The organism is Streptomyces sp. NPDC006487 (assembly GCF_042870555.1).
GTDB lineage: Bacteria > Actinomycetota > Actinomycetes > Streptomycetales > Streptomycetaceae > Streptomyces.
This window is the reverse complement of sequence record NZ_JBIAHN010000011.1, coordinates 171,028-224,526: the sequence shown is the minus strand read 5'-3', so window position 1 is coordinate 224,526 and position 53,499 is coordinate 171,028. Positions and strand designations below refer to the sequence as shown.

Sequence of the window (53,499 nt, the reverse complement as noted above, 5' to 3'; positions counted from 1 at the left end):
CGGCTGGCTGGTCACGCTGCACGGCTGGCTGAGCGAGGGCGCCGCGCGCCGCCGCGCGCGGTACGGGGCCGGGGCCGGTCTGCTGGCCGGCTACTCCATGGCGGTGCACGACCGTGGCGGGGTGGTCGTGGCCCTCACCGCGGCGGTCTTCGTGGGCGCACTCGTCTTCAGGTGGGCGCCCCCGCGGTCCACGCTCGCGGCCTGGGGCGGACTGGCCGTCTCCGTGCTCGGCGCCCGGCTGCTGTCCGGCCGGCTGGAGGCGCGGTTCAAGGACACGCCGCCGAGCTCGGTGGGCACGAAGGTCCTGGACGCCCTGATCGAACCGGAACTGCTGCGCCGCACGGTGACCCGTACGATCGGCCAGTTCTGGTACTTCTCGGTCTCGTCCTGGGGCTTCGGCGCGCTCGCCGTCGTGCTGTGCGCGTGCGCGGTGTTCGGCTCCCGCTTCACCCGGGCCTCGCGGGTGGTCTCCTTCGTCATGGTCGCCCTGCTGTGCGGGATCGCGCTCGCCTCGGCCGCGGGACTGCCGGAGGACCACGGCCGGATCGACAACTGGGTCTACGCCCGCTACCTGGCCCCGCTGGTCCCGGCGTTCTTCGTGGTCGGTGCCGCGGTGCTGGCGCGGGCGCGAACCGGTGCGCTGCTGCGGCTGTCGGCGGGGGCGGTGCTGTTCACCGCGGTCACGGCGGAGGTCGTCATCCTGGTGGTCGGCAAGGGCCTCCACAAGGTGGGCATCATCCCGTGGGGCATGCCGGACGCCCTGTTCCTGGCCTCGGAGTGGACGCGGCTGCACATGGGGCGGACGAGCGCCGGCGCGCTGCTGGTCCTCGCCGTCTGCGTGCTCTTCCGGCTGGCCGGCGGGCGCCGGGCGGTCTGGGCCGTGGCGGTGTCGCTGTCCCTGTTCGCGCTCTACGCGACGACCGCGGTCACCTCGAACGTGGCCGAGCCGCACACGAACCAGCGCAGGGCCGCCGCCACCGGCTTCACCGAGTCGGCCGGCCTCGAGCCGGGCGAGAACCTGGTGATGGACCCGAGCGCGAACTGGGACCTGCGGATGGCCCAGGGGTACGAGGTGTACGACGGGCGGGTCTGGACCAGGGACCTCAAGCACGGTGAGCGGCCGCCGGCCGCCGCGGACGCGGCCGTACTGGGGCTGACCCCGAAGGACGCGAGGCCGCAGGACACCTGGCCGACGGCGCCCGCGGGCTGGTACGCGGCCGAGGTGAACACGACGCACGGGTGGGTGCTCTGGCGCCACCGCTGAGGGCCCGAGCCGGAAGGAGCAGGTCGCCGACGCGCTGGCGAAGACCAAGCAGTTCCTGGTCGCGGCCAACCTGGGCCGACCCCCTCGGGCACCCCCGTGGACCCGTACGACCGCAGCAAGGGCCTGGAAACCGACCGACGGGCGGACTACGGCGTCATGTCGCGGTCCTGAGCGGGCGCCGGAACAGGGACGGGGACCCCCGCCGCGTGGTGCAGTTTGACCACTCAGCGTGGCGGGGTATTCTCTTCCGCCCGATTGGCGCCATACGCGTCTCGTATGGCAGACTACTCAAGTTGCTCGGCCGTGTGCCGATGCTGCGCGCCTCCCGCCGGGAGGACCGGAAGCGAGTCCCACAGTACTCGTCGCCTTACCTGCCTCTCGGGGCAGCAATGGGGCGGACGTACGGGAATCTTCTGGGAAGCGTCAGCACGGTGCCTGCCAGGTACTCGGTGGGTGTTTGCCCCCGATCTGCGGTCTTGGGACCGCGCCCCCTTGGACGAGGGAATTTCCGTATGGGAATTTTCTGTAGAGGGAGCGCGACACGCCCGACCGCGTGGGTCGGAGGAGAGCGGCGGAGCGATCCGCAGCCGGCCGAGAACCAGAGCGTTTCCACAACAGACAGGACTACGGAGTAGCCATGGCGGGACAGAAGATCCGCATCCGGCTCAAGGCCTACGACCACGAGGTCATCGATTCGTCGGCGAAGAAGATCGTCGAGACGGTGACGCGCACTGGTGCGTCGGTCGCGGGCCCGGTGCCGCTGCCCACTGAGAAGAACGTGTACTGCGTCATCAAGTCGCCGCACAAGTACAAGGACTCGCGCGAGCACTTCGAGATGCGCACTCACAAGCGCCTGATCGACATCCTCGACCCGACGCCCAAGACCGTTGACTCGCTGATGCGCCTGGACCTTCCGGCCGGCGTTGACATCGAGATCAAGCTCTGAGAGGCACGGAGAAGATGGCAAAGCAGATCAAGGGCGTCCTGGGCGAGAAGCTCGGCATGACCCAGGTCTGGGACGAGAACAACCGTGTCGTCCCGGTGACCGTGGTCAAGGCCGGGCCCTGCGTTGTTACCCAGGTCCGTAAGAACGAGATCGATGGCTACGAGTCGGTCCAGATCGCCTTCGGCGAGATCGACCCGCGCAAGGTGAACAAGCCCCTCAAGGGTCACTTCGCCAAGGCCGACGTCACCCCCCGCCGCCACCTGGTGGAGCTCCGTACCTCCGACGCCAGCGAGTACACGCTCGGCCAGGAGATCACGGCTGCCGTGTTCGAGTCCGGCGTCAAGGTTGACGTCACGGGCAACAGCAAGGGCAAGGGCTTCGCCGGTGTCATGAAGCGTCACAACTTCAAGGGCCTCGGCGCCGGGCACGGCGTCCAGCGCAAGCACCGCTCCCCCGGTTCGATCGGTGGCTGCGCCACCCCTGGGCGTGTCTTCAAGGGCATGCGCATGGCCGGTCGTATGGGCAACGAGCGCGTCACCACCCAGAACCTGACCATCCACGCGGTTGACGCGGAGAAGGGTCTGCTCCTCATCAAGGGCGCGGTCCCCGGTCCGAACGGCGGCCTCGTCCTGGTCCGTACCGCGGCCAAGGGGGCTTGAGGTAATGAGCACCATTGACATCCTTTCGCCGGCAGGCGACAAGGCCGGTACCGTCGAGCTCCCCGCGGAGATCTTCGACGCGAAGACCAGCGTTCCGCTGATCCACCAGGTCGTTGTCGCTCAGCTGGCTGCTGCCCGTCAGGGCACGCACAAGACCAAGCGTCGTGGCGAAGTCCGTGGTGGTGGCCGCAAGCCGTACCGCCAGAAGGGCACCGGCCGCGCTCGCCAGGGTTCCACCCGCGCTCCGCAGTTCGTCGGCGGTGGCGTCGTCCACGGCCCGCAGCCGCGTGACTACTCGCAGCGGACCCCGAAGAAGATGAAGGCCGCCGCCCTCCGCGGTGCCCTCTCGGACCGTGCGCGTCACTCCCGCATCCACGTCGTCACCGGCGTGGTCGAGGGTGCCGCCTCCACGAAGGCCGCCAAGACGCTGTTCGGCAAGATCTCGGAGCGCAAGAACGTGCTCCTGGTCGTCGAGCGCGCCGACGAGGCTGCGTGGCTGTCCGCCCGCAACCTGCCCCAGGTGCACATCCTGGAGCCGGGCCAGCTGAACACGTACGACGTGATCGTCTCTGACGACGTGGTCTTCACTCAGGCCGCTTTCGAGTCCTTCGTGTCTGGCCCCAAGGCCGATGAGACCGAAGGGAGCGACGCCTGATGTCTGAGGCGACCGTTACCAGCAAGACCTTCACTGACCCGCGCGACCTGCTGATCAAGCCGGTTGTCTCGGAGAAGAGCTACGCGCTGCTGGACGAGAACAAGTACACGTTCATCGTCGCGCCCGGCTCCAACAAGACCCAGATCAAGCAGGCCGTCGAGGCGGTCTTCGGGGTCAAGGTCACCGGGGTCAACACGATCAACCGTCAGGGTAAGCGCAAGCGCACCAAGACCGGTTTCGGCAAGCGCGCTGACACCAAGCGCGCCATCGTGACCCTCGCTGAGGGCGACCGAATCGACATCTTCGGCGGCCAGGCCTCCTAACGGAGGTCTAGTCGTCCGGAATCGGACGAGGACTGAGAAATGGGTATCCGCAAGTACAAGCCGACGACCCCGGGCCGTCGTGGCTCCAGCGTCGCCGACTTTGTCGAGATCACGCGGTCCACGCCGGAGAAGTCGCTGGTCCGCCCCCTGCACAGCAAGGGCGGCCGTAACAACACCGGTCGGATCACGGTTCGACACCAGGGTGGCGGCCACAAGCGCGCCTACCGTGTGATCGACTTCCGTCGTCACGACAAGGACGGCGTGCCGGCCAAGGTCGCGCACATCGAGTACGACCCCAACCGCACTGCGCGCATCGCGCTTCTGCACTACGCAGACGGCGAGAAGCGCTACATCATTGCGCCGAAGAACCTGAAGCAGGGCGACCGGATTGAGAACGGCCCCACGGCCGACATCAAGCCCGGCAACAACCTGGCTCTCCGCAACATCCCGGTCGGTACCACGATCCACGCGATCGAGCTCCGTCCCGGTGGCGGCGCCAAGTTCGCCCGCTCCGCTGGTGCCTCCGTGCAGCTGCTGGCGAAGGAGGGCACCATGGCCCACCTTCGTATGCCGTCCGGTGAAATCCGTCTCGTCGACGCGCGCTGCCGCGCGACCGTCGGTGAGGTCGGCAACGCCGAGCAGTCGAACATCAACTGGGGCAAGGCCGGCCGCATGCGCTGGAAGGGCGTTCGCCCCTCCGTCCGCGGTGTCGCGATGAACCCGGTCGACCACCCGCACGGTGGTGGTGAGGGTAAGACCTCCGGTGGTCGTCACCCGGTCTCCCCGTGGGGTCAGAAGGAGGGTCGTACTCGCTCGCCGAAGAAGGCTTCGAGCAAGTACATCGTCCGCCGCCGCAAGACGAACAAGAAGCGCTAGGAGCGGGTTTAGATGCCGCGCAGTCTCAAGAAGGGACCCTTCGTCGACGGACACCTCATCAAGAAGGTGGACGTACAGAACGAAGCCGGTACCAAGAACGTCATCAAGACCTGGTCCCGTCGCTCGATGATCATCCCGGCCATGCTGGGTCACACCATCGCGGTGCACAACGGCAAGATCCACGTCCCGGTGTTCGTCACCGAGTCGATGGTCGGCCACAAGCTCGGCGAGTTCTCGCCGACTCGCACCTTCCGCGGCCACGTCAAGGACGACCGGAAGTCGAAGCGCCGCTAAAGGCGGGGTGGTTACGACTATGACTTACACCGAAGGGACAACCATGGAAGCCAGGGCCCAGGCGCGGTACATCCGCGTCACGCCCATGAAGGCCCGCCGAGTGGTGGACCTTATCCGTGGCATGGATGCCACGGAGGCTCAGGCGGTCCTGCGTTTCGCCCCGCAGGCCGCGAGCGTGCCGGTTGGCAAGGTGCTTGACAGCGCCATTGCCAACGCCGCACACAACTACAACCACCCGGACGCCTCCACGCTGGTCATCAGCGAGGCGTACGTGGACGAGGGCCCGACCCTGAAGCGGTTCCGTCCGCGTGCCCAGGGCCGTGCCTACCGGATCCGCAAGCGGACCAGCCACATCACCGTGGTCGTCAGCAGCAAGGAAGGTTCCCGGTAATGGGCCAGAAGGTAAACCCGCACGGGTTCCGGCTCGGCATCACCACCGACTTCAAGTCGCGTTGGTACGCCGACAAGCTGTACAAGGACTACGTCAAGGAAGACGTCGCCATCCGCAGGATGATGACGTCCGGCATGGAGCGCGCCGGCATCTCGAAGGTTGAGATCGAGCGCACCCGTGACCGCGTGCGTGTGGACATCCACACCGCTCGTCCGGGCATCGTCATCGGCCGCCGTGGCGCCGAGGCCGACCGCATCCGCGGTGACCTCGAGAAGCTCACGGGCAAGCAGGTCCAGCTGAACATCCTCGAGGTCAAGAACCCCGAGGTCGACGCTCAGCTGGTTGCCCAGGCCGTTGCCGAGCAGCTCTCCTCCCGCGTCTCCTTCCGTCGCGCCATGCGTAAGAGCATGCAGGGCACGATGAAGGCCGGCGCCAAGGGCATCAAGATCCAGTGTGGCGGCCGTCTCGGCGGCGCCGAGATGTCCCGCTCCGAGTTCTACCGCGAAGGCCGTGTGCCGCTGCACACCCTCCGCGCGAACGTGGACTACGGCTTCTTCGAGGCCAAGACCACCTTCGGCCGTATCGGTGTGAAGGTCTGGATCTACAAGGGCGACGTCAAGAACATCGCCGAGGTTCGCGCCGAGAACGCTGCGGCCCGTGCGGGTAACCGCCCGGCCCGTGGTGCCGCCGGCGCTGGCGACCGTCCCGCCGGCCGTGGTGGCCGTGGTGGCGAGCGCGGCGGCCGTGGTGGCCGCAAGCCGCAGCAGGCTGCTGGTGCCGAGGCCCCCAAGGCCGACGCTCCCGCCGCCGCTCCGGCTGAGAGCACCGGAACGGAGGCCTGACCGACATGCTGATCCCTCGTAGGGTCAAGCACCGCAAGCAGCACCACCCGAAGCGCCGCGGTATGGCCAAGGGCGGTACTGAGGTCTCGTTCGGCGAGTACGGCATCCAGGCGCTTACCCCCGCCTACGTGACGAACCGCCAGATCGAGGCGGCTCGTATCGCGATGACCCGCCACATCAAGCGTGGCGGCAAGGTCTGGATCAACATCTACCCGGACCGTCCCCTGACGAAGAAGCCTGCCGAGACCCGCATGGGTTCCGGTAAGGGTTCTCCCGAGTGGTGGATCGCGAACGTGCACCCGGGCCGGGTCATGTTCGAGCTGTCCTACCCGAACGAGAAGATTGCTCGTGAGGCGCTCACCCGCGCTGCTCACAAGCTTCCGATGAAGTGCCGGATTGTTCGGCGCGAGGCAGGTGAGTCGTGATGGCGACGGGAACCAAGGCGTCCGAGCTGCGTGAGCTCGGTAACGAGGAGCTCGTTGGCAAGCTGCGCGAGGCCAAGGAAGAGCTGTTCAAGCTGCGCTTCCAGGCGGCCACGGGTCAGCTGGAGAACAACGGCCGGCTCAAGTCCGTCCGTAAGGACATCGCTCGCATCTACACCCTGATGCACGAGCGTGAGCTCGGTATCGAGACGGTGGAGAGCGCCTGATGAGCGAGAAGAACGTGACTGAGACGACTGACCGCGGCTTCCGCAAGACCCGTGAGGGTCTTGTCGTCAGCGACAAGATGGACAAGACCGTCGTCGTCGCTGTCGAGGACCGCGTGAAGCACGCTCTGTACGGCAAGGTCATCCGCCGTACGAACAAGCTCAAGGCGCACGACGAGCAGAACGCTGCCGGCGTCGGCGACCGCGTCCTCATCATGGAGACGCGTCCGCTGTCGGCGAGCAAGCGCTGGCGCATCGTCGAGATCCTCGAGAAGGCCAAGTAATTATCTGAGGCCCTGGGCATCACGCCCAGGGGCCCCTCAGGTTCGTTCCGCCAGGCTCGGTGGGGGCGGTAGCTCTTCGGAGTGATGCCCCCGCCGGGAACCGGCAGACAAACAGGAGATAGACGTGATCCAGCAGGAGTCGCGACTGCGTGTCGCCGACAACACTGGTGCCAAGGAGATCCTTTGCATCCGTGTTCTCGGTGGTTCCGGTCGCCGCTACGCGGGCATCGGTGACGTCATCGTTGCCACCGTCAAGGACGCGATCCCCGGTGGCAACGTGAAGAAGGGTGACGTCGTCAAGGCGGTCATCGTTCGCACCGTGAAGGAACGCCGCCGCCAGGACGGCTCGTACATCCGCTTCGACGAGAACGCCGCCGTCATTCTGAAGAACGACGGCGACCCTCGCGGCACCCGTATCTTCGGCCCGGTGGGCCGTGAGCTGCGCGAGAAGAAGTTCATGAAGATCATCTCGCTCGCGCCGGAGGTGCTGTAAGCATGAAGATCAAGAAGGGCGACCTGGTTCAGGTCATCACCGGTAAGGACAAGGGCAAGCAGGGCAAGGTCATTCTGGCCATCCCTACTGAGAACCGCGTCCTCGTCGAGGGTGTCAACCGGGTCAAGAAGCACACCAAGGCCGGCCAGACCGCTGGTGGCTCGCAGACCGGTGGCATCGTGATCACCGAGGCGCCGATCCACGTCAGCAACGTTCAGCTGGTTGTGGAGAAGGACGGCCAGAAGGTCGTTACCCGCGTCGGTTTCCGCTTCGATGACGAGGGCAACAAGATCCGCGTTGCCAAGCGGACGGGTGAGGACATCTGATGGCTACCACTCCGCGTCTCAAGACGAAGTACCGCGAGGACATCGCGGGCAAGCTGCGTGAAGAGTTCTCCTACGAGAACGTCATGCAGATTCCCGGCCTCGTGAAGATCGTGGTCAACATGGGTGTGGGCGACGCCGCCCGCGACTCCAAGCTGATCGACGGCGCCATCAAGGACCTGACGACGATCACCGGTCAGAAGCCGGCCGTCACGAAGGCCCGCAAGTCCATCGCGCAGTTCAAGCTGCGCGAGGGTCAGCCGATCGGCTGCCACGTCACCCTCCGTGGTGACCGCATGTGGGAGTTCCTGGACCGTACGCTGTCGCTCGCGCTGCCGCGTATCCGTGACTTCCGTGGTCTGTCGCCGAAGCAGTTCGACGGCCGTGGCAACTACACCTTCGGTCTCACGGAGCAGGTCATGTTCCACGAGATCGACCAGGACAAGATCGACCGTACCCGGGGTATGGACATCACCGTGGTTACCACGGCGACCAACGACGACGAGGGCCGCGCCCTCCTTCGTCACCTCGGCTTCCCCTTCAAGGAGGCGTAAGCGAGATGGCGAAGAAGGCTCTCATCGCGAAGGCTGCCCGCAAGCCCAAGTTCGGTGTGCGTGCGTACACCCGCTGCCAGCGCTGCGGTCGCCCCCACTCCGTGTACCGCAAGTTCGGCCTGTGCCGCGTCTGCCTTCGTGAGATGGCTCACCGTGGCGAGCTGCCGGGCGTGACCAAGAGCTCCTGGTAATTCCCTCTCGTCCGCAAGGACTTGAGGAGTACCAGGCACTCTCGGTAAGCATCTGGTCGGCGGATGCCCGGCCGCGCATGCCTTAGGCTTGTGTGGTTGGGCGTCCGCCGCCCATAACGACTTACTACGCCGTAGGTCCCCGCACCGCACCCGTCCCGCCACTGAGTGGGGAGAGGGATGGCGCATACAGGAAACCCCGGCGAGAGAGGCCGAAGGCCACTTCATGACCATGACTGACCCGATCGCAGACATGCTCACGCGTCTGCGTAACGCTAACTCGGCGTACCACGACTCCGTCGTGATGCCGCACAGCAAGATCAAGTCGCACATCGCAGAAATCCTCAAGCAGGAGGGTTTCATCACCGGCTGGAAGGTCGAGGACGCCGAGGTCGGCAAGAACCTCGTCCTCGAGCTGAAGTTCGGCCCGAACCGCGAGCGCTCCATTGCGGGCATCAAGCGGATCTCGAAGCCCGGTCTGCGTGTGTACGCAAAGTCCACCAACCTGCCGAAGGTGCTCGGCGGCCTGGGCGTGGCGATCATCTCCACGTCCCACGGTCTGCTCACCGGCCAGCAGGCAGGCAAGAAGGGCGTAGGTGGGGAAGTCCTCGCCTACGTCTGGTAGTCGGGAACGGAGGAAAAGCAATGTCGCGAATCGGCAAGCTCCCCATCCAGGTTCCCGCCGGTGTGGACGTCACCATCGACGGCCAGGCAGTGGCTGTGAAGGGCCCCAAGGGTTCCCTCGCGCTCACCGTCAAGGCGCCGATCGAGATCGTCAAGGGTGAGGACGGCGTTCTGAACGTCACCCGCCCCAACGACGAGCGTCAGAACAAGGCCCTGCACGGCCTGTCCCGCACGCTGGTGGCGAACATGATCACCGGCGTGACCACGGGTTACGTCAAGGCTCTTGAGATCAGCGGTGTCGGTTACCGCGTCGCCGCGAAGGGCTCCAACCTGGAGTTCCAGCTTGGCTACAGCCACCCGATCCTGATCGAGGCGCCCGAGGGCATCTCCTTCAAGGTCGAGTCGCCCACCAAGTTCTCGGTCGAGGGCATCGACAAGCAGAAGGTCGGCGAGGTCGCCGCCAACATCCGCAAGCTGCGGAAGCCCGACCCGTACAAGGCCAAGGGTGTCAAGTACGCCGGCGAAGTCATCCGCCGCAAGGTCGGAAAGGCTGGTAAGTAGCCATGGCATACGGTGTAAAGATCGCCAAGGGCGACGCGTACAAGCGTGCCGCCAAGGCCCGCCGCCACATCCGCATCCGCAAGAACGTCTCGGGTACGGCGGAGCGTCCGCGCCTCGTCGTGACGCGTTCCAACCGCAACATCGTTGCTCAGGTCATCGACGACCTCCAGGGTCACACCCTGGCGTCCGCGTCGACCCTGGACGCTTCGATCCGCGGTGGCGAAGGCGACAAGAGCTCGCAGGCCCAGGCCGTCGGCGCACTCGTCGCCGAGCGTGCCAAGGCCGCGGGTGTCGAGACCGTCGTGTTCGACCGCGGTGGCAACCGATACGCCGGGCGCATTGCCGCTCTGGCTGACGCCGCCCGCGAAGCCGGGCTGAAGTTCTAAGCCCCGTTTTCCGGGACTCACGGACGTAACAGAGAGAGGTAATCCAATGGCTGGACCCCAGCGCCGCGGAAGCGGTGCCGGTGGCGGCGAGCGGCGGGACCGGAAGGGTCGCGACGGTGGCCCTGCCGCCGAGAAGACCGCTTACGTTGAGCGCGTTGTCGCGATCAACCGCGTCGCCAAGGTTGTCAAGGGTGGTCGCCGCTTCAGCTTCACCGCGCTGGTCGTGGTGGGCGACGGTGACGGCACTGTAGGTGTCGGTTACGGCAAGGCCAAGGAAGTTCCCGCGGCCATTGCCAAGGGTGTCGAGGAAGCCAAGAAGTCCTTCTTCAAGGTTCCGCGCATCCAGGGCACCATTCCTCACCCGATCACGGGTGAGCGTGCCGCGGGCGTCGTGCTGCTGAAGCCGGCCGCCCCCGGTACCGGTGTTATCGCCGGTGGCCCGGTGCGCGCCGTTCTGGAGTGCGCCGGCGTTCACGACATCCTGTCGAAGTCGCTTGGTTCTTCCAACGCGATCAACATCGTGCACGCGACCGTGGCGGCCCTCAAGGGCCTGCAGCGTCCCGAGGAGATCGCGGCTCGCCGTGGTCTGCCCCTCGAGGACGTCGCTCCCGCGGCTCTGCTCCGTGCACGTGCTGGGGCGGGTGCGTAATGGCTCGCCTCAAGGTCACGCAGATCAAGTCGTACATCGGCAGCAAGCAGAACCACCGCGACACGCTGCGTTCGCTCGGGCTCAAGCGCCTGAACGACGTCGTCGTCAAGGAGGACCGCCCCGAGTTCCGCGGAATGGTTCACACCGTCCGCCACCTCGTGACGGTTGAGGAGGTTGACTAACATGGCTGAGAGCAGCCCGCTGAAGGCCCACAACCTCCGTCCCGCCCCCGGCGCCAAGACCGCGAAGACCCGTGTCGGTCGTGGTGAGGCGTCGAAGGGTAAGACGGCCGGTCGTGGTACGAAGGGCCAGAAGGCCCGCTACCAGATCCCGCAGCGCTTCGAGGGTGGGCAGATGCCCCTCCACATGCGTCTGCCGAAGCTCAAGGGCTTCAAGAACCCGTTCCGCACCGAGTTCCAGGTCGTGAACCTGGACAAGCTCGGCGCTCTCTACCCCGAGGGTGGAGAGGTCACGGTGGCCGACCTGGTCGCCAAGGGCGCGGTTCGCAAGAACAGCCTCGTCAAGGTCCTGGGCCAGGGCGAGATCTCCGTGGCGCTGCAGGTTTCGGTTGACGCCGTCTCCGGCTCCGCCAAGGAGAAGATTGCCGCCGCTGGTGGCTCTGTGACCGAGCTCGTCTAAGACGAACTCAGTGACAAATAGCTAGAAACCCGACCGGGGGTGCCTCACATATGGGGCATCCCCGGTTGGTCGTTCCATGGGAGGTGCAGACGCCGGTAAGGTGGCCTGCACCTTTGCTTGTACACATTCGTCGATCCCTCAGACCGTCACCTCTGACGCAGTAGCGCGGGGGTCGCAGGAGGCACCGTGCTAACCGCGTTCGCCCGGGCGTTCAAGACGCCCGACCTGCGCAAGAAACTGCTCTTCACGCTCGGCATCATCGTGCTGTTCCGGCTCGGATCGCACGTGCCGGTCCCCGGCGTGAGCTATACGAACGTCCAGATCTGTGTTGATCAGGCGTCCGGCCAGAACGGCGGGCTCTTCGGTCTGGTCAACATGTTCAGTGGCGGTGCGCTGCTGCAGATCACGATCTTTGCGCTCGGCATCATGCCGTACATCACGGCGAGCATCATCTTGCAGCTGCTGACCGTGGTCATCCCGAAGCTGGAGACCCTCAAGAAAGAGGGCCAGGCCGGCACGTCGAAGATCACTCAGTACACGCGCTATCTGACGGTCGCGCTGGCGATCCTGCAGGGCACCGGCCTCGTCGCCACCGCCCGCAGCGGCGCCCTCTTCCAGAACTGCTCGGTCGCCAGTCAGATCGTTCCCGACCGGTCGATCTTCACCACCGTCGTCATGGTGCTCACCATGACCGCCGGTACCTGTGTCGTCATGTGGCTCGGTGAGCTCATCACGGACCGGGGCATCGGCAACGGCATGTCGATCCTGATGTTCATCTCGATCGCCGCGGGCTTCATCGGATCCCTGTGGGCCATCAAGGAGCAGGGCAAGATCGCGGACGGCTGGGTCGAGTTCGGCGTGGTCATGCTGGTCGGTCTCGCGATGGTGGGGCTGGTGGTCTTCGTCGAGCAGGCGCAGCGCCGGATCCCGGTCCAGTACGCGAAGCGCATGATCGGACGCCGTGCGTACGGCGGCACCTCGACCTACATCCCGCTCAAGGTGAACCAGGCGGGCATCATCCCCGTCATCTTCGCCTCGTCGCTGCTCTACATCCCGGCACTGGTCGTGCAGTTCAGCGGTTCCACCGCCGGCTGGGCCACCTGGATCCAGAAGCACTTCGTCAAGGGTGACCACCCGTACTACATCGCGACCTACTTCCTCCTGATCGTCTTCTTCGCGTTCTTCTACGTGGCGATCTCGTTCAACCCCGAGGAAGTTGCAGACAACATGAAGAAGTATGGTGGGTTCATTCCGGGCATCCGCGCCGGCCGGCCCACCGCCGAGTACCTGAGCTACGTACTCAACCGGATCACGTGGCCTGGGTCGCTGTACCTGGGGCTGATCGCTCTTGTGCCGACGATGGCGTTGGCCGGCTTCGGAGCGAACCAGAACTTCCCGTTCGGCGGGACGAGCATCCTGATCATCGTGGGTGTGGGTCTGGAAACCGTGAAGCAGATCGAGAGCCAGCTCCAGCAGCGTAATTACGAAGGGTTCCTCCGCTGATGCGAATCGTCCTCGTCGGCCCGCCGGGCGCGGGCAAGGGAACGCAGGCGACTGTGCTTGCCGAAACCTTGTCGATCCCGCACATCTCCACGGGCGACTTGTTCCGGGCCAACATCAGCCAGAAGACCGAGCTGGGCCAGCGTGCGCAGTCCTACATGTCGAAGGGTGACCTCGTCCCCGACCAGGTCACGATCGACATGGCCAAGGACCGCATGGAGCAGCCGGACGCCGAGAACGGCTTCCTGCTCGACGGCTTCCCGCGCAACGTCTCTCAGGCCGAAGCGCTCGACGAGATCCTCAAGGCGCAGGGCATCAAGCTCGACGCCGTCCTCGACCTGGAGGTCGAGGAGGACGAGGTCGTGAAGCGGATCGCCGGGAGGCGCACCTGCCGCAAGGACAACAAGCACATCTTCCACGTGGACTACGCGGCGCCGAAGACCGAAGGCGTGTGCGACACGTGCGGTGGCGAGCTCTACCAGCGTGAGGACGACTCCGAGGCCACGGTGCGCAACCGCCTCGACGTCTACCACACGCAGACCGAGCCGATCATCGACTTCTACAAGGCCCAGGGCCTGCTCGTGACGATCCCCGCCCTCGGCGAGGTCAAGGACGTCACGCAGCGCGCGATGGACGCCCTGAAGAAGTAGTCAGAAGCAGTTCACCTGTAGTGCAGCCCCGGCCGCGGTGTCCCATGGACGCCGCGGCCGTACTGTTGAAAGACCCGAATCCGAAGGTGGCAGGTACGTCATGGTCCAGATCAAGACCCCCGAGCAGATCGCGAAGATGCGTGAGGCGGGGCTGGTCGTCGCTGCGATCCACGCGGCGACCCGTGAGGCGGCCGTGCCCGGCGCCTCGACACGCGATCTGGACATGGTGGCCCGCAAGGTCATCGCGGACGCCGGTGCCACGTCGAACTTCCTCGGGTACGGCGGGTTCCCCGCGACCATCTGCACCTCGGTCAACGAGGTCGTGGTCCACGGCATCCCCGACGACAAGACGGTCCTCAAGGACGGCGACATCATCTCGATCGACGCCGGCGCGATCGTCGACGGCTGGCACGGCGACGCCGCGTACACCGCCTTCGTGGGCTCTGGACACGCTCCTGAGCTCGTGGAGCTGTCCCGGGTGACCGAGGAGTCCATGTGGGCCGGGATCGCCGCCATGAAGCTCGGCAACCGCCTCGTGGACATCTCGAAGGCGATCGAGACGTACATCAAGCGGCAGCCGCGTCCGACCACGGGTGAGCACAGCCTCGGCAAGTTCGGGATCATCGAGGACTACGGCGGCCACGGCATCGGTTCCGAGATGCACATGGACCCGCACCTGCTGAACTACGTCTCGCGCAAGCGGGGCAAGGGCATCAAGCTGGTCCCGGGCCTGTGCCTGGCGATCGAGCCGATGGTCTCCCTGGGCACCGCCCAGACGGAGGTCCTGGCGGACGACTGGACGGTCATCACCACGGACGGCACCTGGTCCTCGCACTGGGAGCACTCCATCGCCCTGACCGAGGAGGGACCGATCGTCCTGACCTCCCCGGACTGCGGCAAGGCGAAGCTGGCGGAGTACGGCGTGACGACGGCGCCGGACCCGTTGGGCTGACGCACAAGCGGTTGGGCCGACCGGTATGGGCAGGATTGATGATCTATCCTGTAGGGCACACTTTCCGGATTCGTCTTTCGGAAGGCCCTGACGTAGACTGACTCGTCGGCTCCTTTGCACCCGCATGTCCTCATGCGAAGGCGGGGAGCTGATCAAGGTAGCCGATTCGAAAGGCGAAGCGTGGCCAAGAAGCAAGGTGCCATCGAAATCGAGGGCACCGTGATCGAGTCCCTCCCGAACGCGATGTTCAAGGTGGAACTCCAGAACGGTCACAAGGTCCTCGCGCACATCAGCGGCAAGATGCGCATGCACTACATCCGCATCCTCCCTGATGACCGGGTTGTCGTGGAGCTCTCTCCCTACGACCTGACGCGTGGCCGGATCGTCTACCGATACAAGTAGATCTTGCTTTCACTCCCGTCCGGACGTCCTGTCCCGGCGCGGGTGGTGGCACTGACCCGGAGAACCTCACCAACATGAAGGTCAAGCCGAGCGTCAAGAAGATCTGCGACAAGTGCAAGGTGATCCGCCGTCACGGTCGGGTCATGGTCATCTGCGACAACCTGCGCCACAAGCAGCGCCAGGGCTGACGCACGCCGACCGACCTGCACTACGCAGTTCTTCGCGCGACGTAAGAAAACGTACATACGCAGAACCCGCCCAGTCCTGACCAGGACCGGCGGCACCTCCGGCGGGGGCCGGGGACCCGGGCGTACCACCACCCAGCAGGTGTGGTCGGCGGTCGGGGTTCGGTTCTGCGGAAGACCCCCGAACACACAGGAGCCATTGAATGGCACGCGTTTCCGGTGTTGACATCCCGCGCGAAAAGCGTGTGGAGATCGCACTTACCTACGTCTTCGGTGTCGGTCGCACCCGGTCCAAGGAAATCCTTGCGGCCACCGGTGTGAACCCCGACACCCGCGTTCGTGACCTGGCCGAAGAGGACCTGGTCAAGATCCGCGAGTACGTGGACGCCAACCTCCGCACCGAGGGTGACCTCCGCCGCGAGATCCAGGCCGACATCCGTCGCAAGGTCGAGATCCAGTGCTACCAGGGTGTTCGCCACCGTCGTGGCCTGCCCGTGCACGGTCAGCGCACCAGCACGAACGCCCGTACCCGCAAGGGTCCGCGTCGCGCGATCGCCGGTAAGAAGAAGCCGGGCAAGAAGTAGTCCTGTTCAGCGGTCTTGCGCTGTAGGACCGACCACCTCCCGTAGGAGATTTAGATGCCCCCCAAGGGTCGTCAGGGCGCTGCCAAGAAGGTGCGCCGCAAGGAAAAGAAGAACGTCGCTCATGGGCACGCCCACATCAAGAGCACGTTCAACAACACCATCGTTTCGATCACGGACCCCGCGGGCAACGTGATCTCCTGGGCCTCCGCCGGCCACGTCGGCTTCAAGGGCTCGCGCAAGTCCACCCCCTTCGCCGCGCAGATGGCCGCCGAGTCGGCTGCCCGTCGCGCGCAGGAGCACGGCATGCGCAAGGTCGACGTCTTCGTCAAGGGTCCCGGCTCCGGCCGTGAGACCGCGATCCGCTCCCTGCAGGCCACTGGCCTGGAGGTCGGCTCGATCCAGGACGTCACCCCCACCCCGCACAACGGCTGCCGTCCGCCCAAGCGTCGCCGCGTCTGATCCGGGGCGGCGCGATCAGCGCCGCCGCGTATGACGAAGCGCGCTCAGGCTTCGCACCTGTGCGTCTTTGAGTGTCCGGGCGGTACGAACCCCTCGCGGGGGACGTACCGCCCGTACCCTTGTAGTTCGTAGTCTCAGCGGCCCCCGGGCCGCGATCCGTCGGGCGTCAAATAGTGGGCGTCCACGAATGAAGGAATCCACATGCTTATCGCTCAGCGCCCCTCGCTGACCGAAGAGGTCGTAGACGAGTACCGCTCGCGGTTCGTGATCGAGCCGCTCGAGCCGGGCTTCGGCTACACCCTCGGCAACTCGCTCCGCCGCACGCTCCTGTCCTCGATCCCGGGTGCCGCTGTCACCAGCATCCGCGTGGACGGCGTCCTGCACGAGTTCACCACCGTGCCGGGTGTCAAGGAAGACGTCACCGACATCATCCTCAACATCAAGCAGCTGGTCGTCTCCTCGGAGCACGACGAGCCGGTCGTGATGTACCTGCGCAAGCAGGGTCCCGGCCTGGTCACCGCTGCCGACATCGCGCCCCCGGCCGGTGTCGAGGTGCACAACCCGGACCTGGTCCTCGCCACGCTCAACGGCAAGGGCAAGCTGGAGATGGAGCTGACCGTCGAGCGCGGTCGCGGCTACGTCTCCGCCGTCCAGAACAAGCAGCTGGGCCAGGAGATCGGTCGCATCCCGATCGACTCCATCTACAGCCCGGTCCTCAAGGTCACCTACAAGGTCGAGGCGACCCGAGTCGAGCAGCGCACCGACTTCGACAAGCTGATCGTCGACGTCGAGACCAAGCAGGCCATGCGCCCGCGCGACGCCATGGCGTCCGCCGGCAAGACCCTGGTCGAGCTGTTCGGTCTGGCCCGCGAGCTCAACATCGACGCCGAGGGCATCGACATGGGCCCCTCGCCGACGGACGCGGCCCTGGCCGCCGATCTCGCCCTGCCGATCGAGGAGCTCGAGCTCACCGTTCGGTCGTACAACTGCCTCAAGCGCGAGGGCATCCACTCCGTGGGTGAGCTCGTCGCCCGCTCCGAGGCCGACCTGCTCGACATCCGCAACTTCGGTGCGAAGTCGATCGACGAGGTCAAGGCGAAGCTGGCCGGCATGGGCCTGGCCCTCAAGGACAGCCCGCCCGGATTCGACCCGACCGCCGCGGCCGACGCGTTCGGCGCCGACGACGACGCGGACGCCGGTTTCGTCGAGACCGAGCAGTACTAAGCACCACCCGTAGAACTTTCCCGCGGCGTCCGCCCCGGGGGAACTGACACCGGTACCTGACACGGCCGGTGCAGATATGAAGGAGTATGACCATGCCGCGTCCCGCAAAGGGTGCCCGTCTGGGCGGCAGCGCCGCGCACGAGAAGCACCTCCTCGCGAACCTCGCGAAGGCGCTCTTCGAGCACGGCCGCATCACCACCACCGAGGCCAAGGCCCGTCGCCTGCGTCCCTACGCCGAGCGTCTGGTGACCAAGGCCAAGAAGGGCGACATCCACAACCGTCGCCTGGTGCTGCAGACGATCACGGACAAGAGCATCGTGCACACGCTGTTCACCGAGATCGCCCCGCGCTACGAGAACCGCCCCGGTGGTTACACGCGCATCACCAAGATCGGCAACCGTCGTGGCGACAACGCCCCGATGGCCGTGATCGAGCTGGTCGAGGCCCTCACGGTCGCCCAGCAGGCCACTGGTGAGGCCGAGGCCGCCACCAAGCGCGCCGTGAAGGAGGCGGAGGCCACTGAGGCTCCCGCCGCCGAGGAGACCAAGGAGGCCTGATCCCTTCCGGGATCACGCTGAATGGCTCTGAACGGGCCCGCCCCCTTCCGGGGCGGGCCCGTTCTGCATGGGTGCAGAAGACGCAGCTGAGAGGATCTGTCACGTGAGTGACGAGGTGGAGCCCGGGCACGTCCGGGTCAGGCTGGACCTGAGTTACGACGGCAAGGACTTCTCCGGCTGGGCGAAGCAGCGCGTGCTGCGGACCGTCCAGGGAGAGCTGGAGTCTGCCCTGCAGACCGTGATGCGGCTGCCCGACCCGGTGGAGCTGACCGTGGCCGGCCGGACCGACGCGGGCGTGCACGCGCGCGGACAGGTCGCGCAGTTCGACGTGCGGGACGAGGTCTGGGCCGAGCACCGGGACAAGCTGCTGCGCCGCCTCGCCGGGCGGCTGCCGCATGACGTACGGGTGTGGAAGGCCGCCGAGGCCCCCGCCGGGTTCAACGCGCGGTTCTCCGCGATCTGGCGCCGCTACGCCTACCGCGTCGGCGACCACCAGGCCGGGGTGGACCCGCTGCGCCGCGGCCACGTGCTCTGGTACCAGTGGCCGCTCGACGTGGACGCCATGAACGAGGCCGCAGCCGCTCTGGTCGGGGAGCACGACTTCGCCGCGTACTGCAAGAAGCGCGAGGGGGCCACGACGATCCGTACGCTCCAGCAGCTCAGCTGGGAGCGGGACGCGGAGGGCATCATCACCGCGACCGTCCGCGCCGACGCCTTCTGCCACAACATGGTGCGCTCGCTGGTCGGCGCCCTGCTGCACGTGGGCGACGGCCACCGGACGACCGACTGGCCCGGGAAGGTGCTGGCCGCGGCCGTACGGGACTCCTCGGTGCACGTGGTCAAGCCGCACGGGCTGACGCTGGAGGAGGTCGGCTACCCCGCCGACGAGCTGCTGGCCGCCCGGAGCAAGGAAGCACGGAACCTGCGGACGCTGCCGGGAGCCGGCTGCTGCTAGGCCGCGTCCCCTCCCCGTACCCGGCTAATCCGTTTGGGCGGATCGGCGCCGGACCTGGACAATGCCCGGCATGGGACATCTCGAAGCCAGCCACCTGGAGTACTACCTTCCCGACGGGCGGGTCCTGCTCCCCGACGTCTCCTTCCGGGTGGGGGAGGGGTCGGTCGTCGCCCTGGTCGGGGCGAACGGGGCCGGCAAGACCACGCTGCTGAAGATGATCTCCGGTGAGCTCCAGCCGCACGGCGGCTCGGTCACCGTGAGCGGCGGGCTGGGCGTGATGTCGCAGTTCGTGGGCTCGGTCCGCGACGAGACGACCGTACGGGACCTGCTGGTCTCGGTGGCACAGCCGCGGATCCGGGAGGCCGCCAAGGCCGTGGACCGCGCCGAGCAGCTGATCCTCACGGTGGACGACGAGCCCGCCCAGATGGCCTACGCGCAGGCGCTGAGCGACTGGGCCGACGTGCAGGGGTACGAGGCGGAGACGCTGTGGGACGTCTGCACGATGGCCGCGCTGGCGATCCCGTACGACTCGGCGCAGTTCCGCGAGGTGCGCACGCTCTCGGGCGGTGAGCAGAAGCGGCTGGTCCTGGAGGCGCTGCTGCGCGGGCCGGACGAGGTGCTGCTGCTCGACGAGCCGGACAACTATCTGGACGTCCCGGGCAAGCGGTGGCTGGAGGAGCAGCTGGCGGCCACCCGCAAGACGGTGCTGTTCGTCAGCCACGACCGGGAGCTGCTGACCCAGTCCGCCGAGAAGATCATCAGCCTGGAGGCGAGCCCGAACGGCTCGGACGTCTGGGTGCACGGCGCGGGCTTCGCCACCTTCCACGACGCCCGCAAGGAGCGCTTCGCGCGCTTCGAGGAACTCAAGCGGCGCTGGGACGAGGAGCACGCCCGGCTGAAGGCCCTGGTGCTGCGACTGCGCGGCCAGGCGGCGATCAGCCCGGACATGGCCTCGCGGTACCACGCGATGCAGACCCGGTTCAAGAAGTTCGAGGAGGCCGGTCCGCCGCCCGAGCCGCCGCGCGAGCAGGACATCAAGATGCGGCTCAAGGGCGGCCGTACGGGCGTGCGCGCGCTCACGGTGGAGAACCTGGAGCTCACCGGTCTGATGAAGCCCTTCTCCCTGGAGGTCTTCTACGGGGAGCGGGTCGCGGTCCTGGGCTCGAACGGCTCCGGAAAGTCTCACTTCCTGCGCCTGATGGCGGGGGAGGACGTCAAGCACACGGGTACGTGGAAGCTCGGCGCCCGCGTGGTCCCCGGCCACTTCGCGCAGACCCACGCCCACCCGGAGCTGTTCGGCCGCACCCTCGTCGACATCCTGTGGACGGAGGCGGCGAAGCCGCTCGGCCAGGCGATGGGCGCGCTGCGCCGCTACGAGCTGGAGCGCCAGGGAGAGCAGGCCTTCGAGCGGCTCTCGGGCGGCCAGCAGGCGCGTTTCCAGATCCTGCTGCTGGAGCTGGCGGGGACCACGGCGCTGCTGCTCGACGAGCCCACGGACAACCTCGACCTGGAGTCGGCGGAGGCGCTGCAGGACGGGCTGGAGGCGTACGACGGCACTGTGCTGTGCGTCACGCACGACCGGTGGTTCGCCCGCACATTTGACCGTTACCTGGTCTTCGGTTCAGACGGTGTTGTGCGAGAGACTACGGAACCCGTCTGGGACGAACGTAGGGTCGAGCGGAAGCGCTAGGGGGAGACCACCCCCGGCTTGGGTCGAGGGGACTTCGTTGTGGGGCTGCGGCCGAGTGTCTGGGTCATGAAGTGGGACAGCCCGTCCTCCTGGGACCGGGGGGTGGCCTGGCTGCTGCGGCCGGCCCCCCGGTCCTGGCGGTTCGTGGGGCTGGTCATCCTGCTGTCGGTGGCCGTCTCGGCGAGCCTGCGGGTCAACTGGGGCTCGGACAACGCCTTCGTGGTCAAGGCGGCCGACGCGCTGCTCGCCGGGGTGTCCCCGTACGAGGACAAGCGGTTCCTCTACCTGCCCAGCGCCGTGATCATGGCGATTCCCGAGGCCCTGCTGCCGGCGCCGCTGCTGCGCTGCGTGCTGCCGCTGGGGATGACCGGGCTCGTCGGGCTCGGCTGGTGGGCCTCGCTGCGGCTGTTTTCCGTACCGGTGCGCTCGCGGCTCGCGGTCGGCGGCTTCGGGCTGTTCGCGCTGGCCTACAAGCCGTACATCAACCTCGTGCTGATCGGGAACTGGACGGCCATCTCGGCCGCCGCCCTGCCGGTGGCGCTGCTGCTGGCACACCGCAAGCACTGGGCCGCGGCCGGGCTGGTCGTGGGACTCGCCATCGCGTGCAAGCCGATGCTGGTGCCGGTCGGGCTGCTCTTCCTGCTGGCACGGCAGTGGCGGGGGCTGGCCCTGGCGGTGGGCGTGCCGGTGGGGCTGTCGCTGGCGGGGGCGCTGATGATGCCGCACCCGATGCTGTTCTTCACCAAGACCCTGCCCTTCCTGCTGCAGGGCCAGGATTCCTACGCGCTGCCCTGGGACGCCTCGCCGATCGCCGCGCTGCCCCGGCTGGGGGTGCCGGCGCCGCTGGCGGTGGCGCTGGCCTTCGCGGGGGCCGGGTGCGGGCTGTGGGCGACCTGGCGGCGCTGGCGCAGGCCGGTCGAGGCGGACGGTGACGCGGGCGAGCTCAGGCTGGTGGAGACGGCCTGCATGGTGATGCTCGCCGCATTCCTGGTGTCCCGGCCCTCCTTCGACCACTACCTGATCGTGGTGCTCCCGCTGCTGCTGGCATCGGGGGTGCGGCCTGGTTCGATGCCGCGCTCGCCCTGGTTCTGGGTGGCCCTGGTGCCCCAGACCGCGGGCATCCCGTGGCCCTCGGAGTTCGAGGCCAAGAGGCGGGCATTCAGGGACATGGTGACCCTGTGCGCGCTCGCCGGACTGCTGGCGCGTCGAGCACTGCGCCCGATCCGGGTTACTCTGGAACTCGTACGAACTACGGGGTCCCCACCCAGGACCGAACCGGAGTGCGCCGCGACCCCCGTGCAGACGGGATCGCGGACCGCGTTTTGACCCTTCCAGGTCTTCAGGGGTACCCTGCTGGTTCGTTATGCGTATTGGCTTGCTCATTCTCACGTGAATTTGCCTTACGCCGGTCCACCGGGCCGATGACCAGCGGTACACACGGGTTGCGTCTCCGATGTGAACCAGGGCTGTCGTGATCGTCCGTGGTGACCCATGTCAGGACCCGTCCCTCGGGCTCACCCCCCGGGGATGACCCACCACTGAAGAAGCGAAGGCATACGCGTGCGTACGTTCAGCCCCAAGCCCGGCGACATCTCGCGCCAGTGGCACGTCATCGACGCCCAGGACGTTGTCCTCGGCCGTCTGGCGACCCAGGCCGCTACCCTCCTGCGGGGTAAGCACAAGCCGACTTACGCCCCCCACATGGACATGGGCGACTTCGTCATCATCATCAACGCCGACAAGGTTCACCTGTCCGGCAACAAGGCGACCCAGAAGATGGCGTACCGCCACTCCGGTTTCCCGGGTGGTCTGCGTTCGGTCCGCTACGACGACCTCCTGGCGAACAACCCGGAGAAGGCCGTCGAGAAGGCCATCAAGGGCATGATCCCCAAGAACACCCTGGGCCGTCAGATGCTCTCGAAGCTGAAGGTCTACTCGGGCGATGTGCACCCCCACGCTGCCCAGCAGCCGGTGCCGTTCGAGATCACCCAGGTCGCGCAGTAGTTCCGGCCACCACACCCCCTAAGACAAGAAACTTCTGAGGAGCATCGTGGCCGAGACCACCGCCGAGACGACCCCCGTCGAAGAGTTCGAGGGCAACGTCGAGGAGTACACCACCGAGACTGCGGACGTAGTCGAGGGTGACTACACGTCCGAGTCCCTTGCCGGTCGCTTCGGTGACCCCCAGCCGGCCGCCGGCCTGGGCCGTCGCAAGAACGCCATCGCCCGCGTCCGGATCGTTCCGGGCACCGGCAAGTGGAAGATCAACGGTCGCACCCTTGAGGACTACTTCCCCAACAAGGTGCACCAGCAGGAAGTCAACGAGCCGTTCAAGCTGCTCGAGCTCGACAACCGCTACGACGTCATCGCCCGCATCTCGGGTGGCGGCGTGTCCGGCCAGGCCGGCGCCCTGCGCCTCGGTGTGGCCCGTGCGCTGAACGAGGCGGACGTGGACAACAACCGCCCGGCGCTGAAGAAGGCCGGCTTCCTCTCCCGTGACGACCGTGCGGTCGAGCGCAAGAAGGCCGGTCTCAAGAAGGCCCGTAAGGCTCCGCAGTACAGCAAGCGTTAATCTCGCCTGCTGTTCAGCACGAATCCGCCCCGGCAGCACTCTCTGTGCTGCCGGGGCGGTTCGTTTACCGCCAAAAGCGGCAAATAATTGGCACAACTGCTCATAGCGAAGTGTGAACTCGGGAGGACAACAGTGGGACGACTCTTCGGGACGGACGGTGTACGAGGCGTTGCCAACGCGGATCTGACGGCCGAGCTCGCGCTCGGCCTCTCCGTGGCGGCCGCGCACGTACTGGCCGAGGCCGGGACCTTCGCTGGTCACCGGGCCACCGCGGTGGTGGGCCGGGACCCCCGGGCCTCGGGCGAGTTCCTGGAGGCCGCAGTCGTCGCCGGCCTCGCGAGCGCGGGCGTGGACGTCCTGCGCGTCGGTGTGCTGCCCACCCCGGCGGTGGCGTATCTCACCGGTGCGCTGGGCGCCGACCTCGGCGTCATGCTTTCGGCCAGCCACAACGCCATGCCCGACAACGGCATCAAGTTCTTCGCGCGCGGCGGTCACAAGCTCGCCGACGAGCTGGAGGACCGGATCGAGGCGGTCTACGAGGACCACCGCACGGGTGCTCCCTGGGACCGCCCGACGGGCGGCGGCGTCGGCCGCGTCTCCGACTACACCGAGGGCTTCGACAAGTACGTCGCCCACCTCATGGGTGTCCTGCCCAACCGTCTCGACGGCCTCAAGGTCGTCCTGGACGAGGCGCACGGCGCGGCCGCCTACGTCTCGCCCGAGGCCTTCACCCGGGCCGGCGCGGAGATCGTCACCATCGGTGCCGAGCCCGACGGCCTGAACATCAACGACGGCTGCGGCTCCACCCACCTCGGTCTGCTGAAGCAGGCCGTCGTCGAGCACGGCGCCGACCTCGGCATCGCGCACGACGGGGACGCCGACCGCTGCCTCGCCGTGGACGCGAACGGCGAGGAGGTCGACGGGGACCAGATCCTCGCGGTGCTGGCGCTGGCGATGCGCGAGTCCGGGCACCTGCGCGAGGACACCGTCGTCGCCACCGTGATGTCGAACCTGGGCTTCAAGCTGGCCATGGAGTCCGAGGGCATCAACGTCGTGCAGACCGGCGTCGGCGACCGGTACGTCCTGGAGTCGATGAAGGAGCACGGGTACGCGCTGGGCGGCGAGCAGTCCGGCCACGTGATCATCCTCGACCACGCCACCACCGGTGACGGCACCCTGACCGGCCTGATGCTGGCGGCCCGGATCGCGGCCACCGGCACGCCGCTGGCGGAGCTGACCGGGGTCATGACGCGGCTGCCGCAGGTGCTGGTCAACGTCCCCGACGTGGACAGGTCGCGGGTCACCACCTCGGGCGAGCTGGCCGCGGCCGTCGCCGACGCGGAGCGGGAGCTGGGCACGACCGGGCGCGTACTGCTGCGTCCGTCGGGCACGGAGCCCCTCGTGCGCGTCATGGTGGAGGCCGCCGACATCGAGCAGGCCCGCTCGGTCGCGGGGCGCCTCGCGGACGTCGTGAAGTCGGCGCTCGGCTAGGTCCGCCCTCCCGTGACGACAGCGGCCCCGCGCTACGAACCTTCGTAGCGCGGGGCCGTTCTCGTACGGGGGCTCAGGCTTTGGCCGGCGTCCGCCGCCTCCAGCGGCCCCGCTGGGTGCGCCACAGGAGCTTCTGGCAGAGCAGGGTCAGGACGCCGGCCAGCATGATGCCGAAGAGGTTCAGCAGCAGCTGCTCCATCGAGCCCCACATCTGGCCGAACTCGCCGTAGCCGAGGGCCACGGCCGCGTTGGCGGCCGCCGGCACCGTGGTCACCGAGATCGCGACCCCGACCAGTGCGCCGGACTTCGCCGAGGTCAGGGAGAGCACCCCGGCCACGCCGGCGAGCAGAGCCACGACGAACGAGAACAGGTCCGGCTGCCAGATGAAGCTGGTGTTGGGGCGGGGCTTGTCGAGCATTTCGGGGTGGAACAGGCCGAGTGCGTCCATGACCAGGGTGAAGACGGTGGTCGCGACCATCGCGGCGGCGAAGCCCACCAGCAGGGCGATCAGCGAGCGGGCGGCCGGCTTGGGGGCGCGCTGCACCAGGGCGGTGCAGACGCCCGCGAGGGGCCCGAACTCCGGGCCGACCGCCATCGCGCCCACGATGAGGATGGCGTTGTCGAGGACCACGCCGCAGGCCGCGATCATCGTCGCGATGATCATGAAGGCGCTGTAGGTGATGGTGAGGGTGGACTCCTCGTGCGTCGCCTCGCTCAGCTGCTCCCACAGGACGGCGTCGGCCGCCTCGCCCGGAGCCTCCTCCTCGGCCCGGTCGGCACGGTCCGAGAGGGACAGGTCGATGTTCTCGACCGCGATCGACCCGTCCTTGTCGATGCCGAGGTCCCGGAGCTCGCTCAGGAGCTCGTCGCCCGCCTCGCGCGCGACGTCGCACAGCACGATGTCGCCCGGGGGGATGCGGGCGGCGCCGGGCAGCACGGCCAGATGGGTGGTGCCGACCGTCCCCTCGACGATCCGGACCACGGCGTCGGTCCGGTCCGACGGAACGATCATCCGTAGATGCAGCATGGCCGCACCCTAGCTTCCCGCGGCCACTGGTTTCCCGTGGCGCTCAGAGCTTGCGCAGACTCAGCTTCTGCACCTTGTGGTCCGGGCCCTTGCGGACGACGAGGGTGGCGCGGCCGCGGGTCGGTGCCACGTTCTCCAGCAGGTTGGGCTTGTTGATGGTCCGCCACATCGTCTGCGCGTACTCCAGCGCCTCCTCCTCGGAGACCTGGGTGTACTTGCGGAAGTAGGAGAAGGGGTTCTGGAACGCCGTCTCGCGGAGCTTGCGGAACCGGTTGAGGTACCAGCGCTCGATGTCCTCGGGGCGGGCGTCCACGTACACGCTGAAGTCGAAGTAGTCGGCGAGACCGACCCGGGTGCGGCCGTCCTTGCCGGGCATGGCGGGCTGCAGGACGTTGAGCCCCTCGACGATCAGGATGTCGGGACGGCGTACGACGAGCTCCTCGCCGGGGACGATGTCGTAGATCAGGTGGGAGTAGACGGGGGCCTTGACCTCGTCCTTGCCCGCCTTGATGTCGGCGACGAAACGGGTCAGCGCCCGGCGGTCGTAGGACTCCGGGAACCCCTTGCGGGCGGTCAGCCCGCGCCGCTCCAGCTCTTTCATCGGGTACAGGAAGCCGTCGGTGGTGACCAGCTCCACGCGCGGGTGCTCCGGCCAGCGGGCCAGCAGCGCCTGGAGGAGGCGGGCCACCGTGGACTTGCCCACGGCGACCGAGCCGGCGACCCCTATGACGAAGGGGGTGCCCTGCTGCGCGCCGTGGCCGTTGCCGGCGTCGCCGAGGAAGGTGTTGAGGGTGCCGCGCAGATTGCTGGTGGCGCCGACGTACAGGTTCAGCAGGCGGGAGAGCGGCAGGTAGACGTCGCGCACCTCGTCGAGGTCGATGACATCGCCCAGTCCGCGCAGCTGCTCGACCTCGTCGGCCGTCAGCGGGAGCGGGGTCCGCTCGCGCAGGGCGCTCCACTCCGCACGGGTGAGGTCTACGTACGGGGAGGCCTCGTGGCCCCGGCGGCGCGTGGGATGCGCGGCGTGCTCGGGGTGCCGGGCCTGCTGGGCCCGCATAGGGTCCTCAGGTCCGTCGGGGCGCTCCGTTGCGCGGTCCGGCGTGCTTCGTGGCGGCGAAGAGATCACAGGGCCATTGTCACGGGTGACGGGCCGCCGTGGGTGGTGTGGTCGGTCACGTGGAGTGGGGTCTTATGGCCCGGGGTGAGTGGGTTGTACGGGGAGCGGTCTCGATTGGAGGGATCTGCGGTATCGGCGGGGTCACGATGCGTGCGGCGCGCGAGTAATGGAGCGGCGGCCGTGCCGGAGTCCCCTTACGGTGTTGATCACCGCAGCTCTGGAGGGCGCCCCTCTTTCGGGGGCGCAGCCGCGTGCTGCCCATTCGCTGATCGTCCCGTGGGGGGAAACACCGTGCGTACCGCACTCGTCCGCCGTACCGTCCTGTCCGCTTCGGCCCTGTCCCTGGCGCTGCTCGCCACTGCGTGCGGCAGCTCCGGCACGACCGACGCGAAGGACGACACCAAGCCGTCCGCGTCCGCTCCGGCGGCGCCCGCCGCGCAGGCGAAGGCGAAGACGGACGCCGAGCTCGCCGGCCTGCTCGTGGCGCAGGCGGACCTGCCGGACCACGTCCTCAAGGGCGCCACCCCCGAGGAGGCCAAGGCCGGCGCCGGGGCCACCAGTGACAAGCCCGCGTGCGTCCCGCTGGTCAAGGCGCAGTCCATGGCCGCGCAGGGCGCCGGCACCGGCACCGCGCGGGTCAAGGCCGTGGGCAAGCCGAAGGAGGCGGCCGCGGACGCGAGCCCCGAGGAGAAGGCGAAGGCCGCGATGCAGGCCCTCGGCTCGACCGCCACCGCCGTCACCCTGGAGTCGTTCGAGGGCACGGGCGCGGCGGAGGCCTTCGCCTCGCTCAAGAGCGCGGGTGCGGCGTGCGCCGCCGGCTACACGGCCACTCAGGACGGCGAAACGGGCAAGGTCACCAAGGTCGCCGCCGGTACCCCCGTGACCGGTGGGGACGAGGCGCTCGCCTACACGGTCGTGGGTGACGCGGACGGCTCGCCGTTCACGACGCAGCTCGTGGTCGTGCGCCAGGGCAACACCCTCGCCACCTTCTCCGCCATCAGCCTGACCGGTACCGCCGAGCAGCCGACGGCCGTCGTCGCGGCGCAGGTCAAGAAGCTCGCCTGACGACTCGTCCGGCGTGCCCGTTCACGCACGCGTCCACCCCGCCCCGGCGAATGCGCCGGGGCGGTTTTTTCGTCCGGTTCAGGTACCGGGCGCGGAGCCAACTACGGCGTACCCTGCGGCTTATGTGCGGAATCGTGGGTTACGTGGGAGCGCAGTCGGCGCTCGATGTGGTCATTGCCGGACTCAAGCGGCTGGAGTACCGCGGCTACGACTCGGCGGGTGTAGCCGTGCTCGCCGACGGGGAACTCGCCGCCGTCAAGAAGGCCGGCAAGCTGGTCAATCTGGAGAAGGAGCTGGTCGGGCACCCGCTGCCGGCCGGTTCCACGGGGCTCGGACACACCCGGTGGGCCACCCATGGGGGGCCCACCGACGTCAACGCCCACCCGCACCTCGACAATTCGGGGCGCGTGGCCGTCGTGCACAACGGGATCATCGAGAACTTCGCCGCGCTGCGGGCCGAGCTCGCCGAGCGCGGGCACCGGCTGGAGTCCGAGACGGACACCGAGGTCGTGGCGCACCTTCTGGCCGAGCGGTTCGAGGGCGCCGGCGGGGACCTGGCGGAAGCGATGCGGCAGGTCTGCCGACGGCTCGACGGGGCCTTCACCCTGGTCGCCGTGCACGCCGACGAGCCGGACGTGGTGGTCGGCGCGCGCCGGAACTCCCCGCTCGTGGTGGGAGTCGGGGAGGGCGAGAACTTCCTCGCCTCGGACGTGGCCGCCTTCATCGCGCACACCCGGTCCGCGATCGAGCTGGGCCAGGACCAGGTCGTCGAGCTGCGCCGCGACGGGGTCACGGTGACCAACTTCGACGGCACGGCCGCGGACGTGCGGGCGTACCACGTGGACTGGGACGCCTCGGCGGCCGAGAAGGGCGGCTACGACTACTTCATGCTCAAGGAGATCGCCGAGCAGCCGAAGGCCGTAGCCGACACCCTGCTGGGCCGGATCGACGCGAACGGCCTGCTGACCCTCGACGAGGTGCGCATCCCCGACTCGGTGCTGCGCGAGGTCGACAAGGTCGTGATCGTCGCGTGCGGTACGGCGTACCACGCGGGCATGATCGCGAAGCTGGCCATCGAACACTGGACCCGCATCCCCTGCGAGACGGAGCTGGCCAGCGAGTTCCGCTACCGCGACCCGATCCTGGACCAGCGGACGCTGGTGATCGCGATCTCGCAGTCCGGCGAGACGATGGACACCCTGATGGCGCTGCGCCACGCGCGCGAGCAGGGCGCCAAGGTGCTGGCCGTCTGCAACACGAACGGCTCGACGATCCCGCGCGAGTCGGACGCCGTGCTGTACACGCACGCCGGACCCGAGGTGGCCGTCGCCTCGACCAAGGCGTTCCTGACGCAGCTCGTGGCCTGCTACCTGGTCGCCCTCTACCTCGGGCAGGTCCGGGGCACGAAGTGGGGCGACGAGATCCGCTCCGTGATCAGGGAGCTGTCGGACATCGCCGCGGCGGTGGACACCGTACTGGAGACCATGGAACCGGTACGGGAGCTGGCGCGGTCGCTCGCCGACAAGAACACCGTGCTGTTCCTGGGGCGGCACGTCGGCTACCCGGTGGCGCTGGAGGGTGCGCTCAAGCTCAAGGAGCTGGCGTACATGCACGCCGAGGGCTTCGCGGCGGGCGAGCTCAAGCACGGGCCGATCGCGCTGATCGAGAAGGACCTGCCGGTCGTGGTCGTCGTACCGTCGCCGCGCGGGCGCTCGGTGCTGCACGACAAGATCGTGTCCAACATCCAGGAGATCCGGGCGCGCGGGGCGCGGACCATCGTCATCGCCGAGGAGGGGGACGAGGCGGTGGTCCCGTACGCCGACCACCTCATCCGCATCCCGGCCACTCCGACGCTGCTCCAGCCGCTCGTGGCCACCGTGCCGCTGCAGGTGTTCGCGTGCGAACTGGCGACGGCGCGCGGCAACGAGGTGGACCAGCCGCGTAACCTCGCCAAGTCGGTGACTGTGGAGTGAGCGCAGCGAACGGAGCAGGCCACCGGCGGTCGAGCACCGTGGTGACCGTGGAGTAGTGGCCCAGTTGGAGCTGTTGTTGTGATTATCGGCGTCGGAATCGACGTGGCGGAGATCGAGCGGTTCGGCGCGGCGCTGGAGCGCACGCCGGGCCTGGCCGGGCGATTGTTCCTCGACGCGGAACTGACCCTGCCGGGCGGCGAGCGGCGCGGGACCGCCTCGCTCGCCGCCCGGTTCGCCGCCAAGGAGGCGCTCGCCAAGGCGCTCGGCGCGCCCGGCGGGCTGCTGTGGACCGACGCCGAGGTGTACGTCGAGGAGACCGGGCAGCCCCGCCTGCGGGTGTCGGGCACGGTGGAGGCGCGGGCCCTGGCGCTGGGCGTGAAGTCCTGGCACATCTCCCTCAGCCACGACGCGGGCATCGCCTCCGCCGTGGTCATCGCCGAGGGATAGGCCGTCCCGGCGCCTCCTTCGGGCAGGCTGGTGCCATGCGTACTGCTTACACCGTGGAGACCGTACGGGCCGCCGAGCGCGAGCTGATGGCCCGGCTGCCCGAAGGCACCCTGATGCAGCGGGCGGCGGCCGGACTGGCCGCCGTCTGCGTCCGGTTGCTGCCCCGCGTGTACGGGTCCCGCGTGGTGCTGCTGGTCGGCCCGGGGGACAACGGCGGCGACACCCTCCACGCGGGCGCGAAGCTGGCCCGGCGCGGGGCCGGGGTGACGGCCGTCGCGATGGATCCGCAGCGGTTGCACGCGGGCGGACTGGCCGCCCTGCGGGCCGCCGGCGGCCGCCTCGAAGCGGCCGTGCCCGAGCGGGCCGACCTGGTGCTCGACGGGCTGGTCGGCATCGGCGGCCGGGGCGCACTGCGGCCGGCCGCGGCCGCGCTGGTGGAGCGGATCCCGGCGGGCGCGGTGGTGGTCGCGGTGGACCTGCCCAGCGGGGTGGACGCGGACACCGGGGAGGTGGCCGGAGCGGCCGTCACGGCGGACGTGACGGTGACCTTCGGGGCGTACAAGCCGGGGCTGCTCATCGACCCGGGGGCCTCGCGGGCGGGGGCGCTGCACCTGGTGGACATCGGGCTGGCTTTCGGGGCTCCTGAGACGGAGGCCCTGCAGCACGCCGACGTGGCCGGGCTGCTGCCGGAGCCGACGGCGTCGAGCGACAAGTACCGGCGCGGCGTGCTCGGGATCGTCGCCGGGTCCGCGCGCTACCCGGGCGCCGCGGTGCTCGCGGTGGCGGGGGCGCTGCGGGGCGGCGCGGGCGCGGTGCGCTACGTGGGGCCGCCGGCGGTGGCGGACGCCGTGCTGGCCCGGTACCCGGAGACGCTGATCGGAACCGGCCGGGTCCAGGCCTGGGTGGTCGGGCCCGGGCTGGGCGACGAGGGCGGCCCGGAGGTGCGGGAGGCGCTGTCGCAGCCGGTGCCGGTGCTGGTGGACGCGGACGGGCTGCGCGGGCTGGACCCCGGGGAGCTGCGGGCCCGGGCGGCCCCGACCCTGCTGACCCCGCACGCGGGGGAGGCGGCGGCGCTGCTGGGGCTCGCACGGGAGAGCGTCGAGGCGGGCCGGCTGGAGGCCGTGCGGGGGCTCGCGGAGCGGTACGGGGCGGTGGCGCTGCTGAAGGGGTCCACGACCCTGATCGCCCCGGCCGGGCCCGGCCCCGTCCGGGTGAACCCGACCGGGACCCCGTGGCTGGCCACCGCCGGGAGCGGGGACGTGCTGTCCGGGCTGGCCGGGTCCCTGCTGGCGGCCGGCCTGCCGGCCCTGGACGCCGGGTCGGTGGCGGCGTACCTCCACGGCCTGGCGGCCCGCCTCGCGGGCGGCCCCCTCCTGGCGCACCAGGTGGCCGAAGCCCTGCCGCGGGCGTGGCGCGATGTCGCCGGCCGCTAGGTCGTCTCTTTCGGATCTTGCCGGGCGGCGCGGGCCAGGCAAGATCCGAAAGAGACGGCCTAGGCCCGGAGCTCGGGTGCCGGGCCGTAGCAGGGTGCGGCGCCGTTTCCGGGGGCGCTGCCCCCGGACCCCCGCGCCTCCAACGACGGCGGGGCTGGATTTGCCCGCGGCCGGTCTGCGCGTGAGGGCGTGGCCCTGCCTGTTCGGCCCGGTGGGCGGGGCTCTGAGAGACTGTGGGGGATGAACGAGACAGCCGCGCGCGTGTACGCCGAGATCGATCTTGACGCCGTCCGGGCGAACGTACGGGCCCTGCGCGAGCGGGCCCCCCGCTCCGCCCTGATGGCGGTCGTCAAGGCGGACGCCTACGGGCACGGGGCCGTGGCCTGCGCCAAGGCCGCCCAGGAGGCCGGCGCGAGCTGGCTCGGGACCGCCACGCCCGAGGAGGCCCTCGCGCTGCGCGCCGCCGGGATCGAAGGGCCCGTCATGTGCTGGCTGTGGACCCCCGGCGGACCCTGGCGGGAGGCCGTCGAGGCGGGTATCGACGTGTCCGTCAGCGCGATGTGGGCCCTCGACGAGGTACGGGAGGCCGCCCGCGCCACCGGACTGACGGCCAGGATCCAGCTGAAGGCCGACACCGGCCTCGGCCGCAACGGCTGCCAGCCCGCCGACTGGGAGGCCCTGGTGACCGCGGCCGTCGCCGCCCAGTCCGAGGGGACCGTCCGCGTCACCGGCGTCTGGTCGCACTTCGCCTGCGCCGACGAGCCCGGACACCCCTCCATCCAGCTCCAGCTGACCGCCTTCCGCGACATGCTCGCGTACGCGGAGAAGGAGGGCGTCGAGCCCGAGGTCCGGCACATCGCCAACTCGCCGGCCACCCTCACCCTCCCCGAATCCCACTTCGATCTCGTCCGCTGCGGCCTGGCCGTCTACGGGGTCTCGCCCGCGCCCGAGCTCGGCACCCCCGCCCAGCTCGGCCTGCGGCCCGCGATGACCCTGAAGGCCACGGTCGCGCTGGTCAAGACCGTGCCGGGCGGGCACGGCGTCAGCTACGGACACCACTACGTCACCGAGCGGGAGACCACCCTCGCGCTGATCCCCGCGGGCTACGCCGACGGCGTCCCCCGGCAGGCGTCCGGGCTCGGCCCGGTGCTCGTCGGCGGCCGCATCCGCACCGTCGCCGGGCGCGTGGCCATGGACCAGTTCGTGGTCGACCTGGACGGGGGCCACGCCCGCGCCGGCGACGAGGCCGTCATCTTCGGGGACGCGGAGCGCGGTGAACCCACCGCCGAGGACTGGGCTCGAGCGGCGCACACGATCGCCTATGAGATCGTCACCCGTATCGGGGGCCGGGTCCCCCGCGTGTACCTCGGCGGCTGAGTGAGGACGGCGGCGTGAGCGAGAACTGGCGCAAGGCGGGCTGGGCGGGCGCTGCCATCGGCGTGATAGCCGCCGGAGCGGCGGCCGGGGTCGCCGTCGAACGGATCACCGTCGGCCGGGGCATGCGCATGAAGGCGCGCCTGGCTCTCGACGCGACCGGGGACTACGGATCCCTGCGCGGAGCCCCCGGCACCGCGCGGGCCGAGGACGGCACCGCGCTCTACTACGAGGTCGACGAGCTGCCCGAGGAGGGCAAGCGGCGCCGGCTGCGCCGCAAGGCCCCGCTCCGGCCGACCGTGGTGTTCTGCCACGGCTACTGCCTGGCCCAGGACTCCTGGCACTTCCAGCGCGCCGCCCTGCGCGGCGTGGTCCGCGCCGTGTACTGGGACCAGCGCAGCCACGGCCGCAGTGCGCGCGGCCTGGCCCAGGCCGACGGCGAGCCGGTCACCTTCGAACAGCTCGGCCGCGACCTGAAGGCCGTCATCGACGCCGCCGCTCCCGAAGGCCCGCTGATCCTGGTCGGTCACTCGATGGGCGGGATGACCATCATGGGGCTGGCCCAGGAGTTCCCCGAACTGATCCGGGACCGCGTGGCCGGCGTGGCCCTGGTCGGCACCTCCAGCGGCCGGCTGGACGAGGTCACGTACGGGCTGCCCTCCCTGGGCTTCAGCACGGTACGGCGCCTGCTGCCCGGGGTGCTCAAGGCGCTCGGTTCCCAGGTGGAACTGGTGGAGAAGGGCCGCCGGGCCACCGCCGACCTGTTCGCCGGGATGGTCAAGATGTACTCCTTCGCCTCGCGCGACGTCGATCCGGGTGTCGCCCGGTTCGCCGAGCGGCTCATCGAGGCCACGCCCATCGACGTGGTCGCCGAGTTCTACCCGGCCTTCCAGGCGCACGACAAGACGGCCGCCCTCCAGCGGTTCGCGGACATCCCCGTCACCGTCATCGCCGGGGACCGCGACATGGTCACCCCGCCGGAGCACAGCCGGGCCATCAAGGAGGCGCTGCCCTCCGCCGAGCTGGTCGTCCTGGAGACCGCCGGGCACCTGATGATGCTGGAGCACCCGGACACCGTGACCCGGCTCCTCATGGAGCTGCTCGCGCGCACCGGGACGGTGTCCGCAGCGGCTAACGTTGGCGGGCATGGAAGAAGTACCTGACACGGAAACGCACGTCACCGTCGGCTCGCCCGACGCCATGCAGGACCTCGGGCGCCGGATCGCCGGGCTGCTGCGCCCCGGCGACCTCGTCCTGCTGACCGGGGAGCTCGGCGCCGGGAAGACCACCCTGACCCGCGGCCTCGGCGAGGGCCTGGGCGTGCGCGGGGCCGTGACCTCGCCGACCTTCGTGATCGCCCGGGTCCATCCCCCGCTGACCGGCGGTCCGGCGCTGGTGCACGTGGACGCGTACCGGCTGGGCGGCGGGCTGGACGAGATGGAGGACCTGGACCTCGACGTCTCGCTGCCCGAGTCCGTCGTCGTCGTGGAGTGGGGCGACGGCAAGGTCGAAGAGCTGTCCGACGACCGGCTGCACGTGGTGATCCGCCGGGCGGTGGGCCACGAGGAGGTCCTGGACGACGTGCGCGAGGTGACGGTCCGCGGGATCGGCACGCGCTGGTCGGCCGGGGCGGGTCTGGAGAGCCTCGCGGGCGTCCTGTCGGAGTAGGCGCGGCGCCTTCGCGGCGCGGGCGCGGCGAGAAACGTTCCGACAAGTCGTCGGGAAGATATTGCGCGGGCGGCGGGGCGCGTGGTCACATGGTACGGAGGGCTGGTTAGGCGTACCTAAGTACGGGCTGGCCCCGGCCAGGAGGCAGCCATGTCGGCAACAGGAGCAGCGGGCGTCCCCCGCCCGTCCGCCGTGTCCATGGGGGCGCTGCTCGCCGCGGGCGCCGCCGCCAGCGCCGTGTCGACACCGCCCGCGCGCGAGCGCTCCGTACCGGACCCCGATCCCGCGGGGGAAGGGACGGAGGACGGCGAACAGGCCGCCCCGGAGTCCGAAGCGGCCTGAAACGGAGGGACCGCCTGACGGCGCAGTCCCCGTACGAGTGAATTCGGCGTGTCGGGACGGGCCGGCAGCCCGGGCCGCGCGGCCGGGTCGGGGGAGGACGACGTCAGGGGACGACGACGACCTTCGAGCCGATCGTCGCGAAGGCCCACATCGCGTTCCCGTCCGCGCGCAGCATGCGGACACCGCCGGTCTTCTTGGCCGGATCGGGCGCCGGCAGGGTGTTGTCCACGCGGGCGCTGAAGCCGACCGTGACCCCCTGCGGACTCGCGAACCGGACGACGTGCTCGATCGGCACCCCGTCCGAGCCGGTCACCGCGCCCGTACGGCCGCCCACCGTGTAACGGCCGGGCGCCGGGTGCACCGTGCTCGGCACCACCGCGAAGGACTTGGGCTCGCCGGTGGGCCCCACCAGCCACACGCGCTTGGCGCTCAGGGAGTACACGACACGGACCCCGGTGCCGGAGCCGGCCGGAAGGGCCACGGGCTTCGCCGGGTCCGTCTTGGCGGGCCCGGAGTCGCTCGGAGCGGGCACCGGGCTCTGCGCGGAGGCCTTCGGCGGAAGCGCGGGAGCGGAGGCGGAGGCCTGGTAGCCGAGGAAACCGACGACGGCGAGCGCCGTGACGGTGAGCCCGGCCACGATTCCCGAGCTGCTGCGTGCCACCTTGCTCCACCTCTCCGCATGGTCAGTCGATGCCAGTCGGATGCCAGGCGGACGATCACACCCCGACACCTGGTCCGAAGGTAGCAGCAGGGGTGCCCGCAGACCGGCCGCAAGGGCCGGGGGCCCCGGAGTCGTAGGCTGTTCGCGTGCTCTTGCTCGCTGTAGATACCGCCACGCCCGCCGTCACCGTCGCCCTGCACGACGGCGAGTCCGTCCTCGCCGAGTCGAACCAGGTCGACGCCCGCCGCCACGGGGAGCTTCTGCTGCCCGCCGTCGACAAGGTCCTCGCCGAGGCGGGGGTCACGCTCGAAGCCGTCACCGGCATCGTCGTCGGGGTCGGCCCCGGCCCCTACACGGGACTGCGCGTCGGCCTCGTGACCGCGTCCACCTTCGCCGCCGTCCTCGGCGTGCCCGTCCACGGGCTGTGCACCCTCGACGGGCTGGCCTACGCGGCCGGTGCGGCCGGGATCGAGGGCCCCTTCACCGTGGCCACCGACGCCCGGCGCAAGGAGGTCTACTGGGCGCGTTACGAGGACCCCCGGACCCGGGCCGGCGAGCCCGCGGTGGACCGGCCGGCCGACATCGCCGAGCGCGTCGCCGGACTGCCCGCCGTAGGCCAGGGCGCGCACCTGTACCCGGAGGTTTTCACCGACGCGCGGGCCCCCGAGCACCAGAGCGCCGCCGCGCTGGCCGCGCTGGCCGCGGAAAGACTGGCGGCGGGGGAGGCCTTCCTGCCCCCGACGCCGCTCTACCTGCGCCGGCCCGACGCCGAGGTGCCCAAGAACTACAAGGTGGTCACCCCGCAGTGACAGCCACCTCAGCCGTCGTCCTGCGCGAGATGCGCTGGTGGGACATCGGGCCCGTGCTGGAGCTGGAGCACGAGCTGTTCCCCGAGGACGCCTGGTCCGCCGGGATGTTCTGGTCCGAGCTGGCCCACGCCCGCGGCCCCGGTGCCACCCGCCGCTACGTCGTGGCGGAGGAGGCCGGCCGGCTCGTCGGCTACGCCGGGCTGGCCGCCGCCGGGGACCTGGCCGACGTGCAGACCATCGCCGCGGCCCGCGACCAGTGGGGCACCGGCCTCGGCGCCCGGCTGCTGACCGAGCTGCTGCGCGCCGCGACCGCCTTCGAGTGCGCCGAGGTGCTGCTGGAGGTGCGGGTCGACAACGTCCGGGCCCAGAAGCTCTACGCCCGCTTCGGTTTCGAGCCGATCGGCTTCCGGCGCGGCTACTACCAGCCCGGCAACGTGGACGCCCTCGTGATGCGCCGGCTTTCCGACCCCGCGGACCCCGCGGCCCCCGCGGACCCCACCGAACCCGACCCCGCGGACCCCGACTCCGCACTCCCCGACTCCGTACCCCTGCAAGGTGAGACGACCCATGGCTGACGAACCGCTCGTCCTCGGCATCGAGACCTCCTGCGACGAGACCGGCGTCGGCGTCGTCCGCGGCACCACGCTGCTCGCGGACGCCATCGCGTCGAGCGTCGACGAGCACGCCCGCTTCGGCGGGGTCGTGCCCGAGGTGGCCTCCCGCGCGCACCTGGAGGCGATGGTCCCCACCATCGAGCGCGCCCTGAAGGAGGCCGGGGTCAGCGCCCGCGACCTCGACGGCATCGCCGTCACCGCCGGCCCCGGCCTCGCGGGGGCCCTGCTGGTGGGCGTCTCCGCCGCGAAGGCCTACGCGTACGCGCTGGGCAAGCCGCTGTACGGGGTGAACCACCTGGCCTCGCACATCTGCGTCGACCAGCTGGAGCACGGGCCGCTGCCCGAGCCCACGATGGCGCTGCTGGTCTCCGGCGGGCACTCCTCGCTGCTGCTGGCCCCCGACATCACCTCCGACGTACGGCCGCTCGGCGCGACCATCGACGACGCGGCGGGCGAGGCCTTCGACAAGATCGCGCGCGTCCTGCAGCTGGGCTTCCCCGGCGGTCCGGTCATCGACCGGCTCGCACGCGAGGGGGACCCGAAGGCGATCGCCTTCCCGCGCGGGCTGACGGGGCCGCGCGATGCCCCGTACGACTTCTCCTTCTCCGGGCTCAAGACCTCGGTCGCCCGCTGGATCGAGGCGAAGCGCAAGGCGGGCGAGGACGTGCCGGTGCGCGATGTGGCGGCCTCCTTCCAGGAAGCCGTGGTGGACGTCCTGACGCGCAAGGCGATCCGCGCGTGCAAGGACGAGGGCGTCGACCACCTGATGATCGGCGGTGGCGTCGCGGCCAACTCCCGGCTGCGCTCGCTGGCCCAGGAGCGGTGCGACGCCGCGGGGATCATCCTGCGGGTGCCGCGGCCGGGGCTGTGCACGGACAACGGCGCGATGGTGGCGGCGCTGGGCGCGGAGATGGTCAAGCGCAACAGGGCCCCCTCGGACTGGGACCTGTCGGCGGACTCCTCGCTTCCGGTCACCGACCCGCATGTTCCCGGCCATTCCCACGGCCATTCCCACGGGGACGGCGACGGCGACGGGCACGGCCACGGGCACGGTCATGCGCACGACCACGACCACATGCACGAGCTGAGCAAGGACAACCTGTACTCGTGAGCACCGTCGCGCTGATGTGGGAGGCCCGCTCCGTGCCCGGTCGGGCCAACGAGCTGCTGGAGTGGGCCCGTTCGCAGGTATTGGCCCAGGACCCGCTGCGGCGCGAGGTGTTCAGCGCCCCGCAGGACCGGGTGCTCGTCATCACCTGGTGGCGGACCTCCGAGGGGGTGGGCGCCGAACTGCCCGAACTGCCGGAGCCCGCAGCCGATTTGATCACGCGGGCGGTCCACCGCTGGCGCTTCGAATCGGTGGAGGTGGCGGAGCCCGGCGGAAGCTGAGCCTGGGCCGGGCGGCCCGCCCGGCCTCCTGGCGTGCGGATATGGTCATGTGCATGCCCCGCCGTGACCTGCCGCCGCCGCCCCCTCCGCCGCACCTGCGCGCCTGGTTCGACGAGCACGCCGTACGGGCCGTACGGGCCGACCGTGCCCGTTTCCTGGGGGAGCTCGGGCGGCGCAGTCTGGGCTTCGGCCGGCTCGCGCTCCTCTGGTCGGTCTCGGCGGTCTTCGCCCTGGGCTGGACCTTCGTCGGCATGGCGCTGATGGCCATCGAGACGCACGAGCCGCTCGCGTACCTCTTCGGCCTCATCTTCGCCGTGCTCGGCGTGGGCGTGCTGATACCGGCCGGGTTCTGGTTCGCCTGGGGCGCCAAGCGGGACCGGCAGGTGCGCCGGCTGCTGTGCGCCTGGGCGGAGCTGGACCGGGACCCGCCCGTGGACGCCGCCGTACGCGCCCCCGGACGCAGCCTGATCTGGCTGCTGGCCTCCTTCGCCCTGGGCGGGGTCGGACTCTGGGTGACGTTCGCCTCGGCCGCGACGGCCCGGCCCGGGGCCGACACCTACGGCGAGGTCGCCTACACCATGGGCCTCGGCATGATCCTGTGGATCACCGCCCTGCTGGGCCTCGGCAAGGCGGGCGCGCACTACCGGTGGGCGCTGCGCGCCTTCGGGGGAGGACTCCGGGGGCCCGGCGGGCCGTCAGGGGCGGGCGGTCGGTGAGCCGATCAGCATCGAGGGGGCGCCGGCGACCCGGGTCAGGAACACCGTGGCGGAGTTCGGCCCCTGCGGCTTCACCTTCCTGCGCAGCTCCTCGGGCTCGATCGCGGAGCCGCGCTTCTTCACCGTGAGGATGCCGACCCCGCGCTCGCGCAGCAGCGCCTTGAGCTTCTTCAGCCCGAACGGCAGCACGTCGGTGATCTCGTACGAGGTCGCGTACGGGGTCTCGTGCAGCTCGTCGGCGGTGATGTACGCGATGGTCGGGTCGATCAGCCGGCCGTCCAGCTGCTCGGCGACCTCGGCGACGAGGTGGGCGCGGATCACGGCGCCGTCGGGCTCGTAGAGGTAGCGGCCGACGGGACCGGCCTCGGGGTCGGGCAGCGGGTCGGCGGTCGCCAGCGCGCGCGGACCGGGCAGCAGGGTGGCCCGGATCTCGCCCGGGGCCGTCCCGAACCACAGCACGGCCTCCTTCACGTCCCCCTGGTCGGAGATCCACTCGGCCTGCGCCTCGGCGGGCACCGCCTCGTGCGGGATCCCGGGGGCGATCTTGATGGCGGCGACCTTCGCGGCCCGGGCGGTGGCGATCGCCCAGGACAGCGGAGGCGAGTAGGACTCCGGGTCGAAGATGCGGCCGCGTCCGCCCCGGCGGGCCGGGTCGATGAAGACGGCGTCGTAGCCGGCCGTGTCGACCTCCGTCACATCGGCCTCCCGGACCTCGATCAGGTCCGCCAGTCCCAGCGCCGCGGCATTGGCGCGCGCGACGGCGACGGTCAGCGGATCGTGGTCCACCGCCAGCACGCGGATGCCGAGCCGGGCCAGGGCGAGGGCGTCGCCGCCGATCCCGCAGCAGAGGTCCGCGAGGCTCCGTACGCCCAGGGCGGCGAGCCGCTCGGCGCGGTACGAGGCAACGGAGGCGCGGGTGGCCATCTCTCCGCCGCCGGGGGTGAAGTACATCCGGCGGGCGTCCTCGGCCCCGAACTTCGCCACCGCGCGCTGCCGCAGCCGGGCCTGTCCGAGGGCGGCGGAGACCAGTGCGGCGGGGTGGTCGCGGCGCAGCCGGGTGGCGACGGCGAGCTCCTGGGCGGGGTCGTAGTCCCGGAGCGAGTCGAGGAGGGCGTGGCCCTCGGGGGCGAGGAGCGCGGCGAAGTCTTCGGGGGTCACGGGTCCATTGTCGGCCACGGTGGGCCACTCGGAGGAAGGTCGGATCCGCCTCGCGGTGTCGGCCGGGGTGCGTGCATCGCTGGTGTAAAGATGCCCAACTATGCAGCTAGTCCGACAAACGGAACATAAGACGCAACACGGTCACCGGATCGCGGCAGTCGCGCGCGGCCGGTTGGGTACGGCCGCGATGGCCGCACTGCTCGTCGCCGCACTCGGCACGGGCTGCGGAGCCGGCGGGTCCGATACGCCGGACAAGGCCGCCAAGGCGAAGGCCGCCGCGGGCGCCGCGGGCGAGCAGGCCGGAGCGGCCGGAGCGCTCGGCACCTACGCCGAGAAGCTGAAGGCCCTTCAGCAGGTGCGGGTCGTGGCCGCGAAGAAGTGGGGGCTGGCCAAGCCGCCGCTCGTCGCTCCGGAGGCTCCGAAGGCGAAGCCGGAGATCAGCACCCGCGACGGCTTCGAGGTCGAGGGCCAGGACGAGCTGCCCCCGGTCTTCACCACCGTCCCCACGGAGGAGAAGGTCGTCTTCCTGACGATCGACGACGGGGCCGAGAAGGACCCCGAGTTCCTGAAGATGATGCAGGAACTGAAGCTCCCGTACACCGCCTTCCTGAGCGACTACCTGGTCCGGGACAACTACCCGTACTTCAAGGAGATGCAGGCGGCGGGCGTCACGCTGAACAACCACACGCTCAACCACCGCTACATGCCCGCGCTCTCCTACGAGAAGCAGCGCCAGGAGATCTGCGGACAGCAGGACACGATCGAGAAGACGTTCGGCAAGCGGCCGACGCTCTTCCGGCCGCCGTACGGGAACTACAACGAGGACACGCTGCGCGCGGCCAAGTCCTGCGGGATCAAGGCCGTTCCGCTGTGGAACGAGGAGGCCTTCCCCAACCGGATGGACTGGCGGGAGTGGGACAAGGACCTGCACCCCGGGGACATCATCCTCACGCACTTCCGGGGCAAGGAAGACTGGAAGGGCAGCATGACTGACATGATCCGTCACGTCATGAAGACCGTCACGGACAAGGGTTACGCCGTGGCTCGCCTGGAGGATTACTTGTGAAGTACGCGCGCCGGTTCGTAGCCGGAACGCTGACGGCCGGCGCGCTCGCGCTGTCCCTGACGGGGTGCGGGGACAGCGTGGACCCCATCGAACGACTGGGGCGCAAGACCACGGAGGCCAGGGCGACTCCGTCGCCCTCGGGGGCGGCTTCCCCCTCCGCCGCGGCCCGGGAACCGGTGGCCGCGGCGGACGGGGCGTACAAGAAGTGGGGCCTCAGCGGCCCCCTCCAGTACGCGCCCAAGCCGGCCGTCAAACCCCGGATCGCGCCCGCCAAGGCGGGGCGGGTCCAGGTCATCGACCGAATACCCGTCCCGGCGGACGACAAGGTCGTCTTCCTGACGTTCGACGACGGCGCCGAGAAGAATCCCGAGTTCCTCACGATGGCCGCCGATCTGAAACTGCCGATCAGCATGTTCCTGACGGACAACATCGCCTCGTCGGACTACGGCCACTTCGAAAAGCTCCGCGACAACGGCTCCGGCAGCACGATAAACAACCACACCCTCACGCACCCGAATCTGCGGACCCTGTCCTTCGAGGCGCAGAAGAAGGAGATATGCGGGCAGCAGGACCGCCTGGAAACCCGCTTCGGCAAGCGGCCGGCGCTCTTCCGCCCGCCGTACGGCAATCACAACGACGACACCCTCAGGGCCGCGCACGAGTGCGGGATATCCCGGCTCCTCCTGTGGCGCGTGTCGATGCAGATCAACAACTTCCAGTACGCCGAGGGCTCCGCCCTCAAACCGGGTGACATCATCCTGGCCCACTTCCGCGGCCCCTCCGAGCTGAAGGGCACCACGGAGACCGAGATGACGACCCGGATGCTCCGGCGGATACAGGAGCAGGGCTACCGGATCGGCCGTATCGAGGACTATCTGTAGGACGGCGCCGGATCGGGTCCGGCCGCGGCGACCTGCGGGGTGATCGTCGTTTCCGCCGGGCCCCGGGCGTCCGCCTCGCGCTGTCTTTCCGTGCTGTCGGAGATGCGCAGCAGCAGGGCGATCATGATCCAGTTGGCCAGGAGGGACGAGCCGCCCGCGGCCAGGAAGGGCAGCGCCTTGCCGGTCAGCGGGATCAGCCCCGTGACGCCGCCCGCCACCACGAAGACCTGGAGCGCGAGGGCCGACGAGAGGCCCACCGCCAGCAGCTTGCCGAAGGGGTCGCGGGCGCCCAGTGCCATCCGCAGCCCGCGCTGCACGAGGAGCGCGTAGAGGATCAGGACGGCCATGACCCCGGCCAGGCCGAGCTCCTCGCCCACCGTCGTCAGGATGAAGTCGCTGCGGCCCGCGAACTTGATCAGCTCGGGATGGCCCATGCCGAGGCCCGTGCCGGAGATGCCGCCGGTGCCGAAGCTGAACAGCGCCTGCGCCGACTGGTCCGAGATGACACCCGGCGGCCGGTCCTTCCAGTAGTACGACAGCGGGTTCAGCCAGGCGGCGACACGAGCCTTGACGTGCGGTTCCGTCATGCCCACCACGAAGGCGCCCACCGAGGCGAGCACCAGGCCGACGACGATCCAGCCGGTGCGTTCCGTGGCCACGTAGAGCATGACCACGAACACGCCGAAGAAGATCAGGGAGGTGCCGAGGTCGCGCTCGAAGACCAGCACCATCAGCGAGATGATCCATACCGTGATGAGGGGGCCGAGCTGGCGCATCGGCGGCAGCCGCATGCCCAGGAACTTGCGGCCCGACAGGGCCAGCGCGTCGCGGTGGATCACCAGGTAGCCCGCGAAGAAGACCGCGATCATGATCTTCACGAACTCGCCGGGCTGGAGGGAGAGCCCGCCGATGATGATCCAGCGCTTCGCCCCGTAGGTGTCCGCGCCGAAGAAGGCGGGCGCGATCAGCGCCACCAGGGCCACGACCATCGTGATGTAGATGAACCGCTGGAGGAGGCGGTGGTCGCGCAGCAGTGCCAGCACCGCGATGCAGGCCGCGACGCCGATCACCGTCCACATCAGCTGGCCGGGAGCCACCGCCGGAGAGTTGTACCGGTCGAGGTACCCCTGGTCGAGCCGGTGCAGCAGCACCAGCCCCAGCCCGGTCAGCAGCAGGGCCAGCGGGAAGACCAGCGGATCCGCGTACGCAGCGAACCGGCGCACGGCCAGGTGACCCACCAGAGCGAGCAGCGTCATGCTGATCACGAAGCCGGTGAGACCGGACGGCAGCTCGTCGTTCATCGCGAGGCCGGCGCTGATGTGGCCGGAAATGGTGACGGCGAGGACGAGGACGAGCAGCAGTGCTTCCGTGCGACGGCGTGCGCCTGCCGTCGTCAGGGGTTTCAGTCCACGCACGGGACGCCGCCGCCGTCGATGGCGGGGGCTTCGCCGCCGCTCCGGGACGGTGCGGGCGCGGGGGCCGGCGCGGAGCTCCGGGGGGAGCCGGGGGCGGAGCCCTGCGGCGCGGGCGGTGTGTCCGGTGAGGAGGGGGCGGCGCCAGGCGCGCTCGGGCTCGCAGTGGCCCCGGGCCCGATCCGCTCGGCTATGAACCGCTTTATCTTCATATCATCTACGACGTTTATCTCGGCGCCGTGGTTCCTCCCGAAGCGTTCGATGGGAAGGGTCACAAACTCCACGTTGCCCCCGGACAGGTTCTTCGCCTGCTTCACGAACGACAGCAGGTCCCACCCCTGATCGGTGACGACGTCCTGCTTCGCCGCGTCGATCAGCTTGATCAGCTTCACCGGATCGGTGAAGGTCCCGGCCCGGTTCAGCTTGTGGGTGGCCCCCGCCAGGAACGCCTGCTGCCGCTTCGTCCGGTCCAGGTCGCCCATGGTCAGACCGTGCCGCTGCCGTACGAAGGCCAGCGACTGCTGCCCGTCGAGCGTCTGCCGCCCGGCCGGGAAGTCGGCTCCCGAGTACCGGTCCTTCACCGGCTTGTTCAGGCACACCGGTACGCCGCCCAGCGCGTCCGCGAGGTGGTAGAAACCGGCCAGGTTCAGCTCGGCGAAGTGGTCGATCGGCACGCCCAGGAAGGTGCGCACCGTCTCCAGCTCCGCCTTGCGCCCCGCCTCGCGCCCCTCGCGCTCCAGCTGCCTCGGGTCCTTGACCCCCTTGGCCGCGAGCTCCTCCTCCACCGTGGCCTTCGCCCGCCCGTAGGCCTCCTTGATCTTGGCCTTGCCGGTGAAACCGGGCACGCCGCGCAGCTCGACGAAGTCGTCGCGCGGCACCGAGAAGGCCTGTGCCCTGCTGCCGTCGCCGGGGACGTGCAACAGGATCAGGGTGTTGGTGTTGTAGCCGCCGACGTCGGAGCTCGCGCCCGCGTGCAGCTTGTCGAGGACCGCCGGGGGGAGGTCCTCGCCGTTCTGGTCGCGGCGGCTGTCCAGGCCCATCAGCAGGATGTTCACATCGCCGTGCTTCGACTTCTCGGCGCCCTCCAGGGCCTTCGAGCTGCCGATGCTGGAGGCGAGGTCGTCGTAGAGGTACCAGGCGGTCGCCCCCGCGAGCACCACCAGGGCGCAGCCGGACGCCAGCAGGGTGCGGGTGAGCCTGCGGCGGCGGCTGTGGCCGCGGCTGCCACCACGGCCGCGGGACGCGGACACCGGGGGCTTCGGTTCACGGGGCTTCCTGCGGTGGGCGCTCATGCCTGTCGATGCTGGGGTACCGGTGCTGAAGGAACCCTGAGGGTCCTGAAGGCGCCTTCAGGGGCGGGTGCGGGCAGAGCCGGACGCGGCCGGGGCGGGCCCGGTCGGGGCGGGCACGCGCAGCACCAGCCGGGCGCCTCCGGCGGGCGCCGGGAGCGCGCGGACCTCACCGCCGTGCGCCCGGGCGATCTCCCGGGCGATGGCCAGCCCCAGGCCGGTGCCCCCGCCGGCCCGGCCCCGGTCCGCGTCCAGGCGTACGAACCGCTCGAAGACCCGGTCCCGGTCCGCCTCGGGGATGCCCGGCCCGTCGTCCGTGACCTCCAGCAGCGCCCAGCCGTCCTCGGCCGCGGCCCGGACCACGACCCCGGTACGGGCGTACCGCAGGGCGTTGTCCACCAGGTTGGCCAGCGCCCGCTCCAGCCGCGCCGGATCCCCGGCGGCCGGTACGGGAGCTCCCGCGTCCAGCCGTAGCGGAACCCGGGGAGCGGGGCGCCGCGCCGCGTCCTCCGCGGCCAGCAGCGCGAGGTCCACCGGCTCGGTGCGCGGCGCGGGCCCGCCGTCGAGGCGGGCCAGCAGGAGCAGATCGGCCGCGATGGCCTGCAGCCGCTCGGTATCGGCCAGCGCGGCCGCCACCGACTCCCGGTCGGGGTCCCGCAGCGCCACCTCCAGCCGGGTCCGGACGGCCGCGAGGGGGTTGCGCAGCTCGTGCGAGGCGTCGGCGGTGAACTGCCGCTGCCGCGCGTCGCTGCGCTCCAGCCGGTCGAGCGTGTCGTTGACCGTCCGGGCCAGCTGCGCGATCTCGTCGGCGCCGCCCGGGTCCGGGACCCGCCGGTCCAGCTCGCTTCCGGTGACCGCGGCCAGCCCGGTGCGGATCGCGGTGACCGGGCGCAGCGCGTGGCCCGTCACCCACCAGGCCAGGGCCGCCGAGAAGACGATCAGCGGGGGCGCGCCGGCCAGCAGGCCGAGCGCGACGGCCCGGTTGGCGTCGTCCACGTCGCCGAGCACGGTCGCGGCGTAGACGGTGTGCGGGTCGTGCGCCCCCGGTGGACCGGGCGCGTCCACGGCGACCACCACACGCCGCTGCGCTCCGGGGCGCGCGGGAGGCAGGACGGCCGACCGCACGTCCCGGCCGGGCGCGGGGGTCAGCTCCGTGAGCTCCGGGGTGTCCTTCAGGTCCCCGCTGGTGGCCACGACCGCACCGGCCGCGTTCCGTACGAGGACCAGGTCGACCCCGCCCTCGGGCGCGGGCAGCCGGCCGCGGGCCGGAAGGCTCCCGGTGTCGTACTGGGCGGCCACCTTGCGCGCGGCGAGCTCGGTGCGGCCGGTGGCGTTCTCGATGAGGTTGGCGCGCAGCAGGGTGTAGAGCCACAGCCCGCCGGCGGCCAGGACGGCGGCCATCGCGAGGGCGGCGGCCGCGGCGGCGCGGGCACGGAGGCTGCCGAGGCGGCGGGACCGGGGCCGGTGCGGTGGCCGGGGTTCAGCCACCGTCCGGGGCCATCCTGTAGCCGGTGCCGTGCACCGTGAGGATCGAGCGTCGGCCGAAGGGGGCGTCGATCTTCCGGCGGAGCGAGGAGACGTAGACCTCGACGATGTTCGGGTCGATGCCGTGCGGGGTGTCCCAGACCTCGTCGAGGATGTCCTGCTTGGCGACGGCCCGGCCGGGCTGTTCCATCAGGCAGCCCAGGACGCCGAGCTCGCGGGCGGTCAGCTCGATCTCGTGCGTGCCGCGACGGCAGCGGCGGCCGCGGGGATCGAGGACGAGGTCGCCGGCCTGCAGGACGCCGGTCCGCGCGGCGTCGCCCGCTGCGGCGGCGCGGCGGGTGAGGGCGCGGAGGCGGGCGGCGAGGACGACGAAGGAGAACGGCTTCGTCAGGTAGTCGTCCGCGCCCGAGTCCAGACCCTCCGCCTCGTCGTACTCGCCGTCCTTGGCGGTCAGCATCAGCACGGGGGTGGCGACGCCGTGCGAACGCATCCGGGTGCATATCTCGTACCCCGAGAGGCCGGGGAGCATCAGGTCGAGGAGGACCACGTCGTACGGGCCTCCGGTGAGGGCCAGATCCAGTCCGTGGTGGCCGTCGTGGGCGAGATCCACCCAGTGGCCGTCGGCGGAGAGGCCGCGCCGCAGTGAATCGGCGAGGCTGACTTCGTCTTCGACGACCAGGATCCGCATGCCCCAAGCCTCACATACCGGGCACCATGCCTCCTCGACGCGCCGCTCGCACCGCTGCGCCGGACTCCGTCCGGCGGCGACCGGTCGGTGCTGGCGCCACCGCCGTCCCGGCTTGGGTCCGGTGGGCGGGTGCGGGCGGCCGGGCCCTGCGGGGCAAGGTCCCCTACCCGCCCTTCCGCCGTTCCCCGGGCGCTGCCCGGACCCGCGCCTCAAACGCCGGCGAGGCTGGATTTGGCGGATGTCAGCCTGCCGGTGGACGCCGACGGTCCGGGATATTCAGCCCCGCCGGCGTTGGAGGCGTCGGGGTCCGGGGACTGGCCCCCGGCAGCGCTGGTGCGGGGATCGGGGGCTCGGGGGTGCCCCGAGGGAGCGGGATCCGGGGCTCGCGCAGGCGGCCCCGGCTACGAATCCAGCGGCGCGTATTGGCACTCCGCTTGACCGAGTGCTAATCCCCGGAATAGTCTCGCGTCTGGCACTCGCCCCTGGTGAGTGCCAACACAGCGACAGGCAGATCCGGCACCCGCGACGACGGATCGACCTGGTCGCAACCTCAGACAATTAACCCCGGATCTCCGAAGCGGAAGGTCAGATCGTGACGACCACCAGCTCCAAGGTTGCCATCAAGCCGCTCGAGGACCGCATTGTGGTCCAGCCGCTCGACGCCGAGCAGACCACGGCCTCTGGCCTGGTCATCCCGGACACCGCGAAGGAGAAGCCCCAGGAGGGCGTCGTCCTCGCCGTGGGTCCGGGTCGCTTCGAGGACGGCCAGCGTCTCCCGCTGGACGTCACCGTCGGCGACGTCGTCCTGTACTCCAAGTACGGCGGCACCGAAGTGAAGTACAACGGCGAGGAGTACCTCGTCCTCTCGGCCCGCGACGTGCTCGCGATCGTCGAGAAGTAATCACTTCTCCAGTTTTGCTTTGAGCTACGCCCCTGGTCACCCCTGCTGATGCCGGGCGGCGAGGGGCGTAGTTCGTGTCTGACAGGCGGTCGCGGTGAGCGGCCGGGGATAGCAACGAGAGGGCTGAACCGCTCCCATGCCGAAGATTCTCAAGTTTGACGAGGACGCCCGTCGCGCCCTTGAGCGTGGCGTCAACAAGCTCGCCGACACCGTCAAGGTGACGATCGGCCCCAAGGGCCGCAACGTCGTCATCGACAAGAAGTTCGGCGCTCCGACCATCACGAACGACGGCGTCACCATCGCCCGTGAGGTCGAGCTCGACGACCCGTACGAGAACCTTGGCGCGCAGCTCGTCAAGGAGGTCGCGACCAAGACCAACGACGTCGCGGGTGACGGCACCACCACCGCCACCGTCCTGGCGCAGGCGCTGGTCCGCGAGGGTCTGCGCAACGTTGCCGCGGGTGCGTCCCCGGCCGCCCTGAAGAAGGGCATCGACGCCGCCGTCAAGGCCGTCTCCGACGAGCTCCTGGCGACCGCCCGTCCGATCGAGGACAAGTCCGACATCGCCGCCGTGGCCGCGCTCTCCGCGCAGGACCAGCAGGTCGGTGACCTCATCGCCGAGGCGATGGACAAGGTCGGCAAGGACGGTGTCATCACCGTCGAGGAGTCCAACGCCTTCGGCCTGGAGCTCGAGTTCACCGAGGGCATGGCCTTCGACAAGGGCTACCTGTCCCCGTACATGGTCTCCGACCAGGAGCGTATGGAGGCCATCCTCGATGACCCGTACATCCTGATCAACCAGGGCAAGATCTCCTCCATCCAGGACCTCCTGCCGCTGCTCGAGAAGGTCATCCAGGCCGGCGCCTCCAAGCCGCTCCTGATCATCGCCGAGGACGTCGAGGGCGAGGCGCTCTCCACCCTCGTCGTCAACAAGATCCGTGGCACCTTCAACGCCGTCGCCGTCAAGGCGCCCGGCTTCGGTGACCGCCGCAAGGCGATGCTCCAGGACATGGCCACCCTCACCGGTGCCACCGTCATCGCCGAGGAGGTCGGCCTCAAGCTCGACCAGGCCGGTCTGGACGTCCTGGGCTCCGCCCGCCGCGTCACGATCTCCAAGGACAGCACCACCATCGTCGACGGTGGCGGCTCTTCCGACGAGGTCCTCGGCCGCGTCAACCAGATCAAGGCCGAGATCGAGTCCACCGACTCGGACTGGGACCGCGAGAAGCTGCAGGAGCGCCTGGCGAAGCTCGCCGGCGGCGTCTGCGTCATCAAGGTCGGCGCCGCCACCGAGGTGGAGCTCAAGGAGAAGAAGCACCGTCTCGAGGACGCCATCTCGGCGACCCGCGCCGCGGTCGAGGAGGGCATCGTCTCCGGCGGTGGCTCCGCTCTCGTCCACGCCGTGAAGGTGCTGGAAGGCAACCTGGGCCTGTCGGGCGACGAGGCCACCGGTGTCGCGGTCGTGCGCCGCGCCGCCGTCGAGCCGCTGCGCTGGATCGCGGAGAACGCCGGCCTCGAGGGCTACGTCATCACCGCGAAGGTCGCCGAGCTCGAGAAGGGCCAGGGCTTCAACGCCGCCACCGGCGAGTACGGCGACCTGGTCAAGGCCGGCGTCATCGACCCGGTCAAGGTCACCCGCTCCGCGCTGGAGAACGCCGCTTCCATCGCGTCGCTGCTGCTCACGACCGAGACCCTGGTCGTCGAGAAGCCGGCCGACGACGAGGGCGACGCCGGTCACGGCCACGGTGGCCACGGCCACAGCCACTGACCTCGTCGGTGAGCACGGCAGGTAAGCACGGCAAGTAAGCACGGGAAAGCCCCGGTCACCGCTGCCAAGCGGTGGTGACCGGGGCTTTCCCGTGTGCCGCCGACCCGGGGCGAAGAGCTATCCGGGCATCATGCCCATCTGGCGCATCAGGCCCGGGGCGTCGTAGTACCACCAGTCCTCGGCGATCTGGCCGTTCTCGATCCGGCAGGTCGTACAGCCCGACATGGTGAATTCCTTGCCGGTCGGCGCGACCCCCATGAACTCGCCCTTGTGGGTGCCCTTCCAGTCCCACAGGGTGGTGACGCAGTCGCCTTCGGCGATCTGGCGCGTCATGTCGAAGGTCATGTCGAAGGCGCCCCGCCACATGCCGACGGTCTTGCGGATGCCTTCGCGGCCGTTGCCCTCGCCGGCGCTCTCCATGATGTCGTGGGTGACGTAGTCGGCCGCGATGCACTCTTCGACGGCGTCGAAGTTGCCCTTGCCCACGACCTCCTCGAGGAAGCGGTTCACGACGAGCTTGTTGAGGTACTCGTCACGGACCACGTCGAGGTTCATGAACTTCGGCATGCCGTCGCAGAGCGCCACCATCTCCTGGAACATCCGGTCGGTTTCCGGGAGTTGGGAGTTCCTCATGGCCTCTTCGTACGAGGGGAATTCGACGAGGTCCACGTAGTGGGTCTTGGAGTCGCGGTCCCTGCCGATGAGGGTGTGGGTGACCGTGCGCTTGCCGGCGGTCTGTTCGGCATAGCGGTCGATGAGGCTGTTCATCTCGTCGAAGCGCTTGGTCTCGTAATCGATCACTTGTACGAATGTCATCGCGTCGCCTCCCGCGCTGGATGGGACACATCCAGTCTAGGGAGATTTCACCCATATGCCGCGTTTAATCACAGGTCACCACGGGCCCGGTTACTAGTCCATCACTGGGGCCCGTACTTGCGCCCCGTGCGCGAGGACACCCCGCCCAGCAGCCCCCGCGGGGTCAGCTTCACCACGCTCATCAGTGCCTTGTACCGCGGGTCCGGGATCGACACCGTCTTGCCCCGCGCCAGATCGGCCAGGGCCGCCGCCACCAGCTTGTCGGCGTCGAGCCACATCCAGCCGGGGATGTTGTCCGTGCCCATGCCGGCCCGCTCGTGGAACTCGGTCCGCACGAAGCCCGGGCACAGCGCCATCAGCCGTACGCCCGAGCCGGTCAGGTCCTTGGCCGCACCCTGGGTGAACTGCACGACCCAGGCCTTGCTCGCCCCGTAGGTGCCGCGCGGCAGGAAGGCGGCCACCGAGGCCACGTTGATCACGCCGCCGCGCCCGCGGGAGCGCATCGGCTCCACGGCCGCCGAGGTCAGCCGCAGCACGGCCTCGATGTGGACCTTCAGCATGGTCAGCTCGTCGGCCATGGAGACCTCGAGGTAGCGGCCCTTGTTGCCGAAGCCCGCGTTGTTCACCAGCAGGTCCACCGGGTGCTTGCGGTCGGCGAGGCGCTCCTCGACCGCCGCGATGCCCGCCTCGGTGGAGAGGTCGGCGGCCAGCACCTCCGCCTCGATCCCGTGCCGGTCGTGCAGCTCGGTGGCCTGCTCGCCGAGCCGCTTCGTGTCCCGGGCCACCAGGACCAGGTTGTGCCCCTGGGCGGCGAGCCGCCGCGCGAAGGCGGCGCCGATGCCCGCCGTGGATCCCGTAATCAACGCAGTCGTCATAGGCGCAACCTAGTCGCCCCGCTTCCCGTACTTCTCCACGTGGGCCAGCGCCTTGTCCCGAGCCTCCGGCTCCAGTGCGTCCCCCGCCGCCAGCGTGCGCGGCAGCAGATCCCGCTCGGTGGTGAAGGCGCGGAACCAGAACTCCACCGTTACCTCGTGGTCCGGACGGTGCACGACCTCGATGGTGTCGCCGGGGGAGACCGAGCCTTCCCACAGGACCCGCAGGTAGGCGCCCGGCCGGGCTTCCTGGGTGAACCGCTTGACCCAGGCCTTCTCGCCGAGCATTCCCTGGAAGGTCCGGCACGGGATGCGGGCCGAGGCCACCTCGAGGAGCAGATCGGGGCCGACCCGCCACCGCTCACCGAGCAGTGCGCCGTTCACGTCGAGACCGGAGGTGGTGAAGTTCTCGCCGAAGATCCCGCCGGGCAGCTCGCGGCCGAGCTCGTCCTCCCACCACTCCAGGTCCTCGCGGGCGTACGCGTACACGGCCTGGTGGTCACCGCCGTGATGGCGCAGATGGCAGACGTCGTCCCCCTCCACGCCACTCGCGCCGACACCCTTGGGTCCCGGGGCGAAGACCCGTACGGGTCCCGGCGCCGGAATCTTGCCGTGACCGGTCAGCCCGTCCGGGGCGTCGGTGTACTCGACGGCCGTCGCGCGGCCGAGGTTCACGGAGATCAGATGCATGGGCCCACGCTAGCCGAACCGCCCCAAAGCAGCCGATGATTATTCGCACCGGAATCAAAGTACCCCTTATGCTCGAAGGGTGATCGAGGCACGCCATCTCCGAGTTCTGCGCGCTGTCGCCGGAACCGGGTCCTTCTCCGCCGCCGCCCGCGAGCTCGGCTGCACCCAGCCGGCCGTCTCCCAGCAGATGAAGGCGCTGGAGCAGTCCGCCGGCACCCCGCTGCTGATCCGCACCGGGCGCGAAATGCGGCTCACCCAGGCCGGGGAGGCGCTGGTCCGGCACGCCGCCGGCATCCTCGCCGGGCTGACGGCCGCGGAGGAGGAGGTTGCGGCCATCGCCGGACTGCGCGCCGGGCGGGTCCGGCTGGTCTCCTTCCCGAGCGGCAGTTCCACGCTGGTGCCGACCGCGCTCGCGGCGATGCGCGCGGACCATCCGGGGACCCGCATCTCGCTGGTCGAAGCCGAGCCGCCGCGCTCGGTGGAGATGCTGCGCGAGGGCGACTGCGATCTCGCACTGGCCTTCCGCTACGGCGGTGCCTCCGGATCGGCGACGGAGTGGGAGGACCTCGTGGTCCGGCCGCTGCTGACCGACCGGCTCGTCGGGCTGGTGCCCGAGGGGCACCGGCTGGCGGGGGCGGAGCGGGTGGGCATGGCGGAACTGGCCGACGAGCCCTGGATCGCGGGCTGTCCGCGCTGCCGCCGCCATCTGGTGGAGGTGTGCGAAGCCGTCGGCTTCACCCCGCGCATCGACTTCGCCACCGACGACTACCCGGCCGTGGTCGGCCTGGTCGGGGCCGGGCTCGGGGTCGCGGTGCTGCCGGAGCTCGCGGTGGAGTCCGTACGGGCCAAAGGCGTGAGCACCCTCGTCGTGGAACCGGCCGTCGAGCGGGAGGTCGTCGCGCTGACCCTGCCCGACCTGGCCAGGGTCCCGGCGGTGGCCGCGACGCTGGCCCAGCTGGAGCGGGCCGCCCGGCGCTGACGGTCCGGCCCCTATGGTCCGGCCCCTATGGTCCAGCCCCG

66 protein-coding genes (1 of these 66 only partly in view) are annotated in these 53,499 nt (G+C 69.8%); 55 read left to right on the top strand and 11 right to left on the bottom strand.

Translation table 11 applies throughout. The features are described 5' to 3' along the window. The 37 genes from ACFYM0_RS20935 to glmM form a co-directional block, all read left to right on the top strand. Positions 1–1,264 carry the 3' portion of a hypothetical protein gene (locus tag ACFYM0_RS20935; RefSeq protein ID WP_388503395.1) on the top strand. It extends 542 nt beyond the left edge of the window, so 1,264 of the gene's 1,806 nt are visible here — the last part of the coding sequence; the start codon falls outside the window, past its left edge; the stop codon is at positions 1,262–1,264. A gap of 637 nt (positions 1,265–1,901) precedes the next feature. After that, complete coding sequence (rpsJ, locus tag ACFYM0_RS20930) at positions 1,902–2,210, top strand: 30S ribosomal protein S10 (protein ID WP_003948644.1); 309 nt, start codon at positions 1,902–1,904, stop codon at positions 2,208–2,210. Between the two features lie 14 nt (positions 2,211–2,224). Further along, positions 2,225–2,869 carry a 50S ribosomal protein L3 gene (rplC, locus tag ACFYM0_RS20925; protein ID WP_112447750.1) on the top strand — a complete coding sequence of 215 codons (645 nt, stop codon included), beginning with the start codon at positions 2,225–2,227 and terminating at the stop codon, positions 2,867–2,869. Between the two features lie 4 nt (positions 2,870–2,873). Further along, a complete protein-coding gene (rplD, locus tag ACFYM0_RS20920) occupies positions 2,874–3,524 on the top strand; it encodes a 50S ribosomal protein L4 (protein ID WP_327254486.1) in 651 nt (216 codons plus the stop codon). Beyond that, complete coding sequence (gene rplW, locus ACFYM0_RS20915; protein ID WP_030154694.1) at positions 3,524–3,847, top strand: 50S ribosomal protein L23; 324 nt, start codon at positions 3,524–3,526, stop codon at positions 3,845–3,847. Before rplD ends, rplW begins: the two co-directional genes overlap by 1 nt. Positions 3,848–3,886: 39 nt before the next feature. Next, positions 3,887–4,723, top strand: coding sequence for a 50S ribosomal protein L2 (rplB, locus tag ACFYM0_RS20910; RefSeq protein ID WP_112447748.1), 837 nt, complete (start codon positions 3,887–3,889; stop codon positions 4,721–4,723). A gap of 12 nt (positions 4,724–4,735) precedes the next feature. Beyond that, positions 4,736–5,017: a 30S ribosomal protein S19 gene (gene rpsS, locus ACFYM0_RS20905; protein ID WP_023539342.1), complete on the top strand. Its 282-nt coding sequence runs from the start codon at positions 4,736–4,738 to the stop codon at positions 5,015–5,017. A gap of 43 nt (positions 5,018–5,060) precedes the next feature. Further along, positions 5,061–5,408, top strand: a complete 348-nt coding sequence (gene rplV, locus ACFYM0_RS20900; RefSeq protein ID WP_007265904.1) for a 50S ribosomal protein L22 — start codon at positions 5,061–5,063, stop codon at positions 5,406–5,408. Beyond that, positions 5,408–6,250, top strand: a complete 843-nt coding sequence (rpsC, locus tag ACFYM0_RS20895) for a 30S ribosomal protein S3 (protein WP_112447746.1) — start codon at positions 5,408–5,410, stop codon at positions 6,248–6,250. Before rplV ends, rpsC begins: the two co-directional genes overlap by 1 nt. 5 nt (positions 6,251–6,255) lie before the next feature. Continuing rightward, positions 6,256–6,675, top strand: a complete 420-nt coding sequence (gene rplP / locus ACFYM0_RS20890) for a 50S ribosomal protein L16 (protein ID WP_030026326.1) — start codon at positions 6,256–6,258, stop codon at positions 6,673–6,675. Then, positions 6,675–6,899 (top strand): 50S ribosomal protein L29, encoded by a 225-nt coding sequence (rpmC, locus tag ACFYM0_RS20885; RefSeq protein ID WP_008739703.1) that lies wholly within the window; start codon positions 6,675–6,677, stop codon positions 6,897–6,899. Before rplP ends, rpmC begins: the two co-directional genes overlap by 1 nt. After that, positions 6,899–7,180 (top strand): 30S ribosomal protein S17, encoded by a 282-nt coding sequence (gene rpsQ, locus ACFYM0_RS20880; RefSeq protein WP_243333368.1) that lies wholly within the window; start codon positions 6,899–6,901, stop codon positions 7,178–7,180. The genes rpmC and rpsQ overlap by 1 nt, the downstream gene beginning before the upstream one ends. Before the next feature lie 124 nt (positions 7,181–7,304). Then, positions 7,305–7,673 (top strand): 50S ribosomal protein L14, encoded by a 369-nt coding sequence (gene rplN, locus ACFYM0_RS20875; RefSeq protein WP_003956455.1) that lies wholly within the window; start codon positions 7,305–7,307, stop codon positions 7,671–7,673. 2 nt (positions 7,674–7,675) lie between these two features. Next, positions 7,676–7,999: a 50S ribosomal protein L24 gene (gene rplX / locus ACFYM0_RS20870; protein WP_215023444.1), complete on the top strand. Its 324-nt coding sequence runs from the start codon at positions 7,676–7,678 to the stop codon at positions 7,997–7,999. Continuing rightward, the gene (gene rplE, locus ACFYM0_RS20865) at positions 7,999–8,550 is read left to right on the top strand and encodes a 50S ribosomal protein L5 (protein ID WP_030388859.1); all 552 of its coding nucleotides are present in this window, start codon (positions 7,999–8,001) and stop codon (positions 8,548–8,550) included. The genes rplX and rplE overlap by 1 nt, the downstream gene beginning before the upstream one ends. A 5-nt stretch (positions 8,551–8,555) precedes the next feature. Then, positions 8,556–8,741, top strand: a complete 186-nt coding sequence (locus ACFYM0_RS20860; RefSeq protein ID WP_003956452.1) for a type Z 30S ribosomal protein S14 — start codon at positions 8,556–8,558, stop codon at positions 8,739–8,741. A 223-nt stretch (positions 8,742–8,964) separates the two neighbouring features. Beyond that, positions 8,965–9,363, top strand: a complete 399-nt coding sequence (gene rpsH, locus ACFYM0_RS20855; RefSeq protein WP_008739698.1) for a 30S ribosomal protein S8 — start codon at positions 8,965–8,967, stop codon at positions 9,361–9,363. Between the two features lie 20 nt (positions 9,364–9,383). Then, entirely contained in the window at positions 9,384–9,923 is a 540-nt protein-coding gene (rplF, locus tag ACFYM0_RS20850) for a 50S ribosomal protein L6 (RefSeq protein ID WP_243333369.1), read from the top strand. Positions 9,924–9,925: 2 nt separating this feature from the next. After that, entirely contained in the window at positions 9,926–10,309 is a 384-nt protein-coding gene (gene rplR / locus ACFYM0_RS20845) for a 50S ribosomal protein L18 (RefSeq protein ID WP_030008471.1), read from the top strand. 46 nt (positions 10,310–10,355) lie between these two features. Continuing rightward, complete coding sequence (gene rpsE / locus ACFYM0_RS20840) at positions 10,356–10,958, top strand: 30S ribosomal protein S5 (RefSeq protein ID WP_008739695.1); 603 nt, start codon at positions 10,356–10,358, stop codon at positions 10,956–10,958. Then, positions 10,958–11,140: a 50S ribosomal protein L30 gene (gene rpmD, locus ACFYM0_RS20835; protein ID WP_112447741.1), complete on the top strand. Its 183-nt coding sequence runs from the start codon at positions 10,958–10,960 to the stop codon at positions 11,138–11,140. The genes rpsE and rpmD overlap by 1 nt, the downstream gene beginning before the upstream one ends. Position 11,141: 1 nt before the next feature. Continuing rightward, complete coding sequence (gene rplO, locus ACFYM0_RS20830; protein ID WP_243333371.1) at positions 11,142–11,597, top strand: 50S ribosomal protein L15; 456 nt, start codon at positions 11,142–11,144, stop codon at positions 11,595–11,597. A 186-nt stretch (positions 11,598–11,783) separates the two neighbouring features. Beyond that, on the top strand, positions 11,784–13,100 hold the full coding sequence (gene secY / locus ACFYM0_RS20825; protein ID WP_243333373.1) for a preprotein translocase subunit SecY: 1,317 nt from the start codon (positions 11,784–11,786) through the stop codon (positions 13,098–13,100). Continuing rightward, the gene (locus ACFYM0_RS20820) at positions 13,100–13,747 is read left to right on the top strand and encodes an adenylate kinase (RefSeq protein ID WP_388503389.1); all 648 of its coding nucleotides are present in this window, start codon (positions 13,100–13,102) and stop codon (positions 13,745–13,747) included. Before secY ends, ACFYM0_RS20820 begins: the two co-directional genes overlap by 1 nt. A gap of 100 nt (positions 13,748–13,847) precedes the next feature. After that, positions 13,848–14,699, top strand: coding sequence for a type I methionyl aminopeptidase (gene map, locus ACFYM0_RS20815; RefSeq protein WP_388503386.1), 852 nt, complete (start codon positions 13,848–13,850; stop codon positions 14,697–14,699). A gap of 180 nt (positions 14,700–14,879) precedes the next feature. Beyond that, positions 14,880–15,101: a translation initiation factor IF-1 gene (gene infA, locus ACFYM0_RS20810; RefSeq protein ID WP_003956442.1), complete on the top strand. Its 222-nt coding sequence runs from the start codon at positions 14,880–14,882 to the stop codon at positions 15,099–15,101. A 74-nt stretch (positions 15,102–15,175) separates the two neighbouring features. Further along, positions 15,176–15,289: a 50S ribosomal protein L36 gene (gene rpmJ, locus ACFYM0_RS20805; RefSeq protein ID WP_003956441.1), complete on the top strand. Its 114-nt coding sequence runs from the start codon at positions 15,176–15,178 to the stop codon at positions 15,287–15,289. Between the two features lie 200 nt (positions 15,290–15,489). Beyond that, positions 15,490–15,870 (top strand): 30S ribosomal protein S13, encoded by a 381-nt coding sequence (gene rpsM / locus ACFYM0_RS20800; RefSeq protein WP_053682609.1) that lies wholly within the window; start codon positions 15,490–15,492, stop codon positions 15,868–15,870. 54 nt (positions 15,871–15,924) lie between these two features. Beyond that, the gene (gene rpsK, locus ACFYM0_RS20795) at positions 15,925–16,329 is read left to right on the top strand and encodes a 30S ribosomal protein S11 (RefSeq protein WP_006376016.1); all 405 of its coding nucleotides are present in this window, start codon (positions 15,925–15,927) and stop codon (positions 16,327–16,329) included. Between the two features lie 201 nt (positions 16,330–16,530). Further along, positions 16,531–17,553 (top strand): DNA-directed RNA polymerase subunit alpha, encoded by a 1,023-nt coding sequence (locus tag ACFYM0_RS20790; protein WP_008739666.1) that lies wholly within the window; start codon positions 16,531–16,533, stop codon positions 17,551–17,553. A 92-nt stretch (positions 17,554–17,645) separates the two neighbouring features. Further along, positions 17,646–18,110: a 50S ribosomal protein L17 gene (gene rplQ, locus ACFYM0_RS20785; protein WP_069921530.1), complete on the top strand. Its 465-nt coding sequence runs from the start codon at positions 17,646–17,648 to the stop codon at positions 18,108–18,110. A gap of 103 nt (positions 18,111–18,213) precedes the next feature. After that, the gene (gene truA, locus ACFYM0_RS20780; RefSeq protein ID WP_327254489.1) at positions 18,214–19,065 is read left to right on the top strand and encodes a tRNA pseudouridine(38-40) synthase TruA; all 852 of its coding nucleotides are present in this window, start codon (positions 18,214–18,216) and stop codon (positions 19,063–19,065) included. A gap of 70 nt (positions 19,066–19,135) precedes the next feature. After that, positions 19,136–20,755 carry an ABC-F family ATP-binding cassette domain-containing protein gene (locus tag ACFYM0_RS20775; protein ID WP_388503382.1) on the top strand — a complete coding sequence of 540 codons (1,620 nt, stop codon included), beginning with the start codon at positions 19,136–19,138 and terminating at the stop codon, positions 20,753–20,755. A 66-nt stretch (positions 20,756–20,821) separates the two neighbouring features. Then, positions 20,822–22,081: a glycosyltransferase family 87 protein gene (locus tag ACFYM0_RS20770; RefSeq protein ID WP_388503379.1), complete on the top strand. Its 1,260-nt coding sequence runs from the start codon at positions 20,822–20,824 to the stop codon at positions 22,079–22,081. Between the two features lie 234 nt (positions 22,082–22,315). Next, positions 22,316–22,759, top strand: coding sequence for a 50S ribosomal protein L13 (rplM, locus tag ACFYM0_RS20765; protein WP_112447734.1), 444 nt, complete (start codon positions 22,316–22,318; stop codon positions 22,757–22,759). A 46-nt stretch (positions 22,760–22,805) separates the two neighbouring features. After that, positions 22,806–23,327, top strand: a complete 522-nt coding sequence (rpsI, locus tag ACFYM0_RS20760; protein WP_243333386.1) for a 30S ribosomal protein S9 — start codon at positions 22,806–22,808, stop codon at positions 23,325–23,327. A 132-nt stretch (positions 23,328–23,459) separates the two neighbouring features. After that, on the top strand, positions 23,460–24,818 hold the full coding sequence (gene glmM / locus ACFYM0_RS20755) for a phosphoglucosamine mutase (RefSeq protein WP_388503376.1): 1,359 nt from the start codon (positions 23,460–23,462) through the stop codon (positions 24,816–24,818). A gap of 73 nt (positions 24,819–24,891) precedes the next feature. Here the strand turns inward: glmM and ACFYM0_RS20750 are convergent, their stop codons facing one another. Both ACFYM0_RS20750 and coaA read right to left on the bottom strand, forming a co-directional pair. Next, positions 24,892–25,845, bottom strand: coding sequence for a DUF389 domain-containing protein (locus ACFYM0_RS20750; protein ID WP_388503373.1), 954 nt, complete (start codon positions 25,843–25,845; stop codon positions 24,892–24,894). Between the two features lie 43 nt (positions 25,846–25,888). After that, positions 25,889–26,902, bottom strand: a complete 1,014-nt coding sequence (gene coaA, locus ACFYM0_RS20745; RefSeq protein WP_388503370.1) for a type I pantothenate kinase — start codon at positions 26,900–26,902, stop codon at positions 25,889–25,891. A 351-nt stretch (positions 26,903–27,253) separates the two neighbouring features. Between coaA and ACFYM0_RS20740 the strand changes: the two genes are divergently transcribed. From ACFYM0_RS20740 to ACFYM0_RS20705, 8 genes are all read left to right on the top strand, one after another. Next, positions 27,254–28,027 (top strand): hypothetical protein, encoded by a 774-nt coding sequence (locus tag ACFYM0_RS20740; protein ID WP_388503368.1) that lies wholly within the window; start codon positions 27,254–27,256, stop codon positions 28,025–28,027. 122 nt (positions 28,028–28,149) lie between these two features. Then, positions 28,150–30,000: a glutamine--fructose-6-phosphate transaminase (isomerizing) gene (glmS, locus tag ACFYM0_RS20735; protein WP_388503366.1), complete on the top strand. Its 1,851-nt coding sequence runs from the start codon at positions 28,150–28,152 to the stop codon at positions 29,998–30,000. Positions 30,001–30,078: 78 nt separating this feature from the next. Further along, positions 30,079–30,447 carry a holo-ACP synthase gene (locus ACFYM0_RS20730; RefSeq protein ID WP_388503364.1) on the top strand — a complete coding sequence of 123 codons (369 nt, stop codon included), beginning with the start codon at positions 30,079–30,081 and terminating at the stop codon, positions 30,445–30,447. Between the two features lie 35 nt (positions 30,448–30,482). Continuing rightward, positions 30,483–31,880 (top strand): NAD(P)H-hydrate dehydratase, encoded by a 1,398-nt coding sequence (locus tag ACFYM0_RS20725; RefSeq protein ID WP_388503362.1) that lies wholly within the window; start codon positions 30,483–30,485, stop codon positions 31,878–31,880. 240 nt (positions 31,881–32,120) lie between these two features. Next, a complete protein-coding gene (gene alr, locus ACFYM0_RS20720; protein ID WP_388503359.1) occupies positions 32,121–33,257 on the top strand; it encodes an alanine racemase in 1,137 nt (378 codons plus the stop codon). A 14-nt stretch (positions 33,258–33,271) separates the two neighbouring features. Further along, positions 33,272–34,417 carry an alpha/beta fold hydrolase gene (locus tag ACFYM0_RS20715; protein WP_388503358.1) on the top strand — a complete coding sequence of 382 codons (1,146 nt, stop codon included), beginning with the start codon at positions 33,272–33,274 and terminating at the stop codon, positions 34,415–34,417. After that, positions 34,401–34,922 (top strand): tRNA (adenosine(37)-N6)-threonylcarbamoyltransferase complex ATPase subunit type 1 TsaE, encoded by a 522-nt coding sequence (gene tsaE, locus ACFYM0_RS20710; protein WP_388503355.1) that lies wholly within the window; start codon positions 34,401–34,403, stop codon positions 34,920–34,922. The genes ACFYM0_RS20715 and tsaE overlap by 17 nt, the downstream gene beginning before the upstream one ends. Positions 34,923–35,072: 150 nt before the next feature. Next, positions 35,073–35,264: a hypothetical protein gene (locus ACFYM0_RS20705; protein ID WP_388503352.1), complete on the top strand. Its 192-nt coding sequence runs from the start codon at positions 35,073–35,075 to the stop codon at positions 35,262–35,264. Between the two features lie 103 nt (positions 35,265–35,367). Here the strand turns inward: ACFYM0_RS20705 and ACFYM0_RS20700 are convergent, their stop codons facing one another. After that, positions 35,368–35,925, bottom strand: coding sequence for a hypothetical protein (locus tag ACFYM0_RS20700; RefSeq protein WP_388503351.1), 558 nt, complete (start codon positions 35,923–35,925; stop codon positions 35,368–35,370). Between the two features lie 146 nt (positions 35,926–36,071). Here ACFYM0_RS20700 and tsaB point away from each other — a divergent pair, with 146 nt between their 5' ends. The 5 genes from tsaB to ACFYM0_RS20675 are packed head-to-tail and all read left to right on the top strand — an operon-like array spanning position 36,072 to position 39,453. Further along, positions 36,072–36,734, top strand: a complete 663-nt coding sequence (tsaB, locus tag ACFYM0_RS20695; protein ID WP_388503348.1) for a tRNA (adenosine(37)-N6)-threonylcarbamoyltransferase complex dimerization subunit type 1 TsaB — start codon at positions 36,072–36,074, stop codon at positions 36,732–36,734. A 29-nt stretch (positions 36,735–36,763) separates the two neighbouring features. Further along, positions 36,764–37,309: a ribosomal protein S18-alanine N-acetyltransferase gene (rimI, locus tag ACFYM0_RS20690; RefSeq protein WP_388503631.1), complete on the top strand. Its 546-nt coding sequence runs from the start codon at positions 36,764–36,766 to the stop codon at positions 37,307–37,309. Next, positions 37,302–38,459, top strand: a complete 1,158-nt coding sequence (tsaD, locus tag ACFYM0_RS20685) for a tRNA (adenosine(37)-N6)-threonylcarbamoyltransferase complex transferase subunit TsaD (protein ID WP_388503345.1) — start codon at positions 37,302–37,304, stop codon at positions 38,457–38,459. Before rimI ends, tsaD begins: the two co-directional genes overlap by 8 nt. Further along, positions 38,456–38,737: a hypothetical protein gene (locus ACFYM0_RS20680; RefSeq protein WP_388503343.1), complete on the top strand. Its 282-nt coding sequence runs from the start codon at positions 38,456–38,458 to the stop codon at positions 38,735–38,737. Before tsaD ends, ACFYM0_RS20680 begins: the two co-directional genes overlap by 4 nt. Positions 38,738–38,790: 53 nt before the next feature. Then, the gene (locus ACFYM0_RS20675; protein ID WP_388503340.1) at positions 38,791–39,453 is read left to right on the top strand and encodes a hypothetical protein; all 663 of its coding nucleotides are present in this window, start codon (positions 38,791–38,793) and stop codon (positions 39,451–39,453) included. Here the strand turns inward: ACFYM0_RS20675 and ACFYM0_RS20670 are convergent. After that, positions 39,433–40,656, bottom strand: a complete 1,224-nt coding sequence (locus ACFYM0_RS20670; protein ID WP_388503628.1) for a methyltransferase domain-containing protein — start codon at positions 40,654–40,656, stop codon at positions 39,433–39,435. The genes ACFYM0_RS20675 and ACFYM0_RS20670 overlap by 21 nt on opposite strands. Positions 40,657–40,711: 55 nt before the next feature. Here ACFYM0_RS20670 and ACFYM0_RS20665 point away from each other — a divergent pair, with 55 nt between their 5' ends. Next, a complete protein-coding gene (locus ACFYM0_RS20665; protein WP_388503338.1) occupies positions 40,712–41,677 on the top strand; it encodes a polysaccharide deacetylase family protein in 966 nt (321 codons plus the stop codon). Further along, on the top strand, positions 41,674–42,558 hold the full coding sequence (locus ACFYM0_RS20660; protein WP_388503335.1) for a polysaccharide deacetylase family protein: 885 nt from the start codon (positions 41,674–41,676) through the stop codon (positions 42,556–42,558). Before ACFYM0_RS20665 ends, ACFYM0_RS20660 begins: the two co-directional genes overlap by 4 nt. On the opposite strand, the gene ACFYM0_RS20655 is transcribed toward ACFYM0_RS20660, so the two are convergent. Genes ACFYM0_RS20655 through ACFYM0_RS20640 form a run of 4 tightly spaced genes read right to left on the bottom strand, consistent with a single transcriptional unit; the run spans position 42,549 to position 47,432 of the window. Continuing rightward, positions 42,549–43,973 carry an FtsW/RodA/SpoVE family cell cycle protein gene (locus tag ACFYM0_RS20655; RefSeq protein ID WP_388503332.1) on the bottom strand — a complete coding sequence of 475 codons (1,425 nt, stop codon included), beginning with the start codon at positions 43,971–43,973 and terminating at the stop codon, positions 42,549–42,551. The genes ACFYM0_RS20660 and ACFYM0_RS20655 overlap by 10 nt on opposite strands. Next, positions 43,961–45,262, bottom strand: a complete 1,302-nt coding sequence (locus ACFYM0_RS20650; protein ID WP_388503331.1) for an LCP family protein — start codon at positions 45,260–45,262, stop codon at positions 43,961–43,963. Before ACFYM0_RS20650 ends, ACFYM0_RS20655 begins: the two co-directional genes overlap by 13 nt. 57 nt (positions 45,263–45,319) lie before the next feature. Further along, positions 45,320–46,747 (bottom strand): sensor histidine kinase, encoded by a 1,428-nt coding sequence (locus tag ACFYM0_RS20645; RefSeq protein WP_388503328.1) that lies wholly within the window; start codon positions 46,745–46,747, stop codon positions 45,320–45,322. Next, positions 46,740–47,432: a response regulator transcription factor gene (locus tag ACFYM0_RS20640; protein WP_388503325.1), complete on the bottom strand. Its 693-nt coding sequence runs from the start codon at positions 47,430–47,432 to the stop codon at positions 46,740–46,742. Before ACFYM0_RS20640 ends, ACFYM0_RS20645 begins: the two co-directional genes overlap by 8 nt. A gap of 592 nt (positions 47,433–48,024) precedes the next feature. On the opposite strand from ACFYM0_RS20640, the gene groES reads away from it, so the two are divergent. Then, positions 48,025–48,333: a co-chaperone GroES gene (groES, locus tag ACFYM0_RS20635; RefSeq protein ID WP_008739621.1), complete on the top strand. Its 309-nt coding sequence runs from the start codon at positions 48,025–48,027 to the stop codon at positions 48,331–48,333. Between the two features lie 136 nt (positions 48,334–48,469). Further along, positions 48,470–50,101: a chaperonin GroEL gene (groL, locus tag ACFYM0_RS20630; RefSeq protein WP_388503322.1), complete on the top strand. Its 1,632-nt coding sequence runs from the start codon at positions 48,470–48,472 to the stop codon at positions 50,099–50,101. A 117-nt stretch (positions 50,102–50,218) separates the two neighbouring features. On the opposite strand, the gene ACFYM0_RS20625 is transcribed toward groL, so the two are convergent. The 3 genes from ACFYM0_RS20625 to ACFYM0_RS20615 form a co-directional block, all read right to left on the bottom strand. Then, positions 50,219–50,917, bottom strand: coding sequence for an ester cyclase (locus ACFYM0_RS20625; RefSeq protein WP_388503319.1), 699 nt, complete (start codon positions 50,915–50,917; stop codon positions 50,219–50,221). A 101-nt stretch (positions 50,918–51,018) separates the two neighbouring features. Then, positions 51,019–51,792: an SDR family NAD(P)-dependent oxidoreductase gene (locus ACFYM0_RS20620; RefSeq protein WP_388503316.1), complete on the bottom strand. Its 774-nt coding sequence runs from the start codon at positions 51,790–51,792 to the stop codon at positions 51,019–51,021. A gap of 9 nt (positions 51,793–51,801) precedes the next feature. Then, positions 51,802–52,479, bottom strand: a complete 678-nt coding sequence (locus ACFYM0_RS20615; protein WP_388503313.1) for an MOSC domain-containing protein — start codon at positions 52,477–52,479, stop codon at positions 51,802–51,804. A 79-nt stretch (positions 52,480–52,558) separates the two neighbouring features. On the opposite strand from ACFYM0_RS20615, the gene ACFYM0_RS20610 reads away from it, so the two are divergent. Next, a complete protein-coding gene (locus ACFYM0_RS20610) occupies positions 52,559–53,458 on the top strand; it encodes a LysR family transcriptional regulator (protein WP_388503310.1) in 900 nt (299 codons plus the stop codon). The last annotated feature ends 41 nt before the right edge of the window (positions 53,459–53,499 follow it).

Excerpts from the sequence above, each read along its gene's own strand:
- rpsJ (WP_003948644.1), top strand. The coding sequence starts at position 1,902 with ATGGCGGGACAGAAGATCCGCATCCGGCTCAAGGCCTACGACCACGAG.
- rplC (WP_112447750.1), top strand. The coding sequence starts at position 2,225 with ATGGCAAAGCAGATCAAGGGCGTCCTGGGCGAGAAGCTCGGCATGACC.
- rplD (WP_327254486.1), top strand. The coding sequence starts at position 2,874 with ATGAGCACCATTGACATCCTTTCGCCGGCAGGCGACAAGGCCGGTACC.
- rplW (WP_030154694.1), top strand. The coding sequence starts at position 3,524 with ATGTCTGAGGCGACCGTTACCAGCAAGACCTTCACTGACCCGCGCGAC.
- rplB (WP_112447748.1), top strand. The coding sequence starts at position 3,887 with ATGGGTATCCGCAAGTACAAGCCGACGACCCCGGGCCGTCGTGGCTCC.
- rpsS (WP_023539342.1), top strand. The coding sequence starts at position 4,736 with ATGCCGCGCAGTCTCAAGAAGGGACCCTTCGTCGACGGACACCTCATC.
- rplV (WP_007265904.1), top strand. The coding sequence starts at position 5,061 with ATGGAAGCCAGGGCCCAGGCGCGGTACATCCGCGTCACGCCCATGAAG.
- rpsC (WP_112447746.1), top strand. The coding sequence starts at position 5,408 with ATGGGCCAGAAGGTAAACCCGCACGGGTTCCGGCTCGGCATCACCACC.
- rplP (WP_030026326.1), top strand. The coding sequence starts at position 6,256 with ATGCTGATCCCTCGTAGGGTCAAGCACCGCAAGCAGCACCACCCGAAG.
- rpmC (WP_008739703.1), top strand. The coding sequence starts at position 6,675 with ATGGCGACGGGAACCAAGGCGTCCGAGCTGCGTGAGCTCGGTAACGAG.
- rpsQ (WP_243333368.1), top strand. The coding sequence starts at position 6,899 with ATGAGCGAGAAGAACGTGACTGAGACGACTGACCGCGGCTTCCGCAAG.
- rplX (WP_215023444.1), top strand. The coding sequence starts at position 7,676 with ATGAAGATCAAGAAGGGCGACCTGGTTCAGGTCATCACCGGTAAGGAC.
- rplE (WP_030388859.1), top strand. The coding sequence starts at position 7,999 with ATGGCTACCACTCCGCGTCTCAAGACGAAGTACCGCGAGGACATCGCG.
- ACFYM0_RS20860 (WP_003956452.1), top strand. The coding sequence starts at position 8,556 with ATGGCGAAGAAGGCTCTCATCGCGAAGGCTGCCCGCAAGCCCAAGTTC.
- rpsH (WP_008739698.1), top strand. The coding sequence starts at position 8,965 with ATGACCATGACTGACCCGATCGCAGACATGCTCACGCGTCTGCGTAAC.
- rplF (WP_243333369.1), top strand. The coding sequence starts at position 9,384 with ATGTCGCGAATCGGCAAGCTCCCCATCCAGGTTCCCGCCGGTGTGGAC.
- rplR (WP_030008471.1), top strand. The coding sequence starts at position 9,926 with ATGGCATACGGTGTAAAGATCGCCAAGGGCGACGCGTACAAGCGTGCC.
- rpsE (WP_008739695.1), top strand. The coding sequence starts at position 10,356 with ATGGCTGGACCCCAGCGCCGCGGAAGCGGTGCCGGTGGCGGCGAGCGG.
- rpmD (WP_112447741.1), top strand. The coding sequence starts at position 10,958 with ATGGCTCGCCTCAAGGTCACGCAGATCAAGTCGTACATCGGCAGCAAG.
- rplO (WP_243333371.1), top strand. The coding sequence starts at position 11,142 with ATGGCTGAGAGCAGCCCGCTGAAGGCCCACAACCTCCGTCCCGCCCCC.
- ACFYM0_RS20820 (WP_388503389.1), top strand. The coding sequence starts at position 13,100 with ATGCGAATCGTCCTCGTCGGCCCGCCGGGCGCGGGCAAGGGAACGCAG.
- map (WP_388503386.1), top strand. The coding sequence starts at position 13,848 with ATGGTCCAGATCAAGACCCCCGAGCAGATCGCGAAGATGCGTGAGGCG.
- rpmJ (WP_003956441.1), top strand. The coding sequence starts at position 15,176 with ATGAAGGTCAAGCCGAGCGTCAAGAAGATCTGCGACAAGTGCAAGGTG.
- rpsM (WP_053682609.1), top strand. The coding sequence starts at position 15,490 with ATGGCACGCGTTTCCGGTGTTGACATCCCGCGCGAAAAGCGTGTGGAG.
- rpsK (WP_006376016.1), top strand. The coding sequence starts at position 15,925 with ATGCCCCCCAAGGGTCGTCAGGGCGCTGCCAAGAAGGTGCGCCGCAAG.
- ACFYM0_RS20790 (WP_008739666.1), top strand. The coding sequence starts at position 16,531 with ATGCTTATCGCTCAGCGCCCCTCGCTGACCGAAGAGGTCGTAGACGAG.
- rplQ (WP_069921530.1), top strand. The coding sequence starts at position 17,646 with ATGCCGCGTCCCGCAAAGGGTGCCCGTCTGGGCGGCAGCGCCGCGCAC.
- ACFYM0_RS20775 (WP_388503382.1), top strand. The coding sequence starts at position 19,136 with ATGGGACATCTCGAAGCCAGCCACCTGGAGTACTACCTTCCCGACGGG.
- ACFYM0_RS20770 (WP_388503379.1), top strand. The coding sequence starts at position 20,822 with ATGAAGTGGGACAGCCCGTCCTCCTGGGACCGGGGGGTGGCCTGGCTG.
- ACFYM0_RS20750 (WP_388503373.1), bottom strand. The coding sequence starts at position 25,845 with ATGCTGCATCTACGGATGATCGTTCCGTCGGACCGGACCGACGCCGTG.
- coaA (WP_388503370.1), bottom strand. The coding sequence starts at position 26,902 with ATGCGGGCCCAGCAGGCCCGGCACCCCGAGCACGCCGCGCATCCCACG.
- glmS (WP_388503366.1), top strand. The coding sequence starts at position 28,150 with ATGTGCGGAATCGTGGGTTACGTGGGAGCGCAGTCGGCGCTCGATGTG.
- ACFYM0_RS20725 (WP_388503362.1), top strand. The coding sequence starts at position 30,483 with ATGCGTACTGCTTACACCGTGGAGACCGTACGGGCCGCCGAGCGCGAG.
- alr (WP_388503359.1), top strand. The coding sequence starts at position 32,121 with ATGAACGAGACAGCCGCGCGCGTGTACGCCGAGATCGATCTTGACGCC.
- tsaE (WP_388503355.1), top strand. The coding sequence starts at position 34,401 with ATGGAAGAAGTACCTGACACGGAAACGCACGTCACCGTCGGCTCGCCC.
- ACFYM0_RS20705 (WP_388503352.1), top strand. The coding sequence starts at position 35,073 with ATGTCGGCAACAGGAGCAGCGGGCGTCCCCCGCCCGTCCGCCGTGTCC.
- rimI (WP_388503631.1), top strand. The coding sequence starts at position 36,764 with ATGCGCTGGTGGGACATCGGGCCCGTGCTGGAGCTGGAGCACGAGCTG.
- tsaD (WP_388503345.1), top strand. The coding sequence starts at position 37,302 with ATGGCTGACGAACCGCTCGTCCTCGGCATCGAGACCTCCTGCGACGAG.
- ACFYM0_RS20675 (WP_388503340.1), top strand. The coding sequence starts at position 38,791 with ATGCCCCGCCGTGACCTGCCGCCGCCGCCCCCTCCGCCGCACCTGCGC.
- ACFYM0_RS20665 (WP_388503338.1), top strand. The coding sequence starts at position 40,712 with ATGCAGCTAGTCCGACAAACGGAACATAAGACGCAACACGGTCACCGG.
- ACFYM0_RS20650 (WP_388503331.1), bottom strand. The coding sequence starts at position 45,262 with ATGAGCGCCCACCGCAGGAAGCCCCGTGAACCGAAGCCCCCGGTGTCC.
- ACFYM0_RS20640 (WP_388503325.1), bottom strand. The coding sequence starts at position 47,432 with ATGCGGATCCTGGTCGTCGAAGACGAAGTCAGCCTCGCCGATTCACTG.
- groL (WP_388503322.1), top strand. The coding sequence starts at position 48,470 with ATGCCGAAGATTCTCAAGTTTGACGAGGACGCCCGTCGCGCCCTTGAG.
- ACFYM0_RS20625 (WP_388503319.1), bottom strand. The coding sequence starts at position 50,917 with ATGACATTCGTACAAGTGATCGATTACGAGACCAAGCGCTTCGACGAG.
- ACFYM0_RS20620 (WP_388503316.1), bottom strand. The coding sequence starts at position 51,792 with ATGACGACTGCGTTGATTACGGGATCCACGGCGGGCATCGGCGCCGCC.
- ACFYM0_RS20615 (WP_388503313.1), bottom strand. The coding sequence starts at position 52,479 with ATGCATCTGATCTCCGTGAACCTCGGCCGCGCGACGGCCGTCGAGTAC.